Source organism: Hymenobacter nitidus (assembly GCF_020447315.1).
In the GTDB taxonomy this organism is placed as follows: domain Bacteria; phylum Bacteroidota; class Bacteroidia; order Cytophagales; family Hymenobacteraceae; genus Hymenobacter; species Hymenobacter nitidus.
The window spans coordinates 285,575-342,484 of record NZ_JAJADQ010000005.1 but is presented as its reverse complement, the minus strand read 5'-3'; the positions used below and the strand labels follow the sequence as shown (position 1 = coordinate 342,484).

At 61.7% G+C, this 56,910-nt stretch carries 49 protein-coding genes (2 of these 49 only partly in view); 26 read left to right on the top strand and 23 right to left on the bottom strand.

The annotated features are described in order from the left end of the window. Nucleotides 1–756 carry the beginning of a glycoside hydrolase family 31 protein gene (locus LGH70_RS11995; RefSeq protein WP_226185880.1) on the bottom strand. 1,674 nt of this gene lie to the left of the window's left edge, so 756 of the gene's 2,430 nt are visible here — the first part of the coding sequence; its start codon is at nt 754–756; its stop codon lies off the left edge, out of view. A gap of 192 nt (nt 757–948) precedes the next feature. Here LGH70_RS11995 and LGH70_RS11990 point away from each other — a divergent pair, with 192 nt between their 5' ends. Both LGH70_RS11990 and LGH70_RS11985 read left to right on the top strand, forming a co-directional pair. Continuing rightward, nucleotides 949–1,962, top strand: coding sequence for a glycosyltransferase (locus tag LGH70_RS11990; protein ID WP_226185871.1), 1,014 nt, complete (start codon nt 949–951; stop codon nt 1,960–1,962). A gap of 31 nt (nt 1,963–1,993) precedes the next feature. Further along, complete coding sequence (locus LGH70_RS11985) at nt 1,994–2,467, top strand: YdeI/OmpD-associated family protein (RefSeq protein WP_226185869.1); 474 nt, start codon at nt 1,994–1,996, stop codon at nt 2,465–2,467. A gap of 104 nt (nt 2,468–2,571) precedes the next feature. On the opposite strand, the gene LGH70_RS11980 is transcribed toward LGH70_RS11985, so the two are convergent. Continuing rightward, nucleotides 2,572–4,614, bottom strand: coding sequence for an alpha-amylase family glycosyl hydrolase (locus tag LGH70_RS11980; protein WP_226185868.1), 2,043 nt, complete (start codon nt 4,612–4,614; stop codon nt 2,572–2,574). A 353-nt stretch (nt 4,615–4,967) separates the two neighbouring features. On the opposite strand from LGH70_RS11980, the gene LGH70_RS11975 reads away from it, so the two are divergent. Both LGH70_RS11975 and ggt read left to right on the top strand, forming a co-directional pair. Beyond that, nucleotides 4,968–5,750: a hypothetical protein gene (locus LGH70_RS11975; protein ID WP_226185867.1), complete on the top strand. Its 783-nt coding sequence runs from the start codon at nt 4,968–4,970 to the stop codon at nt 5,748–5,750. 93 nt (nt 5,751–5,843) lie between these two features. After that, on the top strand, nt 5,844–7,589 hold the full coding sequence (ggt, locus tag LGH70_RS11970) for a gamma-glutamyltransferase (RefSeq protein ID WP_226185866.1): 1,746 nt from the start codon (nt 5,844–5,846) through the stop codon (nt 7,587–7,589). A gap of 301 nt (nt 7,590–7,890) precedes the next feature. On the opposite strand, the gene LGH70_RS11965 is transcribed toward ggt, so the two are convergent. Both LGH70_RS11965 and LGH70_RS11960 read right to left on the bottom strand, forming a co-directional pair. Next, nucleotides 7,891–8,244, bottom strand: coding sequence for a hypothetical protein (locus LGH70_RS11965; RefSeq protein ID WP_226185865.1), 354 nt, complete (start codon nt 8,242–8,244; stop codon nt 7,891–7,893). Between the two features lie 46 nt (nt 8,245–8,290). Continuing rightward, nucleotides 8,291–8,674 carry a hypothetical protein gene (locus LGH70_RS11960; protein WP_226185864.1) on the bottom strand — a complete coding sequence of 128 codons (384 nt, stop codon included), beginning with the start codon at nt 8,672–8,674 and terminating at the stop codon, nt 8,291–8,293. Between the two features lie 121 nt (nt 8,675–8,795). Here LGH70_RS11960 and LGH70_RS11955 point away from each other — a divergent pair, with 121 nt between their 5' ends. Further along, nucleotides 8,796–11,831: a TIM-barrel domain-containing protein gene (locus LGH70_RS11955; RefSeq protein WP_226185863.1), complete on the top strand. Its 3,036-nt coding sequence runs from the start codon at nt 8,796–8,798 to the stop codon at nt 11,829–11,831. Nucleotides 11,832–12,061: 230 nt separating this feature from the next. Here the strand turns inward: LGH70_RS11955 and LGH70_RS11950 are convergent, their stop codons facing one another. The 3 genes from LGH70_RS11950 to LGH70_RS11940 form a co-directional block, all read right to left on the bottom strand. After that, entirely contained in the window at nt 12,062–12,514 is a 453-nt protein-coding gene (locus LGH70_RS11950) for a hypothetical protein (RefSeq protein WP_226185861.1), read from the bottom strand. Nucleotides 12,515–12,577: 63 nt separating this feature from the next. Next, nucleotides 12,578–13,354, bottom strand: coding sequence for a penicillin-binding transpeptidase domain-containing protein (locus LGH70_RS11945; RefSeq protein ID WP_226185859.1), 777 nt, complete (start codon nt 13,352–13,354; stop codon nt 12,578–12,580). 155 nt (nt 13,355–13,509) lie between these two features. Next, a complete protein-coding gene (locus tag LGH70_RS11940; RefSeq protein ID WP_226185857.1) occupies nt 13,510–13,920 on the bottom strand; it encodes a YciI family protein in 411 nt (136 codons plus the stop codon). 247 nt (nt 13,921–14,167) lie between these two features. Between LGH70_RS11940 and LGH70_RS11935 the strand changes: the two genes are divergently transcribed. Both LGH70_RS11935 and LGH70_RS11930 read left to right on the top strand, forming a co-directional pair. Then, the gene (locus LGH70_RS11935) at nt 14,168–15,121 is read left to right on the top strand and encodes an aldo/keto reductase (protein ID WP_226185855.1); all 954 of its coding nucleotides are present in this window, start codon (nt 14,168–14,170) and stop codon (nt 15,119–15,121) included. A gap of 131 nt (nt 15,122–15,252) precedes the next feature. Further along, nucleotides 15,253–16,689 (top strand): alpha-amylase family glycosyl hydrolase, encoded by a 1,437-nt coding sequence (locus LGH70_RS11930; RefSeq protein ID WP_226185853.1) that lies wholly within the window; start codon nt 15,253–15,255, stop codon nt 16,687–16,689. A 232-nt stretch (nt 16,690–16,921) separates the two neighbouring features. Here LGH70_RS11930 and LGH70_RS11925 read toward each other — a convergent pair whose 3' ends face one another. The 4 genes from LGH70_RS11925 to LGH70_RS11910 form a co-directional block, all read right to left on the bottom strand. Next, a complete protein-coding gene (locus LGH70_RS11925) occupies nt 16,922–17,776 on the bottom strand; it encodes a pirin family protein (RefSeq protein ID WP_226185851.1) in 855 nt (284 codons plus the stop codon). A gap of 113 nt (nt 17,777–17,889) precedes the next feature. Then, nucleotides 17,890–18,459 (bottom strand): YceI family protein, encoded by a 570-nt coding sequence (locus tag LGH70_RS11920; protein WP_226185849.1) that lies wholly within the window; start codon nt 18,457–18,459, stop codon nt 17,890–17,892. A gap of 36 nt (nt 18,460–18,495) precedes the next feature. Further along, nucleotides 18,496–19,020, bottom strand: coding sequence for a hypothetical protein (locus tag LGH70_RS11915; RefSeq protein ID WP_226185848.1), 525 nt, complete (start codon nt 19,018–19,020; stop codon nt 18,496–18,498). Between the two features lie 104 nt (nt 19,021–19,124). Then, nucleotides 19,125–20,297 carry a helix-turn-helix domain-containing protein gene (locus LGH70_RS11910; protein WP_226185846.1) on the bottom strand — a complete coding sequence of 391 codons (1,173 nt, stop codon included), beginning with the start codon at nt 20,295–20,297 and terminating at the stop codon, nt 19,125–19,127. Between the two features lie 162 nt (nt 20,298–20,459). Between LGH70_RS11910 and LGH70_RS11905 the strand changes: the two genes are divergently transcribed. The 3 genes from LGH70_RS11905 (at nt 20,460) to gloA2 (ending at nt 22,139) form a co-directional block, all read left to right on the top strand. After that, nucleotides 20,460–20,756 (top strand): hypothetical protein, encoded by a 297-nt coding sequence (locus tag LGH70_RS11905; protein WP_226185844.1) that lies wholly within the window; start codon nt 20,460–20,462, stop codon nt 20,754–20,756. Between the two features lie 243 nt (nt 20,757–20,999). After that, entirely contained in the window at nt 21,000–21,713 is a 714-nt protein-coding gene (locus LGH70_RS11900; protein WP_226185842.1) for a DUF421 domain-containing protein, read from the top strand. 36 nt (nt 21,714–21,749) lie between these two features. Then, a complete protein-coding gene (gloA2, locus tag LGH70_RS11895; RefSeq protein WP_226185841.1) occupies nt 21,750–22,139 on the top strand; it encodes an SMU1112c/YaeR family gloxylase I-like metalloprotein in 390 nt (129 codons plus the stop codon). Nucleotides 22,140–22,251: 112 nt separating this feature from the next. On the opposite strand, the gene LGH70_RS11890 is transcribed toward gloA2, so the two are convergent. Further along, the gene (locus LGH70_RS11890; protein WP_226185840.1) at nt 22,252–22,959 is read right to left on the bottom strand and encodes a hypothetical protein; all 708 of its coding nucleotides are present in this window, start codon (nt 22,957–22,959) and stop codon (nt 22,252–22,254) included. An 89-nt stretch (nt 22,960–23,048) separates the two neighbouring features. After that, the gene (locus tag LGH70_RS11885) at nt 23,049–23,795 is read right to left on the bottom strand and encodes a hypothetical protein (protein ID WP_226185839.1); all 747 of its coding nucleotides are present in this window, start codon (nt 23,793–23,795) and stop codon (nt 23,049–23,051) included. Nucleotides 23,796–23,927: 132 nt separating this feature from the next. On the opposite strand from LGH70_RS11885, the gene serA reads away from it, so the two are divergent. Further along, nucleotides 23,928–25,829: a phosphoglycerate dehydrogenase gene (serA, locus tag LGH70_RS11880; RefSeq protein WP_226185838.1), complete on the top strand. Its 1,902-nt coding sequence runs from the start codon at nt 23,928–23,930 to the stop codon at nt 25,827–25,829. A gap of 199 nt (nt 25,830–26,028) precedes the next feature. On the opposite strand, the gene LGH70_RS11875 is transcribed toward serA, so the two are convergent. Then, the gene (locus LGH70_RS11875; RefSeq protein WP_226185837.1) at nt 26,029–27,657 is read right to left on the bottom strand and encodes a PA14 domain-containing protein; all 1,629 of its coding nucleotides are present in this window, start codon (nt 27,655–27,657) and stop codon (nt 26,029–26,031) included. A 429-nt stretch (nt 27,658–28,086) separates the two neighbouring features. Beyond that, nucleotides 28,087–29,445 (bottom strand): D-alanyl-D-alanine carboxypeptidase, encoded by a 1,359-nt coding sequence (locus LGH70_RS11870; protein WP_226185836.1) that lies wholly within the window; start codon nt 29,443–29,445, stop codon nt 28,087–28,089. Nucleotides 29,446–29,578: 133 nt separating this feature from the next. Between LGH70_RS11870 and pyrG the strand changes: the two genes are divergently transcribed. From pyrG to LGH70_RS11855, 3 genes are all read left to right on the top strand, one after another. Next, the gene (gene pyrG / locus LGH70_RS11865; protein WP_226185835.1) at nt 29,579–31,225 is read left to right on the top strand and encodes a CTP synthase; all 1,647 of its coding nucleotides are present in this window, start codon (nt 29,579–29,581) and stop codon (nt 31,223–31,225) included. A gap of 297 nt (nt 31,226–31,522) precedes the next feature. Further along, the gene (gene yidC, locus LGH70_RS11860) at nt 31,523–33,403 is read left to right on the top strand and encodes a membrane protein insertase YidC (protein WP_226185832.1); all 1,881 of its coding nucleotides are present in this window, start codon (nt 31,523–31,525) and stop codon (nt 33,401–33,403) included. A gap of 311 nt (nt 33,404–33,714) precedes the next feature. Beyond that, nucleotides 33,715–34,272, top strand: coding sequence for a DUF6438 domain-containing protein (locus tag LGH70_RS11855; protein ID WP_226185831.1), 558 nt, complete (start codon nt 33,715–33,717; stop codon nt 34,270–34,272). Between the two features lie 82 nt (nt 34,273–34,354). Here LGH70_RS11855 and LGH70_RS11850 read toward each other — a convergent pair whose 3' ends face one another. Together LGH70_RS11850 and LGH70_RS11845 are read right to left on the bottom strand one after the other, a co-directional pair. Further along, complete coding sequence (locus LGH70_RS11850; protein WP_226185830.1) at nt 34,355–36,811, bottom strand: TonB-dependent receptor; 2,457 nt, start codon at nt 36,809–36,811, stop codon at nt 34,355–34,357. Nucleotides 36,812–37,500: 689 nt separating this feature from the next. Next, nucleotides 37,501–39,168, bottom strand: a complete 1,668-nt coding sequence (locus LGH70_RS11845; protein WP_226185828.1) for an ABC transporter substrate-binding protein — start codon at nt 39,166–39,168, stop codon at nt 37,501–37,503. 153 nt (nt 39,169–39,321) lie between these two features. Between LGH70_RS11845 and LGH70_RS11840 the strand changes: the two genes are divergently transcribed. The 3 genes from LGH70_RS11840 to LGH70_RS11830 all read left to right on the top strand — a co-directional run bounded on the left by LGH70_RS11840 (nt 39,322) and on the right by LGH70_RS11830 (nt 41,276). Then, nucleotides 39,322–40,002, top strand: a complete 681-nt coding sequence (locus LGH70_RS11840) for a metal-dependent hydrolase (RefSeq protein ID WP_226185826.1) — start codon at nt 39,322–39,324, stop codon at nt 40,000–40,002. A 102-nt stretch (nt 40,003–40,104) separates the two neighbouring features. Beyond that, complete coding sequence (locus LGH70_RS11835) at nt 40,105–40,911, top strand: ParA family protein (protein ID WP_226185824.1); 807 nt, start codon at nt 40,105–40,107, stop codon at nt 40,909–40,911. A gap of 11 nt (nt 40,912–40,922) precedes the next feature. Beyond that, nucleotides 40,923–41,276, top strand: a complete 354-nt coding sequence (locus tag LGH70_RS11830; RefSeq protein ID WP_226185822.1) for a hypothetical protein — start codon at nt 40,923–40,925, stop codon at nt 41,274–41,276. A 419-nt stretch (nt 41,277–41,695) separates the two neighbouring features. Here the strand turns inward: LGH70_RS11830 and LGH70_RS11825 are convergent, their stop codons facing one another. Beyond that, nucleotides 41,696–42,769: a glycoside hydrolase family 43 protein gene (locus LGH70_RS11825; RefSeq protein ID WP_226185820.1), complete on the bottom strand. Its 1,074-nt coding sequence runs from the start codon at nt 42,767–42,769 to the stop codon at nt 41,696–41,698. Nucleotides 42,770–43,157: 388 nt separating this feature from the next. Here LGH70_RS11825 and LGH70_RS11820 point away from each other — a divergent pair, with 388 nt between their 5' ends. The 6 genes from LGH70_RS11820 (at nt 43,158) to lepB (ending at nt 51,877) form a co-directional block, all read left to right on the top strand. Continuing rightward, nucleotides 43,158–46,307, top strand: a complete 3,150-nt coding sequence (locus tag LGH70_RS11820; protein ID WP_226185818.1) for a SusC/RagA family TonB-linked outer membrane protein — start codon at nt 43,158–43,160, stop codon at nt 46,305–46,307. Nucleotides 46,308–46,341: 34 nt separating this feature from the next. Beyond that, nucleotides 46,342–47,922 (top strand): RagB/SusD family nutrient uptake outer membrane protein, encoded by a 1,581-nt coding sequence (locus LGH70_RS11815; protein WP_226185813.1) that lies wholly within the window; start codon nt 46,342–46,344, stop codon nt 47,920–47,922. A gap of 269 nt (nt 47,923–48,191) precedes the next feature. Then, the gene (locus tag LGH70_RS11810; RefSeq protein WP_226185812.1) at nt 48,192–49,157 is read left to right on the top strand and encodes a ParB/RepB/Spo0J family partition protein; all 966 of its coding nucleotides are present in this window, start codon (nt 48,192–48,194) and stop codon (nt 49,155–49,157) included. Between the two features lie 10 nt (nt 49,158–49,167). Then, nucleotides 49,168–49,824 carry a DUF5683 domain-containing protein gene (locus LGH70_RS11805; RefSeq protein WP_226185811.1) on the top strand — a complete coding sequence of 219 codons (657 nt, stop codon included), beginning with the start codon at nt 49,168–49,170 and terminating at the stop codon, nt 49,822–49,824. Continuing rightward, on the top strand, nt 49,821–50,540 hold the full coding sequence (gene dapB / locus LGH70_RS11800) for a 4-hydroxy-tetrahydrodipicolinate reductase (protein WP_226185810.1): 720 nt from the start codon (nt 49,821–49,823) through the stop codon (nt 50,538–50,540). Before LGH70_RS11805 ends, dapB begins: the two co-directional genes overlap by 4 nt. A gap of 140 nt (nt 50,541–50,680) precedes the next feature. Beyond that, entirely contained in the window at nt 50,681–51,877 is a 1,197-nt protein-coding gene (gene lepB / locus LGH70_RS11795) for a signal peptidase I (protein ID WP_226185807.1), read from the top strand. Nucleotides 51,878–52,027: 150 nt separating this feature from the next. On the opposite strand, the gene LGH70_RS11790 is transcribed toward lepB, so the two are convergent. Beyond that, on the bottom strand, nt 52,028–52,693 hold the full coding sequence (locus LGH70_RS11790) for a uracil-DNA glycosylase (protein ID WP_226185796.1): 666 nt from the start codon (nt 52,691–52,693) through the stop codon (nt 52,028–52,030). A 108-nt stretch (nt 52,694–52,801) separates the two neighbouring features. Between LGH70_RS11790 and apaG the strand changes: the two genes are divergently transcribed. Together apaG and LGH70_RS11780 are read left to right on the top strand one after the other, a co-directional pair. Continuing rightward, on the top strand, nt 52,802–53,188 hold the full coding sequence (gene apaG, locus LGH70_RS11785; RefSeq protein WP_135398069.1) for a Co2+/Mg2+ efflux protein ApaG: 387 nt from the start codon (nt 52,802–52,804) through the stop codon (nt 53,186–53,188). A 152-nt stretch (nt 53,189–53,340) separates the two neighbouring features. After that, nucleotides 53,341–54,111: an O-methyltransferase gene (locus LGH70_RS11780; RefSeq protein WP_226185794.1), complete on the top strand. Its 771-nt coding sequence runs from the start codon at nt 53,341–53,343 to the stop codon at nt 54,109–54,111. Nucleotides 54,112–54,170: 59 nt separating this feature from the next. On the opposite strand, the gene LGH70_RS11775 is transcribed toward LGH70_RS11780, so the two are convergent. Genes LGH70_RS11775 through LGH70_RS11760 form a run of 4 tightly spaced genes read right to left on the bottom strand, consistent with a single transcriptional unit; the run spans nt 54,171 to nt 56,257 of the window. Then, entirely contained in the window at nt 54,171–54,473 is a 303-nt protein-coding gene (locus tag LGH70_RS11775) for a hypothetical protein (protein WP_226185792.1), read from the bottom strand. Between the two features lie 9 nt (nt 54,474–54,482). Beyond that, the gene (gene kdsA / locus LGH70_RS11770) at nt 54,483–55,307 is read right to left on the bottom strand and encodes a 3-deoxy-8-phosphooctulonate synthase (protein ID WP_226185790.1); all 825 of its coding nucleotides are present in this window, start codon (nt 55,305–55,307) and stop codon (nt 54,483–54,485) included. Nucleotides 55,308–55,344: 37 nt separating this feature from the next. Then, nucleotides 55,345–55,647: a hypothetical protein gene (locus LGH70_RS11765; protein WP_226185788.1), complete on the bottom strand. Its 303-nt coding sequence runs from the start codon at nt 55,645–55,647 to the stop codon at nt 55,345–55,347. A gap of 4 nt (nt 55,648–55,651) precedes the next feature. Then, nucleotides 55,652–56,257, bottom strand: a complete 606-nt coding sequence (locus LGH70_RS11760; protein WP_226185786.1) for a methyltransferase domain-containing protein — start codon at nt 56,255–56,257, stop codon at nt 55,652–55,654. Between the two features lie 113 nt (nt 56,258–56,370). On the opposite strand from LGH70_RS11760, the gene LGH70_RS11755 reads away from it, so the two are divergent. Continuing rightward, nucleotides 56,371–56,910 carry the 5' portion of a hypothetical protein gene (locus LGH70_RS11755; protein WP_226185784.1) on the top strand. Its footprint extends 408 nt past the window's final position, so 540 of the gene's 948 nt are visible here — the first part of the coding sequence; its start codon is at nt 56,371–56,373; the stop codon falls past the right edge of the window.

Genomic DNA, 56,910 nt, shown 5'->3' with positions numbered 1-56,910 from the left:
GGTGACTTCGGTGAGCGTGGGGCCGTAGATGAAGTAGTAGTTCATCTCGCCGCCCATGGCCCAGAAGCTGGTCACGTCGGCCCGCTCGGCGGCAAAGTCGAACGAGGCCTTAAAGGTGTTATCGAAGAAGATGCCGTGGGCAATTTTCTGCTGCAGCTCCAGATAGAACGGAATGTTCTTGTAAAGCGGGTCACTTCCCTTGGTGTAGCCGTAGGTGTCGGTGCCCCAGTTGGTGAAGCGCTTGCCGCGCAGGTTCATGTTGTCGGGCTTGTCGCCCAGGCCGTAGTAGTGCACGCCGCTCTGCACCTGCTTGCTCATCTTGACGATGTCGTTGCCGGTTTCGTAGTCGTACTCCCAGTGGAAGCCTTTCTCGTCGGCCGACAAAAGCGTGCCCGAGCGGTCCAGAATGCGGGAGCTGGCGTTTTGTTTGCTGATGGTGCAGATCAGGCGCTCGGTGGTGATGCGGTAGTGGTCGGGCTTCTCCCGGAACTCCAGAAACTCGATTTCGGGCCGGGGCTGGTCGGCGGGCACGGCGTAGCTGAAGTCGGCAGCAAAGCCCACTTCGGTGGCAAAGCGGAAGCGCAGCACTTTGTCGGTAATGACCTGCACGCTAAGTTGCACGCCATTGTCGCAGGTAAACAGGAAATCGTGGCCCTGCTGCGCGCACGACAGCACCTGACCGGGAAAGAACTCCTGCTTCCCCTTGGCGGCCAGGTCATTGACCATGTAGTTATTTTCCTGAATCGAATCGGCCATCGGTGTGTAGTCTGGAAGAAGTAGGCAAAAAAATTCCGGCCGGGCCGGAAGCACAACAATATAAGTCTGCAAGGTAAAAACGATTCCCGCGAATTTTGCCTAACATTAGCTTTCAAACGGCTGAAACCGTATTAGAGGGCTCAGAGGCCCTTTTTCTTTCGCTTCTCTTTTCGGCGTCACCGCCTGATTCCTATGGAACACCATCCTCTCAACGTGTTATTGCTGGGCTGGGATGAAGCGGCACTGGCGCCGGAACCAGCAGCCCTGGCTCTGTCGCGCCAGCTGGCCGAGCACCTGCCCGTATCCGTTATCGTACCCCGTCTGCCCGACTCGGCCACGCTCACTTCCGCCGACCAGATTATCCGCCTGAACCTGCTCAGCGCCGCCCAGCTGGCTACGGCGGCCACTACCCGCCCCGGCGCCTCGGCCGGCTCGTGGCAGGCTCCGGCCGCCCCCTATGCCGGCGCCAGCCTGCCGCCCAGCGCGGTGCTGGGTACCGTTCAGACTTCGCCCGCAGTGGCCGCGCCCCAGGCCGCAACACCAGTTTCAGCCCCCGGCTACTCCCCGCAGGCAGCCGCGACGGCTACCGACTACGGCCTGCTGAACGAGGATGAGTTTGCCGAAGCCACGGCGGAAATCGGCCCCGACGAAGCCGCCGCCATCCACGAGGCCGCCGACGACCTGACGCTCAATGTCTCCGCAAATTTGTCGCCGGTAACGGGCAGCAGCCAGCCGGTTGCGGCAACGCCGGCCACGGAAAAAGCCGCCGCACAGGCCTCGTTCGTGCAGGCGCTGCAATCGTTGGATGAAGCCGAGGAAGGCGGCGCCGATTTAAATTTCCGCGTGATTCAGTACGCCCGGTTTGCCACGCCTCTGGCCGTGAGCCAGCCTTTCGGCGTGATTTACGCCCCGGCCTGGCCGTCGTGGCTGGCGGCTCTGGAAATCCGGCAAACGACCGGCCGGCCGCTGGTGCTGCACGTGCAGTCGCTGGCTGCCGACCGCGACTCGCCCGCCGACCGGGGCTGGATTCTGGAGCTGGAACGCTTAACTTTGCGCCGGGCCGATTTGATTCTGGCCAACACGGAGGAGCTGGCCCAGCGCCTGGTTTCCTTTTATTCTCTTCCCGCAGCCCGTATTCGGGTGATTGACGCCGCCGACACGGCAGCCATCAACCAGGCACTGACTCATGTGACGCCGCGCGCGTAAGCCCGGCACGATTTACCGTATTCCCTTTTTCATGTCCGATTCTTTCGAACAACGCTTTGAGGCTACCCTCGAACTGGATGGCACCGACGGTGGCGTTCAGGTCCTGATGCCGTTCAACCCCACTGAGGTATTCCAGCAAAAGCCGCCCTTTCACGTGCGCGGCACCATCGACGGCTTTCCGTTTCGCCTGACGCTGGAGCAAAACAAGGACAACGAGTTCATGCTGCCCGTGGGCAAGCAAATTCGCCGGGCCATCGACAAAACCTGGGGCCTGCCGGTCGAGGTGGTCATTCAGCTCGACACGGAGGAAGCTTCCTTCGAGCTGCCCCAGGACCTGGAGCGGGCGTTGTCGCAGTCGGGCTACCGCCCCAAGTTCGACCAGCTGCCTTACCCCTACCGCCGTGAGTACGTGCAGTGGATCGAGCGCGCCAAGAAGCCCGAAACCCGCATGCGCCGCATCAAGGAATCGGTAGAATTGATTAGCGCCGGCAAAAAGCTAAGCTAAAGAACCAAAAAAAGTCCGTCGGCACCGACGGACTTTTTTTATGGCTAGGGAGACAGGCAGAAGCCTTAAGCCACCGCGCCAAGACTTTCTTCAGGGTTGCTGGCCTACACCCGGGCCAGCACCAGGGCCGTGCGGTTCGTCACGTAAAGGCTCAGCTTGTTGACCTCGTCTTCCTGGAACGTCTCATATACCAGTGAGTCGTCCACGCGCTGGAAGCCGCCGAACTGGGCCGCGTCGGAAGTCAGGATGATGCGGTAGCGGCCGGGCTGGGGCACGAAGAAGCGGTAGTCGAAGATGCTGGCCGTGACGTGGAAGTTGAAGATAAAGATCAGGCCGGCCCGCTCGAAGATGAGCACCTGGTTGTGGTTGTCCTGGTTCAACTCCTTAGCCGGGGCAGCCGACAGCACCCGCCGCTGCCGGGCCGTCGTCACCATGGCCTGGTCGAACGCTTGGAAATACTGGTACTTCAGGTCGGGGTTGTCGGCCAGGGACCATTGCCGGCGGGCATGCTGGTAGCTCCAGCTGTTGCCTTCACGCGGGAAATCGACCCACTCGGGGTGGCCGAACTCGTTGCCGATGAAGTTGAGGTAGGCCTCGCCGCCCAGGGCCAGGGTCAGCAGCCGGATCATCTTGTGCAGGGCCAGGCCCCGGGCCACGATGTCGCTGGGGTCGTCCTTGTGCATGTGGTGGTACACGGCCGCGTCCATGAGCCAGTGGGCGAGGGTTTTGTCGCCCACCAAAGCCTGGTCGTGGCTTTCAGCGTAGGCCACGGTTTTCTCGCCCAGACGGCGGTTGGTCAGCGTGTACCACAGCTCGCCCAGGCTCCAGTCTTCGTCGCGCTTGTGCTTGAGCAGCTTGATCCAGTAGTCCGGGATGCCCATGCCCAGGCGGTAGTCGAAGCCGATGCCGCCCTCGGCAATCGGCCGGCACAGGCCAGGCATGCCGCTCATGTCTTCGGCAATGAGCAGGGCCCCGCGCTTCATTTCGTGGATGAGCATGGTGGCCAGCTGCAGATACAACACGGCATCCTCGTCCACGTCGGGGCCGAAATACTGGTCGTAGCTGCCAAAGGCCACGCCCTCGCCGTGGTGGTGGTAGAGCATGCTGGTCACGCCGTCGAAGCGGAAGCCGTCGAAGTGAAACTCCTCGAGCCAGTAGCGCAGGTTACTCAGCAAAAACTGCTGCACCTCGGGCTTGCTGTAGTCGAAGAGCTTGGAGTCCCAGCCGGGGTGGTTGCCGCGGGCCCCTTCGTGGAAATACTGCCCGCCCGAGCCGTCGAAGTTGGCCAGGCCCTCGGCTTCGTTTTTCACGGCGTGGGAATGCACCACGTCGAGCAGCACGGCAATACCCCGGTTGTGGGCCTCATTCACGAGGTGCTTCAGGTCCTCGGGGGTGCCGAAGCGCGACGAAGCGGCAAAGAAATTGGCGACATGGTAGCCAAAGGAGCCGTAGTAGGGGTGCTCCATCACGGCCATCAGCTGAATGCAGTTGTAGCCCAGCTCCTGCACGCGGGGCAGCACTTTCTCGGCAAATTCGAGGTAGGTACCCAGACGGTGCTCCTCGGTGGCCATGCCCACGTGGGCCTCATAAATGAACGGCTCCCGCACGTAGTTCTGGATGCGGAATTTCTGGTCAGTCCAGGCAAACGGCGTTTCGGGGCGCCACACCTGGGCGGCAAAGTCCTTGGTTTGCTCGTCCTGCACGGCCCGGCGCACGGTAGCCGGCAGCCGGTCCTTGCCGCCATTGGCCGCCCCCACGTGTACTTTGTAGCGGCTGCCGTGGGTGAGGCGGCCGGCATAGTCCTTATCGGCCAGAAACACTTCCCACACGCCGTCAGGTCCTTTTTGCAGGGGCGTTGCCCCCCGGTTCCAGCCGTTGAAGTCGCCGGTGAGCGACAGGTAGGTGGCAGCCGGCGCCCACTCCCGGAACCAGTAGCCGCGGCGGCGTCCGTCGTAGTTGAGGCCCAGGCGCTGGTGGGCGGTAGCAAACTTGGGCAGGGACCCACACTGCGCCGTTATTTCAGCCAGGCGCTGCTCCAGCCGCTGCTGGCGGGCCTGCAGTATGGGTTCGTAGGGGGCCAGCCAGGGGTCGTTTTGCACCAGGGGCAGCGTGGACTCAGCGGCAGTAGTCGGCGAAGAAGTTTCCATAGCAACGGGAGAGGTTGAAGCCAAAACTACGATTCCCGGGGCAGAGCGGCCGGGCTGGCGCAAGGTAGCATTCCGCGGGGCTGGTTTCAAGGTACAATCGTATCGAGGATTTTTTACCAGCCCTGCCCTGCTGCAGCAATGGAACGGACACAATATGGCCTCCTAGTTTGTTGTTTACTAGTTCGCAATTGAATAATAAACAACAAAACGAATTTTGATTTTGTTGTTTATTATTTACGAATTCTATAATAAACAACAAGCTAACAACCTACCGGGCGATGGTCATGCGGGCTTACCCGGAACAAATAACAATGCGGGGCTATATTTCACCCAAATAACCCGCTCCGCGCCCGATGAAAAGAATCCACCTCTTTGAGCTAGAAGATTTTCCCTGGTTCCCTGGTTGGCTGCGCACCTGCCTGACCCGGCTGATGGTTGTGATGCACCGTGCCATTGGCTCGCCCCAGCAGCTGAGCAAGCTCCTGATCCGGGCGCTGGCCCACAGCCGCCAGCCAAGGATAGTGGATCTGTGCTCGGGCAGCGGTGGGCCCATGCTGGAGGTGCTGGCCCACCTGCAGCGGCAACCCGGCAATTCAGATCTGGCCTTGGTGCTGACCGATTTATACCCCAATATCGAAGTTGCCGAAGCGGTAAACCGCTCGACTCCCCCCCACCTCTCCTACCGGACCACTCCCGTAGATGCCAGTCAGGTTGGGGCCGACCTGCCCGGCGTGCGGACCATGACGGGCAGCTTTCATCATATGCGGCCGGCGCTGGCCCGGGCCATCCTGCAAAACGCCCGCGACAGCCGGCAGCCCATCTGCATCTACGAAATGAGCGACAACAGCCTGCCCACGGCCATCTGGTGGATTTCGCTGCCCCTGATTTTTGTAATAGCCTTTTTCCTCACGCTTTTCGTACGGCCGCTGACGTGGCGGCAGGTGGTTTTTACGTTTCTGGTGCCCATTATTCCGCTGTGTTTTGCCTGGGATGGAGCCGTTTCCAACGCTCGCACCTACACCCTGCGGGATATGGACGACTTGCTGGCCGGCCTCGAAACCGAAGGCTATACCTGGGAAAAAGGCCGGATTACGGGCCGCGGTACCAAGCTCTACCTGCTGGGCCTGCCCACCTGATGCTACCTGCTGCCAGGCCGGGCGATGCGTCGGAAGTGGCAGCCCAGCTGCCAGGAGCGTCGGCAGGCCCGGGCACATCACTATCTTTCGAGTATGAACTCTCGCCTTTCCCTGGTGGCCCTGGCGGCCCTGCTCTCCTGCTCCCGCGTTTCTGCTCCCACCGCTACCACGGCTCCGGTTGCCGCCTCTGCTACCAGCGTGCCAGCCGCTGCACCACCCGTCACGGCGGCCAAGGCCATGGTGGTATCGGCCCACCCGGAGGCCTCGCGCATCGGGCTGGAGATTCTGCGCCGGGGCGGCAATGCCTACGATGCGGCCGTGGCGGTGCAGTTTGCCCTGGCCGTGGCGTTGCCCGTGGCCGGCAACATTGGGGGTGGCGGGTTTCTGCTCTACCGGGGCGGCAATGGGCAGGAAGGCGCCCTGGACTTCCGGGAAACCGCGCCGGCCGCCGCCGCCCGCGACATGTACCTCGACCAGCAGGGCAACGTGGTGGAGGGCCTGAGCACGGCGGGCCACCTGGCCGTGGGCGTGCCCGGTACCGTGGCCGGTATGGAAGTGCTGCACAAAAAGCTGGGCCAGCTTAGCTGGGCCGAAGTGGTGCAGCCCGCCGTAGACCTGGCCGCGCACGGCCTGGCCCTTACCGCCAAGGAAGCCACCGGCCTGAACGCCAACCGGGCCGTTTTCCAGAAGTACAACCCTAAGAAACCCCTGGCCTACCTGGCGCCCGACAACGGCACCTGGCAGGCTGGCGACACGATTCGCTACGCCGAGCTGGCCCAGACGCTGGCCCGCATCCGGGACCAGGGCCGGGCCGGGTTCTACGAGGGCCGCACCGCCGACTTGCTCACGGCCGAAATGCAGCGTGGCAAGGGCCTTATCACCAAGCAGGATCTGAAAGGCTACGAGCCCAAGTGGCGCACGCCCCTGCGCGGCCAGTACCGCGGCAACGAGGTGCTAACGTTTCCGCCGCCGAGCAGCGGCGGCGTGGCTTTGCTACAGATGCTGCAGATGCTGGAGCCCTTCGACCTGCGCAAAATGGGCTGGCACTCGCCCAGCGGCGTCCACCTGATTACCGAAGCCGAGCGGCGCGTATACGCCGACCGCGCCACTTACCTCGGCGACCCGGATTTTGGCCGGGTACCCGTAACGCAGCTGCTCGATAGGAACTACAATAAGCAGCGCATGGCCACCACCCAGCCCCACCGCGCCACACCCAGCAAAAGCCTGACGGCCGGCCCCGGTCTGCCGGCTTACGAGAGTGACCAGACCACCCACTACAGCATCGTGGATGCCCAGGGCAATGCCGTGAGCTGCACGACCACCCTTAACGGGGCCTACGGCAGCAAGGTGGTTGTGGCCGGGGCGGGCTTTCTGCTCAATAATGAAATGGACGACTTTAGCTCGAAAGCCGGGGTGCCCAATGCCTACGGGCTGGTGGGCGGCACAGCCAACGCCATTGCGCCCGGCAAGCGCATGCTCTCCTCGATGACGCCCGCCATTCTGACCCGCAACGGCAAGCTGCTAATGGTAGTCGGCACACCCGGCGGCAGCACTATTATTACCAGCGTGCTGCAAGCCATTCTGCACGTCATCGACTACGACATGAGCATGCAGCAGGCCGTGGCCGTGCCCCGCCTGCACCATCAGTGGCTGCCCGACCAGATTGACGCCGAAAATGAAGCCCTGACCGACGCCATAGCTGACTCGCTGCGGCAGCGCGGCTACACCATCAACCCACGGGGGCGCTGGGGCCGCGTCGATGCCATTCGGGTGCTGCCCAACGGCCGCCTCGAAGCCGGCGCCGACCCCCGCGGCGACGACACCGCTTTGGGGTATTAGCGGTGAGGTGGTGAAATGGTGAGTTTGACGTTCGGTTGACGCCACTGGCGTGTCATTGCGAAGGAAGAAGGACCTTCCGCGCATCCAGCGGCGTCAATCTGTCTTCTGCCCAGTACGACCTGACCTTTTACCCAAAAGCCCTTTCCTACTTGCGCGGGAAAGGGCTTTTTACATTTATCAGGCCTTGCTAGTCAGGCGAGGAAGGTCCTTCAACGAGCGGACGTCAGGTGAGGAATTACAGACGAAGTTGAAGACAACCGAACGTCAAACCCACCATTTCACCACCTTACTATCTCACCTCCTACGCCTGGTCGGCGGGCTGGAGCTGGCGGGCGGCATTGGCCAGGGCCTGGCCCAGCAAGTTGAGGCGGGTGGCAATGGCCTCGGTCTGGGAGTCGGCGGCGCCGGTGACCTGCTCGCCCAATGTAAAGAGGGAGCTGCCGATGCTGTCCACGTCGTTGTTCTGAATGTGCTGCTGCAGGCTGCGCAGCTCCTGCAGGATTTCGGCGTGCACGGCCTCACCGCTCTGGCTTAGGGTGCGAATCCAGTCCTGAATGTTGCTCAGGCCTTCGGTGCCGGCTTGCTGAATATTGCCATTGAGCACGTTGATAGCGGCATTGAGGTGATTTTCGGGGTTGTCGGTTGGCGTAGCCATGGAGGAGGGTTTTGGTAAGAGGAAGGTTGAAAAAAGAGCCGCGAGCTTACAGCGACTTGAGGTTGCCGGCGGCCATAATCAGGAGCTGGCCCAGGTGGCGCAGCTGGTCGCCGATGCCGTTGTGCAGGTGCGGGCCGGCCCAGTCGTGGGTGTTGCTGGCGGCCCGGGAAGCCTGCTCGCCCAGGCGCTGCATCAGGGCGGCGGCCGCGGGCCGGTCGCCGTTCTGCAGGGAGCTTTTCAGCTGGCCCAGCTCCCCGGCCGCTGCCTGCAGCACGGCGCTGTTGGAGTTTTGCAGCTGCGGGCCCCAGCTGTCCAGAATTGGAATCAGGCCGCTGGGGTCGTGGGCGAAGGTGTGGTTGTTGAACAGGTCGCTCAACGACAGGTTGGTGGAATAGAGGTGGTCGTTGAGGTTGTCGGAGGAAAGGGCCATGGTCGTAGGAATTGGGAGGTTGAGCTACTCTCTACGGCCGGGGCGCGCGGGTCGTTGCTATGGCCACTTGGGCGGGCTTTGCCCAACCGCGTATCTTGGCGGCCTCATCTGTTTTGCCGCCATGCTCTGTTCCTTTTGTCGCGCCGGGGTCCTGCTGGGCCTTTTTCTCTCTTCACTCCCGGGACTGGCACAGCGCGAAGCAGGTGGGCCACCGACCCAGGACCCGTTTGCGCGGCGCGCAACCACAGCGCCCACCACCGGCATGGGCAGCTACCAAAGCCACGCCTACCGAAGCGGGGCGCTGACCATCCGGAGCACAACGGGCGCCACCGTGCGGGTGCATCCCTGGGCTGAGGGCGTGGTGCGGGTCGAATATTTTCCGGCCGGGCAGCCCGTAAGCGAAATAGCGTCAGTGAGCGTGGTGCAGCGGCCTTACATTTTCGACCATCCCGCGCGCCTCAACCGCAAGCTGGAGCCGTACCTGCGCAACGTGCAGCCCGACCGCAGCCTGGTGCGCAACCAGCCCACCGCCCTGGTCTGGCCGCTGGTGACCAATACCGCCCAGGAGTACGTGGTGCGCATCGACAAAAAAACCTTGCGGATTAGCTTCGACTACCAGGGCCAGAGTCTGGTTTCGGAAGCTGCCGGCGCTTTTCAGCAGCTGCCTGCAAGCGGCGGTACGGCCGGCGGCATGGGCATCTCCTTTCGCCTCACCCCCGATGAGCACCTCTACGGCACCGGCTCCCGGGCCCTGCCCCTGGATAGGCGCGGCCGCCAGCTTACGCTCTACAACGAGGCCCACTACGGCTACCAGAACGGCGAGCCCACGCTGAACGTGAGCCTGCCCACGGTGGTCAGCAGCCGGGGCTATATGCTGTTTTTCGACAACCACACGGCCGGCACCCTCGACCTGGGCGCTACCGAGAAAAACACGCTCGAATACCGGGGCGAAGGGCTGAACAGCCTGGCCTACTTCCTGATTGCGGGCACTTCCTACGCCGAAATCCTGGACCGCTACACCACGCTCACGGGCAAGCAGCCGCTGCCGCCGCGCTGGGGCCTGGGGCTGATTCAAAGCCGGTTTGGCTACAAGACCGAGCAGGAAATGCAGCAGGTGGCGGGCCGCATGCGCCGCGCCGGGTTTCCGCTCGATGCCCTGGTGCTGGACCTGTATTGGTTTGGGGGCACCACCCGGCAGGGCGACTTCCGCTGGCAGCCCCAGCAGTTTCCCGACCCCAAGCGCATGATGCGCCGCCTCGACTCGGCCGGCGTCAAGACCATCCTGATTTCGGAGCCCTACGTGATGCGCACTTCCCGCAACGACGCGCTGGTGCGGAGCCAGGGCCTGGTGGGGCGTGATACGCTGGGCCAGCCCTACACCGTCGAATCGTTCTGGGCGGGGCCGGCCACGCTGCTGGATATGTTCCGCCCCGCGGCGCGCCAGTGGCTGTGGCAGCAATACGACCGGCTGAAGCAGGACGGCGTGGGTGGTTGGTGGAGCGACCTGGGCGAGCCGGAAAACCAGCCCGCCGCCATGGTGTACGACCTGGGCCCGACGCGCCGCGTTCACAACGCCTACGGGCAGGACTGGAACAGTATTCTGAGCGAAGGCTACGCCCAGCAGTACCCGCAGGAGCGGTTGTTTAATCTGGCCCGCTCGGGCTGGGCGGGCATGCAGCGCCACTCAGTATTTCCGTGGTCCGGCGACGTGAGCCGGTCCTGGTCGGGGCTGCAGGCCCAGGTACCCATCCTGCTGAGCATGGGCCTGGGCGGCGTGGGCTACATGCATTCCGACGCGGGCGGCTTTGCCGGCTCCAACATGGATGCCGAGCTGTACACCCGCTGGCTGCAGCTGGCCAGCCTGGGCCCCATTATGCGGCCCCACGGCGTGGTAGCCCCCGAGCCCTACCACTACCCCGAGCCCTACCAGAGCATCGTGCGCCGCTACGCCCGCCTGCGCTACGAGCTGCTGCCCTACCTCTACACCCTGGCCTGGGAAAACAGCCAGACCGGCACGCCCCTGGCCCGGCCCCTGAACTACGGTGAAACCCGCCTCGACCCGCAGTCGGTATTTCCCCTGCTTTCGCCCGAGGAAGAAGACCAAAGCTGGGGCGAAGCCGCCCGGCCCGTGCCGACCTGGAACTGGAGCACGGCGGCTTCCACCACCTGGGGCTCGGAGCGGCTGGCAGCCCGGCGGGCCCGCGCCTTTGCGGCCAGCAACGCGCCGGCACTGACCAACGTGAACGACCAGTACCTGCTAGGCCCCAGCCTGCTGGTGGCCCCGGTGCAGCAGCCCGGGCAGCGGCGGCGTAACGTGGTGCTGCCGCCCGGCCGCTGGATCGACTTTTACTCCCACCAAACCGTGGCCGGCAGCCAGACCGTGGGCATAGCCGCGCCCCTGGCTCAGATTCCGCTGCTGGTGCGGGCCGGGGCCTTCCTGCCCATGGCGCCCTACGTGCCCACCACCGCCCGCTACCGCACCGACACGCTGAACGTGCGCTACTACGCCGATACCTCCGTGCCCGAGTCGAGCTTCACGCTCTACGACGACGATGGCCGGTCGGGGCAGGCCGCAGCCGGGCAGCAGTTCACCCTGATTGCCTTTGCCGGTATGCTGCGCGGCACGCAAGCCGATATTGAGGTGCGGCAAAGTGAGGGCCGCTTCGCGGGCAGCCCGGCGTGGCGCCTGATCAACCTGGAAGTGCCGCGCGTGCTGGCCGCGCCGACGGTGGTGCTGCTGGATGGGCAGCCGGTGCCACCCACGGAGTGGGCCTACGAAGCAGCCAGCCACACGCTGCGCCTGCACGCGGTGCTGAGCGAGAAGCCCCTGCGCATTTCCGTGCGGGGCCTGCAGCTGGATGCGGACCTTTCAGCCACTGCCCAGCCCGAGCTACTGACCCTGGAAGCCCCCACCCGCCCCACGTTCAGCACCAGCACCGAACTGCGCTACACACTGCACACGCCGGGCACCTACCCGCTGCTGATTCGCAACGCCGTGGGAGAAATCGTGCGGTCCTTCCCCGCGGCGCAACAGGCTGCCGGGCCGCATTCCATTGCCTGGGACGGCACCGACAACGCGGGCCGGCCGCTGCCTAATGGCCTGTACTCGGTTGAACTGCAGGGTCAGCACCAGCGCCTCGTGCTGCTGCGCGACTGATGCCGGCGGTAAGCCGAAGAATGGAAATATCACGCCCGCTTCGCCTGTCATCCTGAGTATTCCGCGCATGTGGCGGCTACGAACGACTGGCGTAACAACTACTTATGCTAGCGCGACAAGGCCCTTCGCTGGGCGGACGTTAGATCAAGGATGACAGAACCTAACAACGGCAGTACGCGAGAGTCTTTGCCCAACGTGACCCAGTCTATCAGAAAACAAAAATTGCTTTTCTAAAAGCGGCGGAGGCGCTTTTTGCTCAGCTCGTAGCTAATGATGGCAGGCACGTAGAAGGTCACGTCGGCCAGGAGCTTGGCCAGCAGGATGCCGCCGCTGAGGCTACCGAGGGCTTTGGGCAGGTAATACATCAGCGCCGGCCGAATCAGCAGGCTGTCGAACACTTCGGCCAGGCCAAACTCCACGGCCAGGGCCCGCAGGTTGCGCAGCAGCGTCCGGCCCGTGTAAGGCAGTCCGGTGGCGTGGCGCTGCCGCCGGGCCTGCAGAATATCCAGGGCCAGGATGTAGCCGAAGTAGGCGCCATTGCCCACCCAGGTGCCCGCCAGTGCCGTGGCCGCGTAGCTGCCGGTCAGCTCAAAGGCCAGGCCGGCCGCCGCCAGCGTAGCCGCCACCGACAGCAGCTCGGCGGGACCGTAGCGTTTCAGCCATTCCTTTAGTTTCGCTTTCATGGGTTTGCGGCCCGCTTTGCCTTCCCTGCGTAGTGCCGGTTCTGGTTCTGGTTCCGGGCGTACCTAGTTCGAGAGTAGGGCCAGATCCTGCAGAATCAGCTCGGCAATAGCCTGGCGGCCCTCGATAAACTTTTCGTCGGCGGGCTTGCCGTCTTTGGGCTCGGCATTGAGGGCAAACAGATACACGTTGCCGCCCTGCTCGAGCCAGCCCACAAACCAGCCGTTGGTTTGCTTGGCGCGCTGGGTGTGGCCGCTGGTGCCGTAGAGCTTCCACTGGCGCGTGGCTTTCAGCTGAAACAGCTGCTTGGTCAGGGCCTGGTTGCGGGGGGCGGGGGGCAGCTTCTCGTCGTAGAGGAAGCGCAGGAAGTTCACCATCTGAAACTGCGAGATGCGCGAAATGCCACCCATCCAGAACGAGGTCAGCACCTCGGGCGTCACGACCATCTGCCCAAACTTGAGCTTGAGCAGGCTCTGCTGGTAGCGGCGCACGCCTACTTCCTGGGCAATCTGCTGCTGGCAGGGCTGGCAGGACACGCGCAGAGCTGGGCGCAAGCGCAGATCCTGGTTCCAGACTTCCGGGTCGCGTCTCACTTGGTCCCAGGCAAAAACGTGGCTGGTATCAGCCAGAACCCCGGTTTCCAGCCCGATAAGCGTGTTGGGAATGGCGAAGGTGGCACCGGGCAGAAAGCCCTGGCTGCAGCGGGCCACATCGTAGGCCGTGAAGTGGTTGGCTTTCTGGTCGTAGAGCAGAAATGAACCCCGCAGGCCGTAGCTGTCGAAGTATTTCTTGAAGTCGCGCTCCGTCAGCGCCTGCCCGCTGGCGCTAAGCCGAACGAGCAACAGGAGAAATAAAACCGGAAAACGCATCAGGCACGAAGCTGAAAAGTTGGATTACCACGGGAGAGGAAGCGCCCGGCAACCTCTATGCCCAAATACGCGGAACGGCGAAATACGGTAAAAGAAAGAACAGCTCGGCAGTATATAGCCCTGGGCCGCTACGGCTGCCCACCCAGCTCCTGATGCACCCAGGGGTAAATTTCCATCGTCAGGCTGCCGGCCTGCACGGCGGGGTCGGTTTCGGTGAGGCGGCGGGCTTCCTCCAGGCTTTGGGCCTGAAGAATGTACATGCCACCCAGGGCACTTTTCTCTTTGGGGCCGGGGCAGCGGCCGGCCAGCGTGAGGCGGCCCTGTCGGGTGAGCTGCTGCAGATGCGCCGCGTGCCCGGCCCGGATGGTCGACACCGTTTCCATATCCCGGACCTTGGCAGTGCCGTTTTTCAGCAGCACCAGGTAGTAGGTTTTGGCCGCCGCCTGGCGTTTGGCGGCCCGCCCTTCCGACTGAGCCGCCACCGGCAAACTACCCAGGCCCAGTACCAGCGTGAGCAGCAGGAATCCATGTTTTTTCATGGCAATGCGTTTTATAGGGTGAACCCCAATCCGCTTCTCTGTACGGTGGTTACGGGCCGGAAGTAGCAAACCCGCGGCTGTTACCAGACTTTGGCGTGGCGCCGGAAGCTGCTTTTTCGACCCTTTTTCCGTTGACTATAAGTCAATTAACGCGCACCCGACACACCCGTAAAAACAATTTCAGAGCCACTCAGTACTACTAGGCTCTTGCTGCAGCACTGGTCTCACCACCTCTTTTTCTATTGCTATGACTTCCAACCGCACTTTGGGTCGTTCCGACCTTTCGATAGCCCCGCTCGTACTGGGCGGCAACGTTTTTGGCTGGACCGCCGACCAGGCCACTTCTTTCCGCATTCTGGATGCCTTCGTGGCCGGCGGCGGCAATGCCATCGACACGGCCGATGGCTACTCGGTGTGGGTGCCGGGCCACGTGGGCGGCGAGTCGGAAACTATTATCGGGCAGTGGCTGAAGCAGCGCGGCCACCGCTACGACGTAGTTATTGCCACCAAAGTGGGCTGGGAAGTGAATGCGCACAACAAGGGCCTGGCCAAAGACTACATTCTGCGGGCCGTGGAAGGCTCCCTGCAGCGCCTGCAAACCGACTACATCGACCTCTACCAGTCGCACAAGGACGACCCGGCGGTGCCGGTGGAAGAAACCCTGGAAGCCTACGCCCGGCTGGTGCAGCAAGGCAAGGTGCGCGTCATCGGGGCCTCCAACTTCACGGCCGAGCGCCTGCGCGAGTCGCTGACGGCCAGCGAGCAGCACGGCTTTCCGCGCTACGAAACCCTGCAGCCGCTCTACAACCTCTACGACCGCGCCGACTTCGAGCAGAACCTGCTGCCGCTGGTGCAGGAGCACAATATCGGCGTGATTCCCTACTACGGCTTGGCGGCGGGCTTCCTCACGGGCAAGTACCGCTCGGAGGCCGACCTGCAGAAAAGCGCCCGGGGCGGCGGCGTAGGCCAGAAATACCTCAATGACAAAGGCCTGCGAATCCTGGCTGCCCTCGATACCGTGGCAGCCCGCCTGCAGGCGACGCCCGCGCAGGTTGCCCTGGCCTGGATTATCGCCCAGCCCGGCCTGACGGCCCCTATTGCCAGCGCCACCAGCCCCGAGCAGGTAACGGAGCTGCTGCACGCCCTGGAGCTGCAGCTCAGCCCCGAGGACCTGGCCCAGCTGAGCCAGGCCGGCAGCTAAACAGCAGTGCTACGCTCAGTATTGAAAAAGCCTGCCCGAGGTTTGGGCAGGCTTTTTTGTGAGTAACATACTTGCTAAACGGCTTGGGGGTGCGGCGCAATTTTCCTGGGAAGTATGCTTTACTTGCCGGTATGCTCCATCCCATCCTTTGCGCCTTGCTCAGCGCCGGCCTGCTGCTGACTACCGCCTGCACGTCGAAGTCGGCGGAAACTGCTGCGACGCCCTGCGCGGAAATCCCGGCTGCCTACTCCGTTACGTCTCCCGAGTGGGCCCGCAACGCCAGTATCTACGAGGTCAATATCCGGCAATACACGCCGGAAGGCACGTTCCGGGCCTTCGAGCAGCACCTGCCCCGCCTGCAGAAAATGGGCGTAGTCATTCTGTGGCTGATGCCGATTCAGCCCATCGGCGAGAAAAACCGCAAGGGCAGCCTGGGCAGTGCCTATTCCATTCGGGACTACCGGGCCGTGAACCCCGACATGGGCACCATGGCCGATGTGCGGCACCTGGTGGCCGAAGCCCACAAGCTGGGCATGCACGTTATTCTGGACTGGGTAGCCAACCACACCAGCTGGGACAGTAAGCTGGCCACCGAGCACCCGGAGTGGTTTACCAAGAATGCGCGGGGCCAGTTCCGGCCACCGGTTGCGGATTGGCAGGACGTCATTGACCTCGACTACCGCAAGCCCGAGCTGCAGCAGTACATGCGGGCCAGCATGGCTTTCTGGGTGCGCGAGGCCGACCTCGACGGTTTCCGCTGCGATGTGGCGGGCCTGGTGCCCACGCCGTTCTGGGAGCAAACCCGCGCCGAGCTGGAGAAAATCAAGCCCGTGTTTATGCTGGCCGAGTGGGACGAGCTGTTTCCGCCCACTTTCCTGAAGCCCGGCGAGTTTGACCCCAATACGCACCTGCTGGAAAAGGCTTTCGACATGACCTACGGCCTGCGCCTGCACGACGTGCTCGACAGTGTGGCCCGCCGGCAGCGTCCCGCCCACGACCTGAACCGCTACCTGGCCCGGGAACGACGAATGTACCCGCCGAGCGTGTACCTGATGAACTTCACCAGCAGCCACGACATCAACAGCTGGGACGGCAGCGAGTATGAGCGCCTGGGCCCCAACGTGCAGGCCACGGCCGTGCTGGCGGCCCTGCTGCCGGGCATGCCCATGGTGTACAGCGGCCAGGAAGCGGCCCTAAAAAAGCGCCTGAAGTTCTTCGATAAAGACCCGATTGAGTGGGGCAACTATCCCTTGGAGAACTTCTACACCAAGCTGCTCACCCTCAAAAAGCAGCACCCGGCCCTGCTCAACGGCGACGCGTGCAGCCAGTTCCGCGCCCTGCCCGTCTCCGATTCCACCAGCGTATTCGCCTTCACCCGCTCCAAGGGCGCGGCTACGGTGCTGGTAGCCGTAAACGTGGCGGCCCAGCCCCGCAAGCTGCGGGCACTCACTGCGCCGGAAGGCAGCTACCGGGAGCTATTCAGCGGCCAGATGCTGCGCTTGGCTTCGGACACGGAGCTGGCTCTAGCGCCGCACGGGTATGTGGTGTATGAGCGGGTGAAAAATTAATGTGCTAATGTGGGCAATGTACCATTGCGAGGACGTAGGACATTCCGCTCCTCAGGAGGCGTCAGTCCGTCCTCTGCGCGATACGACACAACCTTTTACCAGAAAGCCCCTTGCTACACATAGTAGCAAGGGGCTTTTCAGTGAAGGATGCTTTCTACATTTAAGAGGTCGGATTGCTTCATGCCTCGCAAGGACACATTTAGCACATTCTCCACATTCTCACATTAAACCCCTAATGCTGCCACTGGCCGAACTTGCCGCGGCGGTAGTCGTCGTAGGCCTGGTGAATTTCGGCTTCGGTGTTCATCACGAAGGGTCCCTGGGCGACGACGGGCTCGTTGAAGGGCTGGGCGTGGCCGAAGAGCAGTACACTATCCGGGCCGGCCTGAATGCGCAGGGCGTCGCCGTCGTGGTTGAATTCGGCCAGGTTCAGGGCTTCTACCACTTGGCCGTTGACGGTGAGCTGGCCCCGGATAACGTAGAAAAACACGTTGTGCGAGGCCGGCACGCCGATGCTGATTTCGCCGCCGGGCCGAAAGAAAATCGTGTTTAGCGTCACATCCGACAACGTTTCGAAAGCGGCTTTCTGCCCCTGCCACTCCCCGGAAATCAGGTTGACAGTTACTTTGCCTTCGTCGAGCGTGAGGCTGGGAATGTCTTCTTTCTGCAGGCCGATATAGCGCGGCTCGGTCATTTTGAGGCGGGCGGGCAGGTTTACCCACAACTGCAGAATTTCCAGGTCGCCGCCGGTTTGCTTGAACTCCGAGGACGAGACTTCGGCGTGAATCAGGCCGCGGCCGGCCGTCATCCACTGCACCCCGCCGGCGGTAATCACGCTTTCGTGGCCCCCGCTGTCCTTGTGCATAATGTCGCCCTCCAGGATAAAGGTGACGGTTTCCATGCCGCGGTGCGGGTGGGGGCCGAAGGGCAGGCCGTTGTTGTGGGGCCGGTATTTCTGGGGGCCGTGGTGGTTCAGAAACAGAAACGGGTCGACCTGCTCCAGGGTGCGCGAGGGCAGCGGCGAGTAGGTTATCAGGTCGGCAATGGGCGAATAAGCGGCGCGGTGAATCTTCTTGATGGTACGCATAAACGAGGTAGAATCTGGAGTGTAGCTGGTAAACAGACTCGGCGCCTTTTTGTCAGCTGCTGCCCCAGCTCCTGCTGCTCTACGCGGCCCGCGGGCCGGAAGATGCCGGGCCTTCAGGGCGCATTGCCTTCCGGCACGGCGGCCACTACATCAAACGCCAGCTCGAACTGATTGCCAATAGCCCGGTCGCCCAGGTTCTGAAAAAAGGAGCTGGAGTTGAACTGCACCCCGAACTGCGTGCGGTCGACGGCCGCCGTGCCCTGCACCCGCAGGCGGTGCCCGGTGCGCGTGAGGGTGGCCGGAAAACGCAGCGGCCGGGTGATGCCCCGCACCGTCAGCTGGCCCACAGCCTGCCCGGCGGCCAGTTCGCGCAGTATGAACACGGCCGTCGGAAACTGCTCGACGGCGAAGAAATCGGCGCCGCGCAGGTGGGTTTGCAGCTCGGCGTTGGTGTGCGCAATGGTGCGCATATCAATTTCAAAGCGGCCGTTGCGCAGGGTGTTGCCCGCGTACTCTACCTGCCCGCCCCGCAGCTGCACCGTGCCCGATGGGGCCCAGGAGCCCAGTTCGGCGTGGCCGGTCCAGGTGAGTTTGCTGGCGCTGGCCTCGACGCGGTAGACCACGGGCGCCGGGCGGAAGGCGAAGCTGCCGAGCAGCAGCGTGAGAAAGAGGAATGTTTTCATGACGAGAAATGACGAGGTGAGAAATTCAGCGGGCGGCTATTTCGGCTGCACCTGGGCTTCGGTTTCAATCAGGCCCATGCCCTTGTAGAGCTTGCCGCTGGCGTCCCGGGCCAGAATAAACCACAGCGCGTCGCCGCCATACAGGCTTTTGGCGCTGGCCGCGTAGCGGTAATTCTTCGCGAAAGTGTAGGTGGCGCCCGGCCGTAGCCGGCCCTGCGGGCAGTTGAAGAGCCCGGCAAACTCGGCGGGCGTCTGGGTCAGGTTGGCTTGCCAGCCCTCGGCACTGTACCAGATAAAGCTGCCGCAGGCCACGACTTGCAGCTCCTGCCCGGTTTCGTTGCGCACCATCGTGCTGTGCTTCCACACGAAGTGGCCGGGCTTCGCCGGGTCGGGCTCGGGGTAGTTGGGGTTGGGCGTGTGCCAGAGCTGCAGCCCCACGGGCACTTGGCGCAGCTTGTCGGGCAGGGCGCGGGTTTTGTTGGTCCAGGCCGATTGGGCGGCCAGCGGGGCCGGAGTGGCGAGCAGCAGAAGCAGCGCCGGAAGCAGGGTTTTCGTGACCATCGTTCGGGGAAGTGAAGTAGGGTCCGAAGGTGGCCGGCCGGGCCGCGGGAAGCGCCCCAAGTGCCAATTTGGGACGTCCCAGATCCGGATCTGGCACCAGGTTGCTAGCGGGAGCCGGCGGCGTATTCGCTCGGGGCCACGCCCACCAGCTGCTTGAAAATGCGGTTAAAGGTGGTTTTGGAGTTGAAACCGCACTCAAAGGCAATGCCCAGCAGGGTGAGGCGCGCGGCATCGTCGGTGGCGCCGAGGCGGCGCTGCACCTCGGCCACGCGGTAGCCATTCACCAGGTCGTTGAAGGACTTGCCGAAGCCGTTGTTGACGGTAAAGGAAATCAGGCGGGGCGGCAGCCCGGTATGGGCCGACAGCTCGGCCAGCGTCAGGGTGGGGTTGCGGTAGAGCTGCTCGTCCTCCAGGGCCCGCCGGATCCGCTCCTGCACGGCGGCATCGACTGGCGGCACCTCTTTGGGCGGAGCTGCCACGGGCGGCCGCGGGGCCGGGCTGTCGGCGGGCAGCGCCGCGGCGGGCTCGGGCGGACTGGTGAGTTCGTCGGGGGCAAAGTGCACGGCCTGCATGTTGGCCTGCCGCAGCCCCACCACCCCAATCAGAAACACAACCAGGCCCAGCAGCTCGGTGGAATAGTCGTAGCGATAATACAGGTTGAAGTACTCGCGCAGCACCACCTCCACTATCCACTGCGCACTCACCACGCCCACCAGCACCAGCAGGGTGCGCAGCCACCGCAGCCGCAGCTGCGACACTTCCGAGAAATTATCGACCAGCCAGCGCTGGTACTGCCGCAGCAGGCGCAGGCTCAGCAGCAGATATACGAGGAGGGAAAGCCAGGTACTGATAAACTCCAGCCGGTAGGTGTAGGGCCGGTGCACCTGCTGCCAGAACTCGTTGCGAAAGGCGTAGCTCTGGGTACTGAGCCAGCCGTAGAGCAGCGCCTGCGCCAGCACCGGCCCGAAGTGCCACAGGTGCCGGGCCCGCAGCCGAAAATCGTGGTTTACCAGGCTCTGCACGTAAAAATAGAGCAGCGGGCCAAACGCCAGGGAGTAGTAGATGGGCAGAAAATACAGCTCGGGCCGCAGCCCGTACACGCCCGCGACGCGGAAGAATCCATCGAGCAGCCACAGGGCAATGGCCAGCATGAGCAGGGCCAGAAACCGGTTGGGCACCCGGTTGTGGGGCCCAAACCAGAGTAGCCCGGCCGCAAAGCCAGCCTGGGCAATAACGGCGAACAGCAGGATGGCAAGGGAGTTGAGCGTGAGCTGCATAGGTGGGAAAGATAGTAAACCAAACCGCACGCTACGGCGTCGGTTATCGGCGGCCGTTGTAGTCGAGCTAAACCCTTTGCTACTGTCCACCGTTAAAGCCAACCTGAAAGCGGCTTTGGGTTTCCAGAGCCGGTTTATGGTTCCACGAAATACCTTGCTCCCATGAAGAAGCTCCTTGTTATTGCCGCCTTACTTACCACGGGTGCATATTCGGCCAGCGCCCAGTCGAGCACGACCACCACGACCAAGCAAACCACAGTAACGCCCGCTACGCCGGCCGTGCCCGCCACCCCGGCTACGCCCGCTACCCAACAAACCACGGTAGAGTCGACGACGACCACGGTGGATCAGCCAACGACCACGGTAACGCAGGCTCCGCCCGTTCAGACGCTGCCCGCCGATGCCAAGGTGAAGGACAAGCGTAACAAAACCAAAGTGAAGCCCAAAGACAAAGACTAGCTCTAGTCTTTTCTCGGTCCTATTTCCCAGTAAAAACGCCCGGCTGCACCTCGTTGCGGCCGGGCGTTTTGCGTGGCTTTCATCCTGCCGTTTCCGGGCGTAAGCGTGGCATCGGGCCCAATAGCAGCCAACGGCCCAGCGGCAAAACATTACCCGTATTGCACTGTTGGTCAATACTCTACTTTGTGCAAGCTTAACTATACTGCCTGCCTTGCGTTAGCGCAAGGGATTATGCCCATACCTATGCTCCTTGCCGCTGCTATCCAGCCCTTCGACTGGAACCGTATCCTGTTTTCCGACGATGCCCCGCCCCTGTTTCTGCTGGAAGTAGCCCTGCGTTGCGTGCTCACCTACCTGATGGTTATCGGGGCCCTGCGCGTGACGGGCCGGCGCGGGGTGCGGCAGCTATCCATCTTCGAGCTGAGCATCATTCTGGCCCTGGGCTCGGCCGCCGGCGACGCCATGCTCTACGACGACACGCCCCTGCTGCACGCGGCCGTGGTGTTTGCTATGGTGACGGGCCTCTACTTACTCTTCAATAAGGCTACGGAAAAATTTCCGCGCTTCAGCGACTGGCTGGAAGGCAAGCCGGAGCTGCTCGTAGAAGAAGGGCGCGTTTGCGTGGACCGGCTGCACAGCCAGAACCTGACGCAGAAAGAGCTATTTGGGGAGCTACGCCAACTACAGGTAGAGCACCTGGGCCAGGTGCGTCGCGCCTACGTGGAGGCCACCGGCGACATCAGCATTTTCTTCTACGACGACGACCAAGTACGGCCGGGCCTGCCCATCTGGCCCGAGCGCCTACAGCAGGCCCGGCGGCGCGTGGAGGAAGCCGGCCAGCATGCTTGCTGCAACTGCGGCCAGGTACAGGAGCTGGCCAAAGGCGGGCTGGCCCAGTGCTCCGTGTGCCAGGACGACCAGTGGATTACGGCCTGCGACGCGAAGCGGGTGAGCTAGATTTCGTTGCTTTGCCCGTCACTAGCTCTTCTGCCCATGATTCCGCTGCTCTACGTGCACCACATTGCCCTCATCTGCTCCGACTACGCCGTGTCGAAGCAGTTTTACACCGAAGTGCTGGGGCTGCGTGTCATTCGGGAAGTGTACCGGGCCGAGCGGCAGTCCTACAAGCTTGATCTGGCTCTGCACGGGCACTACATCATCGAGCTGTTCTCGTTTCCCGAGCCGCCGCCCCGCCCCACCCGGCCCGAGGCCACCGGCCTCCGTCATCTGGCCTTCGCCGTGTCCGATCTGGAAGCCACGGTGGCCTGGCTTACGCAGCACAGCGTGGCGGCCGAGCCCATTCGCACCGATGAGTTTACCGGGCGCCGCTTTACCTTCATCCAGGACCCCGACGGGCTGCCGGTAGAATTCTACGAAAGCTAAGCCGGCCTTACTGCTCGTTAAATTCCCGGTTCCGTACAGTTCGGTGGTACCAGACCGGACGGCTTTCGGGGCAACAACACACGCTGACGAGGCCCTCGGTCGGACAGCCGGCTTACAGCCCCAGCCGCAACGCCAGGCCCGCCCGGAACACCTGCGAATACACCCCGTTCATTCCGCCTTCCTGCGAGCCGCGGTAATCGGTAAACCCACGGGAGTAGCCCAGCGACAGTCCCACCTGCTTGTAGTAGGCCGTCAGGTTCAGCCGGCCCCGCGCGTCTACGGTAGGGCGGCTCAGGTCCTGGTCGGCGCTGTAGCTCACACCCTTGCCCGACACCGCACTGCCCTGCTCGTAGCTGCGCAGTACCAAGCCCATTTCCGGACCGGCCGTCAGGTCCAGGGCTATATCCCCCAGATCGAAGCGGTGGCCGAAGAAAGGATGCGCGTTGAGACCATAGTTTGCCAGCGTGGTGTGCCCGTCGGCTTTTATGTCGGTGCCATTACGGTCCAGCACGCTGGTAATCTGCACGCGGCTCCGGAGCACTTCGTAGCCGGCCTGCACCCCCAGCAGGGTATTGTCGGCCGTGACGCGCTGCACCTGCCCGGCCACTCCGTACGAAAACGCCGGCCGTCGACCATAGGCATTGCTGGTGTAGGGCCGCACGCCGGCGGCTGGCGGCTGCACGAGCGTGGCATTGCTGGCGGCCGATGCCCCGCGGAAAGCGGCAGCTCCCGAAGTCAGGTGAACCGAGACTTCCGTTTTCTGGCCGTAGCTCAGATGAGCGGCCAGCGCACTAAGGAAAAACAACGTAATTTTTTTCATAACTACATTCTGGATAAAAAGAAGGAGATACAAGCCGCCTCAAAACTACGCAATGCTGTATTGTCGGCGGGCGATTGAGTTGAGGTTCACTACACCCCCAGCCGGTACGAAATACCCGTCCGGAAAACCTGCGAGTAAAGCTGATTGAAGCTATCCGAATAGTCTGAGCGGTAATTGCTCAGGCCCCGGGAATAGCCCACCGAAAACCCCAGCCGCTGGTAGTAAGCCGTCAGATTCAGCCGGACCCGCACGTCTACTTTGCGCTGCTGTCGGTCCAGGTCGGTAGTATACGTCGCCTCGTGGGGGCTGGCGAGCGTGGCTTCGGCAGTTTCGTGACTGCGCTGCAGCAAGCCGATTTCGGGGCCTAGGGTCAGGTCGTAATCCAGCTTATGACGCGTGAGGCGGTAGCCCGCGAAGGGGTGCACAGTGATAAAGCTGTTGGCCAAAGTGGCCGTGCCCTGGGCCGACAGGCCGAAATCGTGCTTATCGAACACCACAAAAATCGGGGTCCGGCTTTGCAGCACCTCGTAGCCGCCCTGCACCCCAAACACCAGGTGGCGGGCCGTAACGTGCTGCACCTGCGCGGCAGCCCCGTACGCCAGGCCCGGCTTTTTCCCGAACGGATTGCCGGTGTAGGGCACGTCCAGCAGCGTATACAAGTACTTGTAGGGCGGCTCGGCCTCGTTGTCGGGAATGAAAATGGCGGCCTCCTCACTAGCCGATTGCCCCCGGAACAAGGATGCGCCCGACGTGAGGTGTACCGATACTTCCGTGGTTTGTGCGTGGCCCAGGGTGGCGGATAGTGACATGAGCAATAGCAGGGTGATTTTCTTCATCAGGGCCTATAGAATAAGTTCGGTTGTAAAGGGAGTAGTCGGGGCCGGAAAAGGTTGTATCCAGGGTCCTGGTTTATTCCGGCAAGAATTTTCCCCGGCCGAATGGCTTTTGTGCCCGATATTACCGCCGCTATGCCCCAACCGAACACCCCGCTGCCTTACCTGATTATTGACTTCGACAGCACTTTCACCCAGGTGGAAGGCCTCGACGAGCTGGCCGACATTGCCCTGCAGGGCCACCCCGACCGGGAGAAAGTCGTGGGCGAAATCCGGGCGCTGACCGACCAGGGCATGAGCGGGAGCCTGAGTTTCTCGGAGTCGTTGAAGCAGCGGCTGGCCCTGCTGCCGGCCCGGCGCGAGCACCTGCCGCTGCTGGTGGCTCAGCTCAAGGGCAAGGTGTCGGAGAGCATCGTGCGCAACCGCGGCTTCTTCGAGCAGTTTCCCGGCCGCGTCTACATCGTCAGCAGCGGCTTCCGGGAGTTTATCGAGCCCGTAGTGGCCGACTTCGGCATTGCCGCCGACCACGTGCTGGCCAATACCTTCACCTTCGACGCCACGGGCCGCATCACCGGCTTCGACCCGGAAAACGTACTCAGCCGCGACGGAGGCAAGATTTTGCAGCTGCGTGAGCTGGACCTCGAAGGCGACGTGTACGTGCTCGGCGACGGCTACACCGACTACCAGATCCGGGAAGCCGGCTTGGCCAACCGCTTTTACGCCTTCACCGAAAACGTCAGCCGCGAAGCCGTGGTGGCCCGCGCCGACGAAGTACTGCCTTCCTTCGACGAGTTTCTCTACCAGAATAAGCTGCCCATGACCCTGAGCTACCCCAAAAACCGCATCAAAGTACTGCTGCTCGAAAACCCCGACGTGCGCGCCGCCGAGCTGTTCCGCGCCGAGGGCTACCAGGTTGACTCCGTGCCCGGCGGCCTCGATGAAGAAGAGCTGCTGGAGCGCATTGAGGGCGTGAGCATCCTCGGCATCCGGTCGAAAACCCAGGTAACGGCGCGGGTGCTGGAGCGGGCCAACCGCCTGATTGCCGTGGGCGCCTTCTGCATCGGCACCAACCAGATTGACCTCACGGAGGCCATGAAGCGCGGCGTGGCCGTGTTCAACGCGCCCTTCTCCAACACCCGCTCGGTAGTGGAGCTGGCCCTGGGCGAAATCATCGTGCTGGCCCGCCGCATTCCGGAGAAAAACCCCAAGATGCACCAGGGCGAGTGGGACAAGTCGGCGCGGGGCTCGTTTGAAATCCGGGGCAAAAAGCTCGGCATCGTCGGCTACGGCAACATTGGCTCCCAGCTCTCGGTGGTGGCCGAGGCCGTGGGCATGCAGGTGCTTTACTACGACGTGGCCGAAAAGCTGCAGCTCGGCAACGCCGTGCGCTGCCGCACCCTGCAGGAGCTGCTTCAGCAGGCCGACGTGGTGACGCTGCACGTGGACGGCCGCAAGGACAACACCAACCTGATCGGGGCCGCCGAGCTAGCCATGATGAAGCCCGGCGCCCTGCTGCTCAACAATGCCCGCGGCCACGTGGTGGATGTGCCGGCCCTGGCCGCGGCCCTGCGCAGCGGCCACCTCGGCGGCGCCGCCGTGGACGTATTTCCCTACGAGCCTAAAACCAACGACGAAGGCTTCGAGAGCGAGCTGCGGGGCTTGCCCAACGTGCTGCTCACGCCTCATATTGGGGGCAGCACGGCCGAGGCCCAGCGCAACATTGCCGAGTTTGTGCCCGAGCGGATTATGCAGTACATCAACACCGGCAACACCCAGCAGAGCGTCAACTTCCCCAACATTCAGCTGCCCCTGCAGCAGGCCCACCGCCTGATTCACGTGCACGCCAACGTGCCCGGCGTGCTGGCCCGTATCAACAACGTGCTGGCCGAGCACCACGTCAACATTCTGGGTCAGTACCTGAAAACCAACGAGCATATCGGCTACGTCATCACCGATATCGACAAGGAATACGACCAGGAAGTCATTCAGGCCCTGCGCGCGGTAGAGCACACCATCAAGTTCCGGGTGCTGTACTAAGGATTACAATAGGTTATCATGCTGAGCGCAGCCGAAGCATCTCTACGGCAATGCTAAAATTAATCAGTACTGCGGTAGAGATGCTTCGGCTGCGCTCAGCATGACGTTCTGCTTTTTGCCCATTCTCAAATCGGCTCTAAACAGAAACGGGCGGCCTCACTTGGAGCCGCCCGTTTTCGTGTTATCCGTAAACGAAATCTTAATTCCCGCTTGGCGTCGGCACCGACGGCTTAGGGTTGCGCAGCTGCAGCTGCTCACGCGTTGTCACGGTGCCCACAGTCATGCGCAGGTTATAGTCGCCGGCGGGCAGGCCAGTGAAGTCCAGGGTTTGGTGGTGGGCCCCCGCCGACTGGCGGCGGTAGTCCGACACGCGCACCGGAGCCCCGTTCTGGTTATACAGTACCCAGCCCATCGGAATTTCTTCGGGAAGCTCGTAGCGCAGCTGCACCACGCCGTTGCTGGGGTTGGGGTAGATGCTCATCTTATGGGCCCCTACGCCGGGCTTGCTGCCGGCCATAGCCGCCGGCGTGGGCTCTTCGGCCTGCACGGGCTGCAGCTTCCACATCTGGTTTTCGCGCCCGCTAAAGCGCCACTGATGGATGCTGCCTTCCAGGCTATTGGCCGAGTCTTTGGCCGTCAGGGCTTTGCTGCTGTGCTTGGCCAGCAGCTTGTAGTAGCCGTCCTCGGTGGGCTCGATGCGCCACGCCTGGTTGTTGCCGCTGTAGTAAGGCCACAGGTCCAGGTCGGCCCCGTTAGAAGTCGAGCTGCCCAGTACTTCCAGCACGCGGTTGTTGCCGGGCACCATTAGGCGGTAGAATCCGCCACCGAGGCTTTCAATCTTCCACTGCGGGGCAGTGCTGCGGGCCAGAGTCGCGCCACCGGCGGCGGCACCCACAGCCTCGGGCTGGTAGGCCTGGCTGTTGGGCCGATACGGGTCAATGACTTCCAGGGGCTTGCCGGTCGTGCGCGAGGTCAGCACGTACACGCCCGGCGCCAGGGGCTCGGGCTGCTGGTCTTTCTTAGCCTTAGCTTCGGCCTCGGCGGCGGCTTTGGCCGCTGCTTTGTCGGCTTTGGCTTTGGCTTCGGCTGCTTTGGCAGTGGCTTTGGCCGCGTCGGCATCGGCCTTGGCCTGGGCGGCATCCGCTTTGGCTTTGGCCGTGGCGGCCTTGGCTTCGGCAGCGGCGGCAGCTTTGGCCGCGGCCTGCTCGGGAGTTACCGCCGGCGCCTTGGCGGGCTTGGCCGGTGCCTCCGACTTCGCTACGGCTATTGGCTTGGCGGGCGCGGCGGGTTTGGGAGCCGCGGGCTTGGGCATAGGCTTAGCGGCTACGGGCTTGGGAGCCGGCGCGCTTCCGGGCGGGTCGGGAGTAGTGGGTGAGCCTAGCGGGTAGAGGCTGGTGGTCGGGATAAGCTGGGGCGAGCTGCCGGGCGGCGTCCAGAGCAGCTGAAACTGCGCGTCGCCTTCACCTTCGGCAAACTCAATCTTAATCGTGGTTTTCTCGCCGGCCCCGAGGCTGACGCTGCCGTTGGTTAGCGCGTTGCCGGTAGAGCCCTTCCAGGTGTCCAGAATTTTCTTGCCGTTAATCCAGAGCCGCACTTCGTCGCCGGTTTTGGCTACAAACCGGTAGCTACCCGTGCTGGGCGCGGCCAGCAGACCTTCCCAGCGCACCGAGAAGTTGTCTTCGGGCAGGCCCGGACCTGGCGACTTTTTGCCCCAGTTAAAGTCCATGGCGGCATCGACGCGGCGCAGCACCGGCGCCCCGGCCATGGTACCGTTGGCGAAGTACGTGCCCGTCAGGCCGGTGCCGGCATTCTGCACGGGCAGGACCAAACGAGTGAGCAGTGGGCCGCCAGCGGCTAGGGTGGTTGCCCTGGTAGCAGGCGCTAAAGTTGTTACGCCAACGCTAAGACCGGCCACCAGTGAACAAAATATTGAGCAACGCACAGGCAAAAGAATTTGAGGTGAAACCAGAGTAAAAAGCCAGCAATTCGGGCCCTTACTGTCCAGTTAGTATTCAAACAGAGGCATGAATCTACCGATTATCACCCAGCCATGCCAATCTTGAGCCGCTTGTCTTGAAAACGAACCGGTTCTTGTAAGCACAGTACAACTCTTAGCTCCCGACAATCACCGCCCGGCCTCAGAAATCAGGCATTCATCATTAACTATATAGTCGCTCTGCTACAGGCCACAACTAGTGCGGTTTCGCGCGCCCGGTCGGGCTCATTTACGAGGTTGTCGGCAGCCGCCTTGCCCGGCCTACAGCCGGTCCCGGACCTGGGCCAGAATCCGCTCTACCTCCTTGCGTACGACGCTGGTTTCCACCACGTAGTTGTTGTTGAGAAAACTCACGGCCAGCAGCCGGCCTTTGCGGGTGCGCAGGTAGCCGCACAGGTTATGGGTGTTGGTCAGCGTCCCGGTTTTGCCCCAGAACCAAGGGCCACGGGCATCGTGGTAGCCACGGCGCAGTGTGCCATGCCCGCCCCCACCGGCCAGTAAGCTCAACAGCCGCGGTTCGGGCACTTCCTGGTGCAATTTCAGGAGCAGCGCCGTCAGGTCGCGCGGGGTGGCCAGGTTCAGGCGCGACAGGCCCGAACCATCCACCCAACGCAGCGGGTCGGGCAAATCAGCGAGAAACTCCTGGCGCACTGCCCTAATCGTGCGGTCGGTGTTTAGGGAGTCAGCGCCCAGCTGGCTGGAGCACATCAGCAGCAGCTGCTCGGCCAGGAAATTGTCGCTGACCTGCAGCATGCGCCGGTAGAGTGAGTCGACGGGCAGGCCGCGCAGAGTACGCAGCGTATCCTGGGGCCGCAGCTGCCAGGGCAGGGCCTGCACCGGCCGGCGCAGCGTATCCTGCAGCAGCTTCAAGAGCAGGCCGGGACTGGTGCGAAAGGGCGTTTCATCTACCCAGCTTTTGGCGGAAGGCCGCACGAAAAAGCGGTTTTCCAGCTCGGCCCGCCGCACGTGGTCGGCGGCCGGAAAGCCCGGCGGCGCTGGCTCGACCAGGGCTGCAAACGACGTCGGAAGTACGCGTAGCGGCTGGTTGGGCCGGGAGTAGAAGCGCACCGTGTTGCCGTACACCGGAAACGGACCCCGCTCGGGCGAAAAGTAATAGGTATAGTCGTCCCAGCTCCAGCCCGGCCCCAGGGCCTCGACGCAGGGAATGGGCAGGTAAAAGAGCTTTTCGGGCCGGCTTTGCAGAAACGCAAAGGCGCGGCGGCTGGGCACATCGCCGTGCAGCAGCGTAGGGTCGCCGGTGCCCCAGAACAGCAGGGAATCGGGGCGAACTACGTAGCGCAGGCTGGGCAGCGAGTCGCCGAGCAGGTGCAGGCCGGCATATAGGCTGAAGAGCTTCATGGTGCTGGCCGGCGTGAAATACTGCCCGGCATTGAGCTCATACAGCGCCTCGCCGGTCGTAGCGTCGCTGATACTCAGGCCCACGTGGTGCTGGCGCAGCACGGGCGAAGTCGTCAGCAGCCGGTTGAGCCAGCGCGGGCCGCGGCCCTGATACAATGCGGATTCGGCGGTGTTGTCGTCGGCTTTGGATTGGGCCTGGGCGGCGGGCAGCGCGGGTAAAAAGAGAAGCGCAACAAAAAGCAACAGCAGCAGGCGGGGCATGAGCAGCGGATTTGGGACGTGCAATATGCAAACTCATCTGTCGCCTGTCATCCTCCTACCTCGCTGCCTCCAGCGCAAGTTTATCAGATAGGCGCCCACCGGCCCGCATATTTGAGTAGCTTTGCGTCCTGTTATGCCAGACAGAACCCCTACTCCCGCGACTACCGCCAAGTACATTTTCGTTACCGGCGGCGTGACTTCCTCCCTGGGTAAAGGCATCATTGCCGCCTCCCTCGCCAAGCTGCTGCAAGCCCGCGGCTTTCGGGTCACCATCCAGAAGTTCGACCCCTACATCAACATCGACCCCGGCACGCTCAACCCCTACGAGCACGGCGAATGCTACGTCACCGACGACGGGGCCGAAACCGACCTCGACCTGGGCCACTACGAGCGGTTCCTGAACGTGCCGACCTCGCAGGCCAACAACGTGACGACCGGCCGCATCTACGACCACGTCATCCGGCAGGAGCGCGAAGGGGCTTACCTGGGCAAAACAGTGCAGGTAGTACCCCACATTACCGACGAAATCAAGCGCCGCATGCTTATGCTCGGCGAAAAAGGCGAGTTCGATATCGTCATTACCGAAATCGGCGGCTGCATCGGCGACATTGAGAGCCTCCCGTTTGTGGAAGCCGTGCGCCAGCTGCGCTGGGAATTGCCCCCGAACGACTCAGTCGTGATTCACCTAACCCTGCTGCCCTACCTGGCGGCGGCTGGCGAGCTGAAAACCAAGCCCACCCAGCACTCGGTGCGCGACCTGCGCGAGGCCGGTCTGCAGCCCGACATCCTGGTGTGCCGCTCCGAGCACCCGATTCCGATGGAGATGCGCAAGAAGATTGCGCTGTTCTGCAACGTGAAGATCAACTCGGTTATCGAGGCCCTCGACGCCGACAGCATCTACTCGGTGCCCCTGCTCATGCTCAAGGAGCACCTCGACGAGCGGGTTATCAAGAAAATGAAGCTCACCGGCGGCAGCACCCTGCCCGATCTGGAAATCTGGAAGGACTTTTTGGGCCGCCTCAAGAACCCGACCGAGGAAATCACCATTGCCTTGGTCGGTAAGTACGTGGAGCTGCCCGACGCCTACAAGTCCATCAACGAGGCCTTCGTGCACGCCGGCGCCCAGAATGAGTGCAAAGTCACGGTGCGCAGCATTCAGTCAGACCACGTCACTTCGGAAAACATTGCCCAGCTGCTGCACGGCGTAGATGGCGTGCTGGTAGCGCCCGGCTTTGGCGAGCGGGGCTTCGAGGGCAAGGTGGCCGCTATTAAATACGTGCGCGAAAACCGGATTCCGTTCTTCGGCATCTGTTTGGGCATGCAGTGCGCGGTGGTCGAGTTTGCCCGCAACGTGCTGCAGCTAGAGGGCGCCTCCTCCACCGAAATGGACCCCAACTCGCCCTTTCCCGTCATTGCCATGATGGAAGAGCAGAAAACCATTACCCAGAAAGGCGGCACCATGCGCCTGGGCGCCTACGCCTGCGAGCTGCGCAAGGGCTCGAAAGCGGCCAAAGCCTACGGCCGCAACCACATCAGTGAGCGGCACCGGCACCGCTACGAGTTCAACAACCAGTTTCTGCAGCAGTTCGAGGAAGCCGGCATGATTCCCTCGGGCCTGAACCCCGACACGGGTTTGGTGGAAGTAGTCGAGCTGGCGGGCCACCCGTGGTTTGTGGCCGGGCAGTTTCACCCCGAGCTGAAAAGTACCGTGCAGAACCCGCACCCGCTGTTCGTGCGCTTCGTGAAAGCCGCCATTCAGCACCATAAGAACGAGTTTTAGGGTATTCCCTGAGCAACGACGCCTGTCATCCTAAGCTTTGCGAAGGACCTTATCCCAGTTGAACGAGTCGTTTTTACGTCGGTCGTTCTAGCGTGGTAAGGTCCTTGGCTTTGCTCAGGATGACAGGCGTGTTTTACGCCGCCTTCTGCCAAAAATACCGGTTTGCGAATATTCCTCTGCCAATAGCGACCTTTGCTCTGGCTCGCCGGATTTTTGAGGCAAGCCGCGCTTTCCCCGTACCTTTGCATTTCGTGCCGCACCGCGGCCCTTACCTATTCCTGTCAGTACCTTCCTTCGATGGACAAAAACCAAGCAACCGGCCTGTTTCTGATTTCGGCCTTGCTCCTCGTCTACCTGTTTTTCTTCGCGCCTAAGCCGAGCAAAGACCAACCCGCCGATAAGGCTCCCACTGCCGCCAGCAAAACCGGAGTAGCGCCCGCCGCCGCCCCACTCGACTCGGCCGCCGCGGCCCGCACGTTGGGCTCCTTTGCCGCCGCAGGTCAGGGCACGGCCCAGCAGGTACAGCTGCAGAACGCCAACCTGACGGTTACCTTCTCGACCAAAGGTGGCCAGGTAGAAGCCGTGCGCCTGAACAAGTACAAGTCGTTCTTCGGCAAGCCCCTGGACCTGATTGACGCGCAGAGCGCCAAAATCGATACCCGCTTCCGCACCACCGACGGCCGCAGCATTAAGCTCTCGGACCTGTATTTCCAGCCCGGCGCGGTGCAGCCCGTAACCGTGGGCGAGCGGAAAGGCCAGAGCCTCACGTTCACGGCCGCCGTGGCCGGGGGCAGCATCGAGGAGGTCTACACCTTGTTTGACGACTCCTATGAAGTAGGCTACGTCCTGCGCATGCCCGGTGTGGCCAGCACCCTGGCCGCCGAGCCGCTGACCTTTACCTTCGAGGACCACGTGCGCCAGACCGAGCAGGATGCCCAGCAGAACCGCAACCACTCGACCATCAACCACTACCTGGCTTCCGACGACCACGGCGCCCTAGCCGAAGCTTCCGAGAATCCTGAGGAAGTGAAAATTGCTGAGCCCCTGAAATGGGCCGCTCACAAGCACGACTTCTTTATTGCCGGTATCATTGCCGACAACCAGTTCACCACCGGCCAGTTCAACTCCAGCGTAAACCTGGAAGACAAGACCTTCCTCAAAACCATGCGCAGCACGCTCACCATTCCGGTGGCCGACGTGCAGAGCGGCAAGGCTCAGTTCCGCTACTACTTTGGGCCCAACTCCCTGCCGGTTCTGGAAAACGTAGCGCCCGGCTTTGAGCGCAACGTGTACCTGGGTTGGGGCATTTTCCGCTGGGTGAATAAGGGCGTGATTCTGCCCGTGTTCCACTTTCTGGAGCAGTTTATCGGCTCCTACGGCATCATCATCGCCCTGCTCGTGCTGCTCATCAAGCTCGTAACCTGGCCTTTGACCTACAAAACCTACGTGTCGCAGGCCCGCATGAAAGTGCTCAAGCCCGAAATCGACGAACTCAAGGAAAAGTACGGCGACGACCAGACCAAGATTCAGAGCGAGACGATGAAGCTCTACTCGGCCTTCGGCGTCAGTCCGCTGGCCGGCTGCGTACCCACGCTGCTCACCATTCCGATTCTGCTGGCCATGTTCCAGTTTTTTCCCAATGCCATTGAGCTGCGCCAGGAGCAGTTCCTGTGGGCCAAGGATTTGAGCAGCTACGACGTCTTCATCAAGCTGCCCTTCTACATCAAGTGGTACGGCGACCATATTAGCCTCTTCACGCTGCTGATGACGGCCTCCACCCTGCTCATGACCTGGCAGAGCAACCAGGTCAACACCCAGATGCAGGGCCAGATGAAGGTAATTGGCTATGTAATGCCGGTTATCTACATGTTCGTACTGAACAGCTTTGCCGCCGGCCTGACCTGGTACTACTTCGTGTCGAACATGGTGACTTTCGGCCAGCAGTTCATCACCCGCAGCTTCGTGGATGAAACCAAGCTGCGCGCCCAGCTCGAAGCCAACAAGGTCAAGAACAAGGACAAGAAGCCCTCAGGCTTCCAGGCCCGCCTGGCCGAGGCCATGAAGGCCGCCCAGGAGCGCGAAGCCCAGGCCAAGCAAGGCGGCGGAGAGCCTCGTGAACCCCGGGAGCCCCGGGAGCCGAAAGGTGACAAGCCCCGCAAGCCCACCCGCCGCTCCTAGTTCTTTCGCGCCATAGCTTTTGCCAACGCCTTCCTGCCATCCGGTGGGAAGGCGTTGCGCATTTTAGTCTTCCCAGTCACTCGTGCCTCGCCAGGTTCTGCCCAATAATACATCCAGCAACAGCCCGTCGGCCCTGCTTCCACTGCTCTTAAGGCGCTGCCGCAGCACAAGGCCGAAGGAAGTTCGCAAGCAAGCACCGCACCCCATCCGGGGCCGGCACAACTACGTAGGTGCCAAGTGAAAACGGGTTATTGCTTAGTGGCTCGTTTTTTGGAACTTAGCCGGTACCACTTTCCCAAACCCCTCGCCCTATGCGTCTTCCTGCTTCCTTACTGCTTGTCTTTCTGCTGTGGGCTGGTAGCGCCCCGGCGCAGAACCTGATTACCGGCAAAACCAAAACCAAGGCGGTAGCCGTTACGGACCGCTCCAAAATCAAGCTGGTAACCAAGAAGCCGGTGGCCACCAATGTAGCGGCCAAAAAGGTTGACTCGGCGCCGGTGTTCGTGTTTAAGCGCACGCCCTGCTTCGGCACCTGCCCGCACTACGAGGCCACGGTGTATGCCGACGGCCGGGTATCGTACACGGGCTACGGCTACGTGGCGCGCACCGGCAGCCACGAGCTGAAGCTGCCCCAGGCCGTTGTCAACACGATTCTGGACGATGCCCGCCGCCTCAACTTCCCGACCTACGAGGAGCGCTACTCGCAGGGCTCTACTGATTTGCCCGCCACGGTGCTGAGCATCCGGCAGCCCAACGGCCAGCTGAAAACCGTGCAGGCCGAGGAAGGCACCCCGCCCGAGCTGGACAGCCTGCTCAAATACATCAGCACCGAAATCGAGAAGGTTTCGGGCGGCCCCAGCAAGGAATAAATACCCAAGATGTAAAAAGCAACGAGGGGAAGCGGCCAGCAGGCGGCTTCCCCTCGTTGCTTCTCAAGCCGTTCAGGTTTGCTTAGAACTCCACGATAAAGCCGATAGTCGGCGTTACCAGGGCGCTGGCGTTGTCGATGAGGATAGGAATGGCGTTGCTGCCGTCGGGGCGCAGGGGCTGGCCGTCGGTGGTTTCGAAGCCGGAGTTGTCGGCGGTGCGCTGGAAGCTGTAGCTGGGCGTGGCCGGCCGCTTGGTCAGCAGCACGTTCTGCACGTCGACGTAAAAATCCAGGGTGAGGCGGCGGAAGTTGTATTTCTTGTCGAGGCGGAAGTCAACCTGCTGAAAGGAGCCCAGGCGCTGGGTATTCAGCTGGCCGAAGTCGAGAATTCCGGTGCCGATGGTGCCGTAGTTCTGGCGCGAGGCGTCCAGGTCGAAGGGCGTGTAGGGCGAACCGGCCGCAAAGCGGTACTTGAGGCCCACTTCCCAGTTGCGGCCCAGCTTGCGCCCCAGCAGCCCCGACACTAGGTGGCGCGAGTCCCAGGCCGAGGGCTTGTAGCGCCCGTCCAGCCCGCTGAACTCACTGCGGAACACCGTGTACGACACTACTGCAAAGGTCTTTTGAGTGAGCTTCTGCTGGAAGAAAAACTCCACCCCGTAGGTACGGCCGCGGCCGGTACTGGTTACGGCCTCGTTGCCCAGCGCGGCAAAGTCGCCACCCAGGTTGGCCAGGGAAATTCCGTCCCGCACGCTCACCGGGTAGTCACTATATTTCTTGTAGAAGCCTTCCAGGGTGAAGCGCGTGGTGGGCCGGGGCAGCAGTTCCAGGCCCGCTACGTAGTGGTCGGAGCGGATGTAGCGGTTGCGCTGGTTGACGAGCGTGCCCTGCGCGTCGCGGAAGCCCAGGATGGTGGAGGGCGGAATCTTGTAGTAGCGGCCCACCGAAGCCGTCAGGTTCAGCTTATCGGTCAGGGCGTAGGCCGCCGACACGCGCGGCGACAGGGTGCGCAGCAGGTCGCGGCCGTCGTCGATAAAGGAGTTACCGTCAGCGCGGATACCGGCCGACACCGTGAGGCGCCCGGTGGGCAGCAACGTGCGCGTGACCTGGGCGAAAGCGCCAAACCGGACGAAATCCAGATCCGAAGCAAAGCTGACCGTGAGGCCCGGGGCTACCACAGCGCCCTGCTCATCCCGGATTTCGCGGCGCAGGCGCTGCTGAAAGCGGTTATCGTAGTGAATCAGCTGCCCGCTGGCCCCGTAGGCGTACTGCCAGCGGCCGGCCGTGCGGTTGATGTCAACGCGCAGCTTATTTTCGGTTTCGCCCGAGCGGGTGAGCAGCACGCGGTTGGCTTCGTCGTTGCCGGTGCCGCCCTCAAACAGGTCCAGCTTATTTTCCAGCTGGGTGCGGCTCAGGGCCACGTTCAGGAAGCCGCCGGGCAGCAGGTGGCGCAGGGCCAGCCCGGTGGTGTAGTTCCACTGGTCGTAGGTGGGCGTCGAGCGGAGCACATACTCTTTGTCGGGCGAGGTTTTGCGCGGTACGCCTACTTCAAAATGGTCGATGGCGCCCAGGCCCAGGGCCGTCAGTGTGGTTTTCTCCGAGAGCTTGGTGGTGATTTTAAACTGCGAATCCCAATAGTCGGGCCGGATGGGCAGGTCGATGGCCTTGAACAGCAGCTGCAGGTATGACCGGCGCAAGGACACCAGAAAGGTGGTATTCTTAGCCAGCGGGCCTTCCAGCGTGCCGGCTACCTCCGTGCCGCTCAGGCGCACGTTGCCCTGCACCCGCTCGGGGTTGCCGTCGCGCTGCCGGAATTGCAGCACGCTGCTCAGGGCATTGTCGTAGCGGGCCTCGAAGGCCGAGCTGCTCAAGGTCACGTCCTCGATAAAGGACACGTTCAGAATACCGGCCGGCCCACCGGTGCTGCCCTGGGTGGCAAAGTGGTTGATGACGGGCACCTCGATGCCGTCGAGGTAGTACACGTTTTCGTTGGGCGCCCCACCCCGGATAATGATGTCGTTGCGGAAGCCGGCGGTGCCGCCCGTGCCGCCCCCACCCACGCCGGGCAGGCTCTGCACCACTTTGGAGATGTCGAAGTTGCCGCCGGGGTAGGTTTTGATTTCCTCGGTGTTGAGGCGCTGCACGCTCAGCGGGGTTTCGGCCGTAGCCACCCGAATGGCGCGGCTGGCCGTCACGGTGACTTCACCCAGCTGCTTGGCCGCGGCACTCAGCTCCAGGTTGATGATGTTGGCGTTGCCGCTGGTCACGCTCACGTTGGCGCGCAGCAATGGCTCGTAGCCCACAAAGGAAGCCCGCAGGTTATAGGAACCCGTGGGCACGCCGCTCAGCTTGTAGCGGCCCTGTTCGTCGGTGGCGGTGCCAAACTCATTGCCTTCCAGCACTACCGTCACGCCCGGCAGGGCTTCCTGGGTGGCCCGGTCGCGCACCGTGCCGCTGATCTGGCCTACCGACTGCGCCAGTAGGGTGAACGGGAAGACAAGCAGCAGCAGAAATAGCAGCCGAAACAGCGGGCGGGCGGGCATAGCGAAGAGCGAATATTTGGGAGAGTATCCCAACAACCGCAGATGCGCCATTGAGTTTGCCCGAAGTGGCTTTGCTGCCAAATTATACCGGCTTCCGCTCAGCCCGCCGCAGCTTTTACTCCTTGATATCCGTGAAAGAGCCAGCGTTTAGTCTATATATATAATTTACTCTTGGCTGACTATACTCTGCGGTAAAGGTCCCCGACCAGCCCGCACTGGTTCTGACAATAGTATTAACCCGCGTCCACCAGGGACGGAACCCGGATGCATTAAGCTCGTGGATATAAAATGCGCCATAAAGACTATCGGGCGTTCCCGCAGCTTTACTGTAAAGAACTTGAAAACCAGCTACCATTTCCATGGTAGCTGGGTCAAAAGTAGAAATAGTGAGTTTGTCGTACGGCTGGGAGGCTGATGCTGGCTCGTAAAAAGCTCGAACTCGCTTAGTCATAATTAATCCATCTCTCTCAGCTGTTATATATCCGGGCGCCGCTGGCTCCGCTATTAGTTTACGAGGTTTCGCCGGCCGCGGCTCAAGCTCCTGTTCAGGAGGCGGCACGGGAGCTGGCTCCTCCGTTTTCTGGTCGGAGCAGGCACTTACCCCCACAACGGTAAGTAGCAGTAGATAAACAGCCTTTTTCATACGCACCAGTACATTTAGTTTAATAAGTCCCCCGGCAATACAACCTTTATTCCTTGCGCACCCGCTCCAGAATGAGCTGGTTCATGGCATTGGGCGTCAGGCCCCGGATGTTGTTCTGGGTCAGGCGCACCACCTGGTCGTAGTAGAGCGGAATGACCGGCGACTCGGCCACCACGAGGCGGTCCATCTGCTGGTAAAGAGCGTAGCGCTTCTGCACGTTCTGCTCCCGGATGGCCTGCTCGTAGAGCCGGTCATACTCGGCGCTTTTGAAGTGGGTCTTGTTGGGCCCAGCCGGGGCGAAGTTCTTGCTGTAGAACAAGGCCAGGTAGTTTTCCGCGTCGGGGTAGTCGCCCAGCCAGCTTTTGGTGAAGAAAGCCGCCCGGCCGTTGTCCACCATTTCCTGCTGGGCCGCCGACTGGTTCACTTCGATGCTCACCTGTACGCCCACTTCGGCCCACTTCTTCTGCAGGTACTCGCACACTTCCTTGCGCTCGGCCACCGTACCCAGGCGCAGCTTCAACGGATTCTGCGGCCCAAAACCGGCGGCGGCCAACAATTCCCGGGCCTTTTGGGGCTGGTAGGTATAGCCCGGCACCAGCTGCTCGCTGTAGGACGGCAACGACGAGGGCACAAAGCCCGAGTGGCCCGGCACGCCCACGTTGTTGAGGAAGTAGGCAATGAGTTCGGGCTTGTTCAGGGCGTAGCTCAGGGCCTGCCGCACCCGTTTGTCGCGCAGGGCGGGGTTGGCCGCGTCCCCGCGCAGGTTGGTCGGGTCGAGCTGAAAGCCCAGGTACTCGGTGTTCAGGTACGGTGCTTTCTGGAGCCGAAACTTGCCCTGGAAATCTTCCCGCACGGTGCCGTCGGGATGCATGATAAGGTCGCGCGAGCCAGCCCGGATACCGGAGAGAAAGTCGAGCTTGCCTTGCATAAAGGTCAGAAACTCGGTTTTGCGGTCCTGGATAAAGCTGATCTGCACGGCATCCACGTAGGGCAGCTGCTGGCCTTGCTCGTCCTTTTTCCAGTAGGTTGGGTTGCGGTGGTAGATAATGGCGTTGCCCTCGTCCCACTCCTTAAAGATGAACGGCCCCGTGCCCACCGGGTGCTCCCGAAAGTCCTTGCCGTATTTGGCCACAGCCTCCCGCGGCACCACGTAGGCGTAGGGCATGGCCAGAATCCCGAGAAACGGAATGAACGGCGCCTGCAAATGAATGCGCAGCGTGGAGTCATTCACGGCCACGAAGCAGGTATCCGACGGCTCGCCGCCCTCCTTTTCCAGAACCTTCCCCCGGAAAATCCACCCGCCAGGGCTGGCCGTGGGCGCATCGAGCAGCCGGCGGAAGCTGTACACAAAGTCCTGGGCTACCACCGCCCGGCCCTTGCCGCCGGCAAACACCTCGGCATCGTGAAACCGCACGTTCGGCCGCAGATGGAAAGTGTAGTGCCGGCCGTCGGCGGAAATATCGTAGCGGCGGGCCAGGGAAGGTATCGGCTGCAGGGTCGAGTCCAGCTCCACCAGGCCGTTGTAGAGCTGGGTCACGGCCCAGATATTGGCCTGCTTGTTGGAAAAAGCCGGGTCCAGGGAGGTCAGGGCCTCGGGCTGGTTGTAGCGAAAAACCCGCCTTGCGTCGGTGGTTTGGTCGGGGCGGCCACAGCTGGCTAATGCCGTGAGCAACGGGACAACATAACCGGCAAAACGACGGGTGGACGACAGCATGAGAACGGGGGAATCACTTATATTTGTGCAAAACTAAGCGTATAGCTACTAGCTTTTGGCTAATAGTTGTTGTCTTTCCGCCAAGGGTTGTTTTTTTACGGCAGTGTTTTCGCCCCGCCGCCTCTTACCCAACTCCCGGCCAACCGCTCTTCTATGAATCTGACGTATTACGGCCACGCAAGCTTTCTGCTCGAAACCGGTGGCAGCAAAATCCTCTTCGACCCGTTCATCCGGCCCAACCCGCTGGCCAAGGACATCGACGTGGCTGCCATCCAGGCCGACTACATTTTCCTGAGCCACGGCCACGGCGACCATGTGGCCGATACGGTGGAAATTGCCCAGAACACCGGTGCCGAGCTGCTGGGTATGGTCGAGCTGCTCAGCTGGTTTGGCGAAAAAGGCCTGAAAGCCACCTACCAGATGAACCTGGGCGGCACCGTGACGCTGCCCTTCGGCACGGTGAAAATGGTGGCCGCGGCTCACAGCTCTTCCCTGCCCGACGGCTCCTACGCCGGTCTGGCGGCTGGTTTTGTCATCGAGTCGGAAGGCAAGACGCTGTACTTCGCCGGCGACACGGCCCTGACCTACGACATGAAGCTCATCGGCGAGCGGTACAAGCTGGACGTGGCCCTGCTGCCCATCGGCGACCATTTCACGATGGGTATCGACGATGCGCTGGTAGCGGCCGACTGGACCGGCACCGGCAAAATCGTGGGCATGCACTTCGACACCTTCCCCCCCATTGCCATCGACCACGCCGAAGCGCAGGCCAAAGCTTCGGTGGCCGGCAAAGAGCTGGTGCTGATGAAAGTCGGCGAAACCATTACCCTGTAAAAGGCCGGCCGCCGCTTCATTGCAGCCAGCTTTTTACCTTTGAACATTAACTATCGACAAGCTAACGGCTATCTTTAACGTAGCTCACAGCTTCTACAACTCATGGGAAAAATCATTGCGGTAGCCAATCAGAAGGGCGGAGTCGGCAAAACCACTTCGGCCATCAACCTGGCAGCCAGTTTGGCGGCGCTGGAGTACCGGACGCTCCTGGTGGATGCCGATCCGCAGGCTAACGCCACCTCGGGCGTGGGCTTCGACCCGAAGGACATCGAGAACAGCATCTACGAGTGCATGGTGGATGGCATCAATGCCCAGGATATCATCCTGAACACCAACATCCTGCCCCACCTCGACCTGATGCCTTCCCACATCGACCTCGTCGGCGCCGAGGTGGAGATGATCAACCTGCCCAACCGGGAGGAAAAGATGAAGGATGCCCTGCGCCCCCTCATTGACCAGTACGACTTCATTATCATCGACTGCTCGCCGTCCCTGGGTCTGATTACGGTGAATGCCCTGACGGCCGCCCACTCGGTGATTGTGCCCGTGCAGTGCGAGTACTTCGCCCTCGAAGGCCTGGGCAAGCTGCTCAACACCATCAAGATCATCCAGAGCCGCCTGAATGAGGAGCTGGAAATCGAGGGTATCCTGCTCACGATGTACGACGTGCGCCTGCGCCTGTCCAACCAGGTGGTGGAAGAAGTGAAGCTGCACTTCCAGCAGCTCGTCTTCGATACCATCATCCCGCGCAACGTGAAACTCTCGGAGTCACCTTCCTTCGGCATTCCCGTTATCCTGCACGACGCGGAAAGCAAAGGCAGCATCAGCTACCTGAACCTGGCCCGCGAAATCGTGGAGAAGAACGTGGAAGCCGGAGCGCCGGAAGCCGCTGAAGGTGAGGCAGCGTAAAGTCTGAGCCGATGACTTGGGAAACCGTTGACGACTCACCTTTCGCGGTCAACCCGTTTCCAACTCGGGAAGCACAGGTAGCGGCTTGGGAGCAGCTAAAGCAACAGCTGCCCATTGGTTCTATTCTCACGGGCCGAGTCATTACCCGCACTCAGTATGGAGTATTTTATGACGCTGGCTTAGTATTCCCGGTGCTTATAGAAGTGTATGATCTTGGTACAGGCAGAATGACATTTCCAGACGATTATCCCGCTTTAAATAGCATAATTAGTGGCCGTCTGGTCTGGTTTCGTGATTTCGAGCACCAATTACAGGTGAGTAGCATACCCACTACGCCGGAAGCGGCCAGCAACGCAATTGTATAAGTTCATTGCTTAAGTATTCTAAAAGAAAAGGCCCACACATTCTGCGGGCCTTTTCTTTGCTGCCTCCTACCAGTAGCGCCACCTACAAAGTGTGCTACTCTCTATTCTTTCCCACAGTCCCCGCAGTCGCTCGGCTATACCGAGTGGCCACTATGCTTGAGCAGTTCCGCTGCGAATTAGCCCGCGCCATCTGCCTTCCAAAAGCGCTGCATGCCCGACATAACCCATTGACACCCGGTCAATATGCCTTGACGCTAGGTCAGCAGCCATTGTCACCCGGACAGAACGCCTTGTCACGAGGTCAGTAGTCATTGACACCAGGGCAGCAGCCATTGTCACGAGGTCAATGGTCATTGTCACCTCGCCACGGAGCATTGATACCTATTCAGTGCTCATTGCCACAAGGTCAGCAGCCATTGTCACGAGGGCAAGGGCTGCGGCGTGTACGTCGGGCCCTGGCACCGGGGGCCCTGCGGTGTCCAGGCCAGCTTGTCGATGCAGAGCTGCCGCTCCTTCATGGCTTTGTCCCAGGCGTGGTACACGAGGTATTCGGTTTTGCCATCCGGGCTTAGCACGTGCGAATGATGGCCGGGGCCGCGCACGTGCCCGGCCACCGCAGCCAGCACCCGCGCCCCTTTTTCGGCGCCGGCATCAGAATAAGGTCCCAGCACTGAGTCGGCCACGCAGTAGTCGACGCCGTAGCGGGGGGTGAGGAAGTTGGCCCCGCTGTAGAAGCAGTAGTACTTGCCGGCGTGCCGGCGCACGAAAGGCCCTTCCAGCGTGTGCCACTCAGCAAACGTGCGGTTGTCGTAGAGCGGCATGAGGCGGTTTTTCTCGAACACCGTCCAGTCGTGGCGGGCCCGCATCACGGTGCGGCTTTCCCCCGCCAGCCGCGTCATATCCAGCAGCCGGTCGACGACCAGGCCGGTGCCGGGGCGGTAGCCGTTGTCGGAGTCGATAAAGTCGCGGGCATAGAACAGATACCACTGCCCGTCGGTGTCCTGAAACGGGTGGGCATCGATGGTAAACTTGCTGGCGGGCACATCGAGCAGGGCTACCTGGGTGTAGGGCCCCTGCGGCGTTTTACTGGTGGCCACGTGCAGCCGGTGCCCCACGGAGGCGCCAATGGCCCCGCCGCCCATGGAGTAGTACATGTAGAAGGTGCCGGCGTGGAACATCACCTCCGGGGCCCAGAAGTCGGCTCCTTGCGCCCCTTCGGGCGGGGTTAAAGCCCCACCGGCGGGCTTCCAGTCGACTAGGTTAGCCGAGGTAAGCACCGTGAAAATCCGCCCATCCGTTGTCCGCCCCTGCCCGGTGGTACCGAAGGCGTAGTAGCGCCCCTGGTGCCGCAGCACAAACGGGTCGGGAAACTGGCCGGCATACACCGGATTGGTGTAGGTGCGGGCCGCTGCGCGGGCTAGGGCCTGACTGTGCAAAGCCAGGGTGGCCAGCCCAGCCGTGGCCTGTTGCAGAAAATCACGACGGGAGGACATAATGCAAGCAAAAAAAGGTGACGGGAAAGCAGCTGCCGATGTACCGGTGGCGGGTTTCATACGGCCGGGTTGGCAACCCAAAAGTAGAGGCTGCAGTGTTGAGCACAAGCACAACAATAGGATTTTAATACTAATATTTTATATATTTTCATAGCTATATCTTACATTGTACTGCTAACTTCTGAGCAAAGATAGGCCCTGACCGCCACCCACTACGGTAGCCCCTATCACCTGACCCTCCCGAAAGCGTCTGCCCGACACCCGGCAGCAGGACGCTGGCCCCTTTTCCTGGCTCCACCTCTTGCACCGCACAGTGCAGCTGAGCATTATACCTGCAAACGTTTGCAGGGCTTGTGCTTTCCCTCCACCCCATCTATCTACCCACTTTATGAAAGATACCTTACTCAAAATCAGCAGGCTCGCAGCGTGTGTGGCATTCTGCGGGCTGCTGCTCGCGGCAGTAGCCGCCCCCGCGGCTCCCGCACCCCTGCTTGTTCCGGCTGCTTCTCTTGCACTGGCCCCGGTAGCTACGCCCGTCAGTGGGCGGGTGCTGGACGAAAAAGGCCAGCCAATGCCCGGCGTAACCGTGCTCGAAAAAGGCACGACCAACGGGGCAACCACCGACGCCGATGGCCGCTACACCCTCACCGTAGCCGATAACGCCACGCTGACGTTTTCCTTCGTGGGCTACCTGAGCCAAGATGTGCCGGTCAGTGGCCGCAGCGAGGTGAACGTGGCCCTGGCCGTGGACGCCAAGCAGCTCAGCGAAGTGGTGGTAGTGGGCTACCTGACCCAGAACCGCCAGGACGTGACCGGCTCGGTGGCCAGCGTGAGTGCCCAGGAAGTGCGCCGGGCGCCGGTAGCTTCCGTGGGGGAAGCCATTCAGGGCCGGCTGCCGGGCGTGCAGGTCAACAACTCCGGGCAGCCAGGGCAGGCGCCCAACATCAACATCCGCGGCCTGGGCACCATTGCCAGCGGCAGCGGCCCGCTCTACGTTATCGACGGGCTGTGGGTGCAAAGCCAGGGCGGGCAGCGCGACTTCAACCCCGCCGACGTGGAATCGGTGCAGGTGCTGAAGGATGCGGCGGCCCTGGCACCGTATGGGGCGTCGGGAGCGAATGGCGTCATTATCATCACGACCAAAAAAGGCAAGTCGGGAGACACATCCGTGAACTTCAGCGTGAACGGCGGGGTGCAGAATCTGGTACGCCGCCTGGATTTGATGAACGCGCAGCAGTGGGCGGCCATCAACAACCAGGCGTACGACAATGCCGGGCTGGCCCGCCAGCCGTTTGCCGTCAACATCCCGGCCGGCGTAGACACCGACTGGCAGGAGGAATTCTTCCAGCAGGGCTCGATTCAGGACTACAACCTGGGCTTTTCGGGCGGCGGGCCCAACTCGAACTTCAACGTGGCGGGCGGCTACTTCAAGCAGACGGGCACGGTGCGGGGGCCGGAGTTTGAGCGCTATAGCGTCCGCGTCAACACGGGCTTCAACCGGGGGCGGTTCCGGTTTGGGGAAAACGCCATGCTGTCGCGCACCAACCAGACCCGCCTGAACGTTATTCCCTTCTACGGTTCACCATTTTACAACGTGGTGCAGATGCTGCCCGTCATCCGGGTGTATGACCCTGCTACGCCCGGCGGCTTCGGTATCGGCAATGGCAACGCCAGCACGTTTGGCCTGAATCCCATTGCGTCCCAGGAGCTGCTCAACGACACGGGCACTTCCAACCGCCTGCAGGGCAACGTGTACGGCGAAGTGTCCATTTTCGACTTCCTGCGCTACCGCCTCAACCTGGCCACCGAGTTCCACGCCTTCCACGACCAGCAGAAGCGGCAGTACGGCATCTGGCGGCAGAACGACATCACCCAGCTCTCGAACTTCGGCGAAAACCAGGGCAACGAGCTGTTTGGCATGGCCGAGCATACCCTCACCTTCGACAAGAGCTTCGGCAACCACAACCTGACGGTGGTGGGCGGCTACAGTCAGCAGCGCTTCCAGCAGGACTTCACGCGGGGCGTAAACTTCGGCTACGGCACCGGCCCGACTTATTTCTGGGAGCTGAGTGCGGGCACCACCACGCCCCAGGCCATCGGCACGTCGTACGTGTGGGGCAAGCAGTCCTTTTTTGGCCAGGCCACCTACGACTACGACCAGCGCTACCTGCTGACGGCCGCCTACCGCCGCGACGGGTCGTCGCGCTTCGAGGCCGGCCGGCGCTGGGGCAACTTCGGGGCGGCATCCGTGGGCTGGCGGGTGTCGCGGGAAGGCTTTTTTGAGGGTATTACTGCCATTTCCGATCTGAAGCTACGGGCTTCCTACGGCCGCCTGGGCAACGATTTGCTCGGCGGCCTGTTCGGCGGCAACTACAATTCGCAGGGTTTCCTCAACACCAACGCCAACTACGTGCTGGGCGGCGTCATCCAGAACGGCGCCATTCAAACCAGCTACGCCAGCACGGGCATTCAGTGGGAAAGCCGCAACACGACCAACGTCGGCTTCGACGCTGGTTTTCTAGACAACCGGCTGACATTGTCGGCCGACTACTATGTGTCGAGGACCCTGGGGGCGCTGGTGAACCCCAACCTGCCGCTGACCCTGGGCAACGCCGGCGACAACCCCTACCGCAACCTGGGCGAGCTGGAAAACACCGGCTTTGAGGTGGTGCTCGGCTACAACGACAACCGCAATACCTTCCGCTACGGGGCCACGACCAACCTGACCACGCTCCGAAACGAGGTGCTGGACCTGGGCACGTCGGGGGCAGAAGGCTCCGGAGCGCCCAACTTCTTCAACGGCGGCCCCCGCGACATTACCCGGACCGAAGTGGGCTACGAAGTGGGCTCGTTCTACCTCTACCAGTTCGACGGCATCTACCAGACCGGGGAAAGCAACATTCCGGCGGGGCTGGCCCCGGGTGACGTGCGCTACAAGGATATCGACAACAACGGCGTCATTAACGAGAAGGACCGGGCCCACGTGGGGCGGGTGTTCCCGAAGCTGCAGTACGGCCTGAACCTGACTCTGGGCTACGGCGGCTTCGACCTGACGGCTTTCGTGCAGGGCGTGCAGGGCAACGACGTGATGAACCTGAGCCGGTTTCTGACCGATAACACGGCCGACAACAGCAACTACCGCGCGGACTTTAGCCCCTGGACGCCGACTAACCCCTCGACTTCTACGCCGCGGGCCATTAAGTCGGGTGGGCCCCAGAACGGGGATGCGGCCGGCAACAACGCCCGGTTTAACTCGACGCGCTGGCTCGAAGACGGCTCCTACCTACGCCTGAAGAACGTGCAGCTGGGCTACAGCCTGCCCAAGCCCTGGCTCGAACGCACCAAGTACGTGGCCTCCCTGCGGGTGTTTGCTACCGGCCAGAACCTGTTTACGGTGACCGACTACACCGGCTACGACCCCGAAACGGTGGGCAGCGGCGTCTTCAATACCCTGGGCAACAACCTGGCCCGCGGCGTGGATGAGGGCTCCTACCCCAACCTGCGCTCTTTCACGCTGGGCCTGCAGGCGGGTTTCTAGGCCTGGTTTCCCTTACTTCTAAGTAGCTCCCAATATGAAAGCTTCCCTGCTACCTCTTCTGCAGCGTCTGGGCCTGGCCGGCACCTTGTTGCTGAGCGCCACCGCCTGCGAAAAAGACCTGCTCGACCAGCAAAACCCCAATCTACCCCTAACCGAGCTGAGCTGGAAAACCAGTGACGATGCCGTTAGGGGCTCGGTGGCCTGCTACGCCGGCCTGCAGGGGCTGGGTATGTACCGGCGCTGGCTCCACTTCGCCTTCGACCTGCGCGACGACACCGGCTTCAGCCAAAGCCCCTGGGGCGAGCTGGCCAACTTCACCCACTTTATCCAGACGAATTACGACTTTGAGGTGTCGAACAACATCTGGCGCGACCATTACCGCACTATTTTCCGCTGCAATCAGGTTATCGACCGGGTGCCCACCATCCAGGGCATGGACGCGCAGCTGCAGAAGCGCATCGTGGCCGAAGCCCGGTTTCTGCGGGCGTTGTCGTACTTCAACCTCGTGTCGCTCTACGGCAACGTGCCCCTCGTGACGCAGTATTCCACTAACCTGAACCAGACCAGCCCCCAGGGCAAGGAAGCCGACGTGTGGGCTCTGGTCGTAACCGATCTGACGGCCGCCCAGGCCGACCTGCCGGCCACCTACACCGGCCCCGACGTGGGCCGGGCCACCAAGGGGGCCGCCCTCACGCTGCTGGGCAAGACCCACATGCAGAACAAGCGCTGGGCCGAAGCCCAGGTGCAGTTCGCCCAGGTTATCAGCATGCCGCAGTACGACCTGGTGCCCGACTACGCCGACAATTTCCGCCACACCACCGAAAACAACAAGGAGTCTATCTTCGAGGTGCAGTTTTCCGACGAGAAGAAGGGCGGCAACGACGCCGGCGGGGGCCCCGATGCGACGTCCTCGCAGGGCGGCCAACGCTCCCAGTTCTGGGGCGTACCCGGCTTTGGCTTCAACGACGGCGAGGTGCGGCCCTGGGTAGTGCGCGAGTTTTTGCAGGACCCCACCACCGCCGGCCAGCGCGACCCGCGCCTGGCCGCTACCGTGTTCTACAACCGCCGCGACCAGACCCTGTTTCCTTCGGCCTTGCCCGCCGACGCCGACACGCTGGTCTATGGCACCGGCTTTCTGACCCGCTACGGCAAAGACGCCCGCAACCGCACCCGCGTGTACTGGCGCAAGTACCAGACCGACTACTACCGTGCCTTCGAGGACTTCGACTCGCCCATCAATCACCGGGTGATGCGCCTGGCGGACGTGCTGCTGCTGCAGGCCGAGGCGCTGAATGAGCAGAACAACCCGGGCGCGGCCATTCCGCTGGTAAACAGGGTGCGGCAGCGCGCCGGCCTGGCCCCCCTGCCCACCACCCTGACGCGGGACGCGCTGCGCACCCAGCTGATGCACGAGCGGGTGACGGAGCTGACGGGCGAGGGAGTGCGCTGGTTTGACCTGCAGCGCTGGGGCTTGCTCGATGATGCGGCTTCGGTGAATCTGCTCAAGGCCCGCGACCCGGACTTCAACAACTTTGTGCCGGGCAAGTCGCGCCTGCTGCCGCTGCTGCAAACGGAAGTCGACCTGAACCGGCTGCAGCAGAATCCGCAGTGGTAGGCTGAAACCAACCAGAGCCGCTCCCGCTTCCGGCCGGGGCGGCTCTTTCTTTTGCCGCCTTTTGGCACGGCCCGCAGCCTGCCGGAGCCAGGAGTAACGCCCATCCCAGTAGCCCTTTGCCTTCGGAAGCCCGGCCCGGCGGAGGCCGCCGCCGACAACGTTCCACGATTTTTTAGGTGCCGTGGAACATTTTTTCCGCCTCATCCCCTGGGTTTGTGTATTTTTGACTCCCGCTTTCACCTGGCATTGGGTGGGAGCTGAATGTCGGTATGTCAGAGAAGAACGAAGAGAAAACCACTCCGGTGGCCGCTCCCGCAGCAGCCAAACGCAAGATTGGGGGCCTGGGCCGCGGCCTGAACGCCCTGATTGAGGGAAGCTACGAGAAGAAAGGTGACCGGGTCGGTTTAGTGCCCCACCCCATGAACTCGGTGGGCTTTATTCCCGTCGGGCAGATTGAGGCCAACCCTTACCAGCCCCGTACCCACTTCGACCAGGAGGCGCTGCAGGAGCTGGCCGAATCCATCAAGATTCAGGGCATCATTCAGCCCGTGACGGTGCGCCAGACCGGCACCAACGCCTACCAGCTCATTTCGGGTGAGCGGCGCCTGCAGGCCTCCAAGCTGGCCGGCCTCGATTCGATTCCGGCGTACATCCGCAAGGCCGACGACCAGCAGATGCTGGAAATGGCCCTGATTGAGAACATTCAGCGCGAAAACCTCAACGCCATCGAAATTGCCCTGAGCTATCAGCGGCTGGTGAGCGAGTGTAACCTCAAGCAGGAGGAGCTGGGCGACCGGGTAGGCAAGAACCGCTCGACCGTAACCAACTACCTGCGCCTGCTCAAGCTGCCCCCCGATATCCAGATTGGCCTGCGCGACACGGTAATTTCGATGGGCCACGCCCGCGCCCTGATCAACATCGACGACGCCGAGCAGCAGCTGGCCCTGTTTCACCGCATCGTGGCCGAGGAGCTCTCGGTGCGCAAGGTAGAGCAGCTGGTGCGCGCCGGGTTGGCCGCGCCCAAGAAAGCCGATGCCCCCAATGCCCAGGCCGTGCAGGAAACTCAGGTGCACATTCCCGTAGCCGAGCTGCGCCGCACCGAGCGGTTCCTCTCCGACCGGTTTGGCAGCAAAGTCCTGGTGAAGCCCGGCCCCCAGGGCAATGGGGAAATCAAAATTGCGTTCGACTCAGTAGAAGACATGCAGCGCATCCTGCACATTCTGCAACCTGCCTAACCTCTTGCTTATGTTGAATCGGAACCGACTGGCTGCCTTGGGGCTGCTGGCTATGCTGCCACTGGCAGGGCCGGTCTGCGCCCAAATCGTAACGGCCGGTCCTGATTCAGCGGTGGTGGGCAGCCCGGTGATAACCAAAGAGTCGCGGCGGACCGAGAAGTTGTTTGGCGTATCGATGACCCGGCCCAAGAAAGCCGGTATTCTATCGGCTATTCTGCCCGGCGCCGGCCAGATTTACAACCGCAAGTACTGGAAGCTGCCCCTGGTGTACGGGGCGGTGGGCGGCACCATCTACGGGGAGCTGTATTACCAGCGCCTCTACAAGGAGTTTAAGCTGGCCGATGCCTACCAGAAGGACGGCGACCCGAATACGAGTAAGGACGACGCCGGCCCCAACGCCGCCCGGCTCGACAGCTCCAACATCTACCGGGCCCTGACAACTTACCGGACCCCGCGCGACCAGTTCTACTTTTACATCGGCATTGCCTACGCCCTCAACATTCTCGATGCCGTAGTTGATGCCCACCTGAAGGACTTCGACATCAGCGACGATTTGAGCCTGCAGTGGCAGCCCACCATGCTGTGGATGCCCTCCGCTCCGCTGACGCCGGGCCTCTCCCTTACTCTTACCCTGACCAATACGCGCCCCAAGCGCCCCACTGAATGAAGCTGCTCCTGATTGGCTACGGCAAAATGGGCCAGGCCATCGAAGCCCAAGCGGTGGCCCGTGGCCACCAGATTGTTGGTATCGTCGACCCTTCCCGCTCCGAAGTCCGCATTGCCGACTTCGACTCCACCACCGTGGACGCGGCCATTGAATTCACCCACCCCGACGCGGCTTTTGCCAACGTAATGGCTTGCCTCGAGCAGGGCATCCCGGTGGTATGCGGCTCTACGGGATGGTTGCACCACTTTGCCGAAGCCCAGGCCCTGTGCCAGGAAAAAAACGGTGCCCTGTTCTACGCCTCCAACTACAGCGTGGGCGTGAACCTGTTTTTCCACTTCAACGAGTACATAGCCGCCAAAATGCATCAGTTTGGTGGCTACGACGTGCAGGTGCGCGAAATTCACCACACCCAGAAAGTAGACCAGCCCAGCGGCACGGCCCTGACGGCTGCCGAAGGTATTCTGCGCAACTTCCCCGGCAAAACCACCTGGCGCAACGAGCCCACGGCGGCTGCCAACGAGCTAGCCATTCTCTCCGAGCGCACGGGCAAGGTGGTCGGCACCCACATCGTGACCTACTCCTCCGAGGTCGACCAGATCGAGCTCAAGCACGAGGCCCACTCCCGCGACGGGTTTGTGCTGGGAGCTTTGCTGGCTGCCGAGTGGCTGCCCAGTCACCGGGGCGTTTTTGGAATGAAAGATCTGCTGGGATTGTAATACGCCTGAGCCGGATGGCTGCTGGCCCGCCAGCGGCCTGAATCGTGGGCAAACTATATCGTCCCCGCGTAATTATTCAGATATTACAGCGTTCTACGGCAGCCTGACCGGGCTGTCCTTTGCTTTCACCTTGCCGACTTATGGCCGTTCAATCCTGGGAAGAGCGCCTCGCCGCTGCCAACACCGCTGCCGCCAACAATACCACCACGCCCACCAAGAAGCCCAAGGGGTTTTTCCGGGAGTGGGGTGATGCCATTCTGTTTGCCGTGGTGGCCGCCACGCTCATTCGCTGGGCCACGTTCGAGGCCTACACCATCCCGACGCCCTCGATGGAGCACTCCCTGCTGGTGGGCGACTACCTCTTTGTAAGCAAGCTGCACTACGGCCCCCGCACGCCCCAGACGCCACTACAGGTACCCCTGACCCACCAGACGCTCTGGGGCTCCAGCCTGAAAAGCTACTCCGATGCTATTCAGCTGCCCTCCTACCGCCTGCCGGGCTTCTCGGAAGTGAAGCGCAACGACGTGGTTGTGTTCAATGTGCCCTTCGAAATGGAGCACCCCGCCGACCTACGCACCAACTACATTAAGCGCTGCGTGGCCGTGGCCGGCGACGTGCTGGAGATTAAGGACATGCAGGTGTATGTGAACGGCAAGCCGGCCGTCAACCCGGCCCAGAGCCAGAACCGCTACTTCCTGCAGGTAGCTGAGCCCGTGCGCGACAAGGTATTCCAAGACCAGGGCATTTCGGACTTCAACAGCCCCAACGGCGTGCCGCAGGCCCAGATGACGCAGATTGGCCCCGCCTACGTGGTAGATGCCACACCCAAAACGGCCGAATACTTCAAGCAGCAGCCTTTCATCAAAGGCGTGGTGATTGATAAGGTGCCAGCCGGCCAGGGCGAAGCGGAGGTTTTCCCCAACAACCCTGACTATCCGAAAAGCACGCCCTCAATGACGGGCGTGGCCAAAACCTGGAACAAGGACAACTACGGCCCCCTGCAGCTGCCCAAGGAGGGCCAGACGGTGCAGATTACGCCCGAAAACACGCCTATCTACCAGAAAATCATCATGCGCTACGAGCATAATGAGGGCGTGACCATGCAAAACGGCGTGCTGCTGCAAAACGGCAAGCCCCTGACCAGCTACACTTTCAAGCAGGATTACTACTTTATGATGGGCGACAACCGCCACGATTCGCTCGACTCGCGCTACTGGGGCTTCGTGCCCGCCGACCACATCGTGGGCAAGGCCGTGCTGATCTGGATGTCGGTTGACCCCTACGCCGATTTCTTCCACAAAATCCGCTGGAGCCGCCTGTTCAACTTTATCGACTAAACCACGGATTAGTTGGCTTTTGTGGACGGCGCGGCTGTCCGCCCGTACTTCCTCCGAAAATAGGTATAGCAAAAAGGCCACCCGTGCGGGTGGCCTTTTTGCTTGCGGGTAATCGTCCACAAAATCCGACTAATCCGTCAAATCCGTGGTTTACCAATTAATCGGTGGCAAGCCGTGCTGCTTGAGGTACTCATTGGCTTTGCTGAAGGGGCGGGAGCCAAAGAAGCCCCGGTCGGCGGCGTAGGGCGAGGGATGAGCCGAGCGGATGACGAGGTGCTTTTTCTCGTCGATGACTTCGCCCTTCTTCTGCGCGTAAGCTCCCCAGAGAATGAACACGACGTGCTCTTTTTCGTCGGAGATGCGCTGGATGACGGCGTCGGTGAATTGCTCCCAGCCTTTCTTCTGGTGGGACCCGGGCTCTTTGGCCCGCACTGTGAGAGTGGCGTTCAGCAGCAGTACGCCCTGCTGGGCCCAACGGTCCAGGTTGCCATTGACGGGCGGCATCGAGGTTGGAATATCGTCCTGCAGCTCCTTGAAGATGTTTTGCAGGGAAGGCGGCGTACGCACGCCATCAGCTACCGAAAACGACAAGCCATTGGCCTGCCCCTTGCCATGATATGGGTCCTGGCCCAGAATAACGACCTTCACCTGCTCGAACGGGCAGGCGTCGAAAGCATGAAAAATAGCGGGCCCGGGCGGGTAAACTGTGGTCGTAGCGTATTCGCCGCGGACAAACGTAATGAGATGGTGAAAATATGGTTTTTCGAACTCGTCGGCGAGTACCTTGCGCCAGCTTTCTTCTATCTTTACGGACATAAGGGGAAAGTTTTTTTGCGGTGTGGCCAGCCTTGTGGGGCCGCCGCTGCGTAGATAAACCAATTTCCGGACACTGTTGTTAGTCCTTCACAGAACCGCACAGGAGCCATGAATACGACGACTACGCAGGGCGTTACCGTTAGCGTTACGACCAATTACTTGCCTGACTACTCCAGCCCGGCCCAGGAGCATTACGTGTTTGCCTACAAGATTGATATTCTCAACGGCAGCGAATACACTGTAAAGCTACTTCGGCGGCATTGGTACATCTACGATGCCAATGGCGTAGTGCGGGAAGTGGAAGGTGAAGGCGTGGTGGGCCAGCAGCCTGTGCTCGAGCCCGGCGACTCGCACCAGTACGTGTCGGGCTGCAACCTCAAATCGGGGCTGGGCAAGATGCGCGGCTCCTACCAGATGGAGCGCCTCGTGGATGGCCGGGAGTTCAGCGTCGAAATTCCCGAATTTACGCTGGTAGTCCCTTACCGTCTAAATTAAGTTTTACGTGCTCTGTGCCGGGCGCCTGGTGCCGGGCACGAACCAGGATTTATGAATCCTGAGCACCAAGCCCAGGCCCTACGCACTGATTCTTGTTTTTCCAGGCTTTCAGCTACATCCGTTTTTTACTCCGCTCGGGGAATGCACATGGGTTGCATTCCCCGTTCGTTTTTGGGCTCTACGCCCACGTCATCAACCACGCAGGCAGCTTCGCGGCCTTCGCCCCGATTGAGGCGCGGCGGCAGGCCCTGCTGCGGGATGATACACTCATTACGGTGCGCGACTTTGGTGCCGGCTCCCATACCGGAGCCGGACGGCAGCGCCGCCTGAGCAGCATTGCCCGCACCGCCGCCAAGCCCCGGCAGTTTGGGCAGCTGCTGTTCCGGCTGGTAAACCACTTTCGGCCCGGCGTCATTCTGGAGCTGGGTACGTCGCTTGGGCTTACCACTGCTTATCTGGCGGCGCCTTACGCCCAGGCCCGGGTTATCACCTTCGAAGGCTGTCCGCAAACTGCCGCCGTGGCCCGCCAGACTTTCGCGGAATTGGCACTGGGCAACATTGAGGTGATAGAAGGCAATTTGGACGACACTTTGGCGCCTACCCTGGCGACCCTGCCCGGCCCCATCGACTTTGCTTTTTTCGACGGCAACCACCGCTACGAGCCCACGGTGCGCTACTTCGAGCAGTGCCTTGCCCACCGCACCGACCAGAGCGTTTTTATTCTGGACGACATTCACTGGTCAGCGGAAATGGAGCAGGCCTGGACCACTATCAAAGCCTACCCCGACGTGCGCCTGACGATAGATCTGTTCTTTATCGGCTTGGTATTCTTCCGGAAGAACCAACCCAAGCAGCACTTTATCCTGCGCTTTGATAATGCCGTGGACAAGCTGCTGAACCGTGTGAAGCACCTGTCGGCCTAAAACCAAGAGCCGCCCCGCAGCCTTTTCTGGCTCCGGAACGGCTCTTTTTGGGCTGCAACCTATAGTATTGCCACCAACAGCACAGGCCATAGCACCGCTGCCACTAACAGCGCAAACAGGAACGAGCGGTTCTGCTGAGAGAAAACAGCGGTCAGCAGAATGCCCAGCCAGTAGAACAGCGAGGCCGCTCCGCCATATAGCAGCGGGTATACCATCAGGGTACCCCGCCCACAGCCATGCAGCGTAGTACTGTCGCGGCCACTAGCCGATAGGAATGCCACTGCCAACCAGCCTAGGGCATAAATCGCAAAGACGAAGACGGCCAGATTATTCCGTCGGAGCTGGCTTAACAACAGGTCCATACCCGTTGCCTACCGAATAGCATCCCGCACGCGGGTCAGCTTCACGAGCAACTCTTCCAACTGATCCAGGGCCAGCATGTTGGCGCCGTCCGATTTGGCCGTGGCGGGCGTGGGGTGGGTTTCGATGAACAGGCCATCGGCACCCACGGCAATGGCAGCTTTGGCAATGGTTTCAATCAGGGCGGGCTGGCCACCGGTGACGCCGCTGCTTTGGTTGGGGCGCTGCAACGAGTGCGTCACGTCCATTACCACCGGCACCCCGAAGCTGCGCATGGCGGGCAGGTTGCGGAAGTCGACTACCAAGTCGGAGTAGCCAAAGGAGTTGCCCCGGTCGGTGAGAATCACGTGCTGGTTGCCGGACTGCTGAATCTTATCGACGGCAAACTGCATGGACTCGCCGCTCAGAAACTGGCCTTTCTTCACGTTGACCACCTTGCCGGTTTTGGCGGCGGCCACCAGCAAATCGGTCTGGCGGCACAGGAAGGCCGGAATCTGGAGCACATCCACGTATTCGGCGGTCAGCGCGGCCTCGTCCGACTCGTGAATATCGGTTACGGTCGGCACCCCGATTTCACGACCTACTTTCTGCAGAATGCGCAGGGCCGTTTCGTCGCCGATGCCGGTGAAGGAGTCGAGGCGCGAGCGGTTGGCTTTGCGGTACGAGCCCTTGAAGATGTAGGGAATCTGGAGCTTGTCGGTCATGTGCTTCACCTTTTCGGCGATGCGCAGGGCCATGTCCTCGCCCTCAATAACGCAGGGCCCGGCCATCAGGAAAAACTGGCCGGAGTTGGTATTGCGGAAATGAGGCAGAGCGGCGGTTAGGGATTCTATCATGGAGAAGGAAAGCAAACAAGATTTAATTAAAGGAGAATCAGCGGGTTCTGTGGCGGGAAGGCCGGGCGTACAGCCGATAGGCGGATAGCAGCAGCAACAGCGTCAGAAGGCCAAAGAGCACAGCTAAACCCAAAGCCACGCCCACCAGTTGCGCGTCATAAGTGACGCCGTTGTTGGCGTTGAAATACGTGCCGGCCCCTGTGTAGGGCAAGGCGCGCCGGGCCAAATACAGCTGACCGGCCCAAATAGTAGCACCGCCGCACACTACAAGCATCACTACGTTCAACACTTTGCCCAGCAAGGCAATGAGTCGTGAAAACGCGGTTGGGGGTCGGCTCATGGGCTTATTGGCGCTTTTTCAAGCAGATGAACAGTTCCTTACCCTGCCGCGGCTTGATGGAGTTGGTAGCAGTTTCAAAATGGACGAAGTCGAAATAGGGCGCAAAATACGATTCATATTCGGCCCGGCTGCCCCCAAAAGGCGGGCCGGGCGGGCTGAACTCCGTATCGAAGAGCAGGCCCATGAGCGTGCCACCGGGCCGGAGCAGCGCGGCGCACTGCTGGGCGTAGGCCGGGCGCAGGCTGGGGTCGAGGGCGCAGAAAAAAGTTTGCTCCACGATTAAATCGTAGGGCGGCGCGGTGGGCAGCGCGAAAAAATCCTGTTCCAGCAGGTGCGTGGCGGGGAAACCCGGAACCCGCGCCTGCAGGTCACGTAAGGCCTCGGGAGCTATATCAGCCACGAAAACATGGTCGTACCCCGCAGCATGCAGATACTCAGCCTCATACCCCCGACCCGCCCCCGGAATCAGAATCCGGGCGGTGCGGGGCAGTCGCATCTGCAGAAAATAATTCAGCAGGGGCGGCGTTATGGCGCCGGTATCCCAGCCGGTTTGCCCCTGAGCGTAGCGCGCACTCCAATACGCGGCATCAAGCGGTGAATCCAATTGCATGCGGATGTAGTATTTATTCGCGAAACTTGCCCAGGTAGGCAATCCCTTTATTTTTGTGCATAAAGGTAACCCACCGTCCGGACTGTCCGGGCTTCATTTAACCCCCTCCCGCAATGGAACAAACCCAAAGCACCGAGCCAAAGAACAACAACCGTGTCCTGCTGATTGTGGCCCTTATCCTGGTCCTGCTGGGCATTAACGGTTTGCTGTTCTACATGAACCAGCAGAAGGGCAAACAGAATGAGCAGCTCACGGCCGACCTGAAAGTAAAGGACTCGAAGCTGGAAGAGCAGATTAAACAGTACGAAACGCTGAAGGCCGACTTCGAGCGCCAAAGCCAGGAAGTGCAGGGCATGGGCCTGGCCAACGACTCGCTCGAAGCCCGAATTGCCGCCATTAATGCCGATTTGCTGAAACTGCGCTCCTTTAAGGCCGGCAGCTTCTCCATTTCGGAGCAGAAGCGCTTTAAGCAGCGGGCCGCCAGCTTCGAAAATCAATTGCGGAAGAAAGACGAGGAAATTGCCCAGCTGAAGAGCGACAACGAAGCGCTCTACACCGAAACCACGACCCTGAAGGAGCGGCAGAACAAGCTGACGGATACCATCACGACCGTTGTGCGCTCCAACCAGGAGTTGAGCGAGAAAGTGACCATT

Bases quoted from the DNA above. Each gene is read 5' to 3' on its own strand.
- LGH70_RS11920 (WP_226185849.1), bottom strand. From the start codon at position 18,459: ATGAAAACATTCCTCTTTCTCACGCTGCTGCTCGGCAGCTTCGCCTTC.
- LGH70_RS11900 (WP_226185842.1), top strand. From the start codon at position 21,000: ATGCTCCTTGCCGCTGCTATCCAGCCCTTCGACTGGAACCGTATCCTG.
- dapB (WP_226185810.1), top strand. From the start codon at position 49,821: ATGAAGCTGCTCCTGATTGGCTACGGCAAAATGGGCCAGGCCATCGAA.
- LGH70_RS11915 (WP_226185848.1), bottom strand. From the start codon at position 19,020: ATGGTCACGAAAACCCTGCTTCCGGCGCTGCTTCTGCTGCTCGCCACT.
- LGH70_RS11855 (WP_226185831.1), top strand. From the start codon at position 33,715: ATGCGTCTTCCTGCTTCCTTACTGCTTGTCTTTCTGCTGTGGGCTGGT.
- LGH70_RS11975 (WP_226185867.1), top strand. From the start codon at position 4,968: ATGAAAAGAATCCACCTCTTTGAGCTAGAAGATTTTCCCTGGTTCCCT.
- LGH70_RS11765 (WP_226185788.1), bottom strand. From the start codon at position 55,647: ATGAGCCGACCCCCAACCGCGTTTTCACGACTCATTGCCTTGCTGGGC.
- LGH70_RS11790 (WP_226185796.1), bottom strand. From the start codon at position 52,693: ATGTCCGTAAAGATAGAAGAAAGCTGGCGCAAGGTACTCGCCGACGAG.
- ggt (WP_226185866.1), top strand. From the start codon at position 5,844: ATGAACTCTCGCCTTTCCCTGGTGGCCCTGGCGGCCCTGCTCTCCTGC.
- LGH70_RS11935 (WP_226185855.1), top strand. From the start codon at position 14,168: ATGACTTCCAACCGCACTTTGGGTCGTTCCGACCTTTCGATAGCCCCG.
- gloA2 (WP_226185841.1), top strand. From the start codon at position 21,750: ATGATTCCGCTGCTCTACGTGCACCACATTGCCCTCATCTGCTCCGAC.
- LGH70_RS11840 (WP_226185826.1), top strand. From the start codon at position 39,322: ATGAATCTGACGTATTACGGCCACGCAAGCTTTCTGCTCGAAACCGGT.
- LGH70_RS11835 (WP_226185824.1), top strand. From the start codon at position 40,105: ATGGGAAAAATCATTGCGGTAGCCAATCAGAAGGGCGGAGTCGGCAAA.
- LGH70_RS11940 (WP_226185857.1), bottom strand. From the start codon at position 13,920: ATGAAAAAACATGGATTCCTGCTGCTCACGCTGGTACTGGGCCTGGGT.
- LGH70_RS11885 (WP_226185839.1), bottom strand. From the start codon at position 23,795: ATGAAGAAAATCACCCTGCTATTGCTCATGTCACTATCCGCCACCCTG.
- LGH70_RS11925 (WP_226185851.1), bottom strand. From the start codon at position 17,776: ATGCGTACCATCAAGAAGATTCACCGCGCCGCTTATTCGCCCATTGCC.
- pyrG (WP_226185835.1), top strand. From the start codon at position 29,579: ATGCCAGACAGAACCCCTACTCCCGCGACTACCGCCAAGTACATTTTC.
- LGH70_RS11805 (WP_226185811.1), top strand. From the start codon at position 49,168: ATGTTGAATCGGAACCGACTGGCTGCCTTGGGGCTGCTGGCTATGCTG.
- LGH70_RS11890 (WP_226185840.1), bottom strand. From the start codon at position 22,959: ATGAAAAAAATTACGTTGTTTTTCCTTAGTGCGCTGGCCGCTCATCTG.
- LGH70_RS11845 (WP_226185828.1), bottom strand. From the start codon at position 39,168: ATGCTGTCGTCCACCCGTCGTTTTGCCGGTTATGTTGTCCCGTTGCTC.
- LGH70_RS11850 (WP_226185830.1), bottom strand. From the start codon at position 36,811: ATGCCCGCCCGCCCGCTGTTTCGGCTGCTATTTCTGCTGCTGCTTGTC.
- LGH70_RS11980 (WP_226185868.1), bottom strand. From the start codon at position 4,614: ATGGAAACTTCTTCGCCGACTACTGCCGCTGAGTCCACGCTGCCCCTG.
- LGH70_RS11810 (WP_226185812.1), top strand. From the start codon at position 48,192: ATGTCAGAGAAGAACGAAGAGAAAACCACTCCGGTGGCCGCTCCCGCA.
- LGH70_RS11910 (WP_226185846.1), bottom strand. From the start codon at position 20,297: ATGCAGCTCACGCTCAACTCCCTTGCCATCCTGCTGTTCGCCGTTATT.
- lepB (WP_226185807.1), top strand. From the start codon at position 50,681: ATGGCCGTTCAATCCTGGGAAGAGCGCCTCGCCGCTGCCAACACCGCT.
- LGH70_RS11870 (WP_226185836.1), bottom strand. From the start codon at position 29,445: ATGCCCCGCCTGCTGCTGTTGCTTTTTGTTGCGCTTCTCTTTTTACCC.
- serA (WP_226185838.1), top strand. From the start codon at position 23,928: ATGCCCCAACCGAACACCCCGCTGCCTTACCTGATTATTGACTTCGAC.
- LGH70_RS11955 (WP_226185863.1), top strand. From the start codon at position 8,796: ATGCTCTGTTCCTTTTGTCGCGCCGGGGTCCTGCTGGGCCTTTTTCTC.
- LGH70_RS11990 (WP_226185871.1), top strand. From the start codon at position 949: ATGGAACACCATCCTCTCAACGTGTTATTGCTGGGCTGGGATGAAGCG.
- LGH70_RS11775 (WP_226185792.1), bottom strand. From the start codon at position 54,473: ATGGACCTGTTGTTAAGCCAGCTCCGACGGAATAATCTGGCCGTCTTC.
- LGH70_RS11950 (WP_226185861.1), bottom strand. From the start codon at position 12,514: ATGAAAGCGAAACTAAAGGAATGGCTGAAACGCTACGGTCCCGCCGAG.
- LGH70_RS11985 (WP_226185869.1), top strand. From the start codon at position 1,994: ATGTCCGATTCTTTCGAACAACGCTTTGAGGCTACCCTCGAACTGGAT.
- LGH70_RS11825 (WP_226185820.1), bottom strand. From the start codon at position 42,769: ATGTCCTCCCGTCGTGATTTTCTGCAACAGGCCACGGCTGGGCTGGCC.
- yidC (WP_226185832.1), top strand. From the start codon at position 31,523: ATGGACAAAAACCAAGCAACCGGCCTGTTTCTGATTTCGGCCTTGCTC.
- LGH70_RS11960 (WP_226185864.1), bottom strand. From the start codon at position 8,674: ATGGCCCTTTCCTCCGACAACCTCAACGACCACCTCTATTCCACCAAC.
- LGH70_RS11760 (WP_226185786.1), bottom strand. From the start codon at position 56,257: ATGCAATTGGATTCACCGCTTGATGCCGCGTATTGGAGTGCGCGCTAC.
- apaG (WP_135398069.1), top strand. From the start codon at position 52,802: ATGAATACGACGACTACGCAGGGCGTTACCGTTAGCGTTACGACCAAT.
- LGH70_RS11930 (WP_226185853.1), top strand. From the start codon at position 15,253: ATGCTCCATCCCATCCTTTGCGCCTTGCTCAGCGCCGGCCTGCTGCTG.
- LGH70_RS11905 (WP_226185844.1), top strand. From the start codon at position 20,460: ATGAAGAAGCTCCTTGTTATTGCCGCCTTACTTACCACGGGTGCATAT.
- LGH70_RS11830 (WP_226185822.1), top strand. From the start codon at position 40,923: ATGACTTGGGAAACCGTTGACGACTCACCTTTCGCGGTCAACCCGTTT.
- LGH70_RS11965 (WP_226185865.1), bottom strand. From the start codon at position 8,244: ATGGCTACGCCAACCGACAACCCCGAAAATCACCTCAATGCCGCTATC.
- kdsA (WP_226185790.1), bottom strand. From the start codon at position 55,307: ATGATAGAATCCCTAACCGCCGCTCTGCCTCATTTCCGCAATACCAAC.
- LGH70_RS11820 (WP_226185818.1), top strand. From the start codon at position 43,158: ATGAAAGATACCTTACTCAAAATCAGCAGGCTCGCAGCGTGTGTGGCA.
- LGH70_RS11815 (WP_226185813.1), top strand. From the start codon at position 46,342: ATGAAAGCTTCCCTGCTACCTCTTCTGCAGCGTCTGGGCCTGGCCGGC.